58 protein-coding genes, 1 tRNA gene and 1 pseudogene (1 of these 60 running past the window's edge) are annotated in these 54,659 nt (G+C 67.1%); 21 read left to right on the forward strand and 39 right to left on the reverse strand.

Going from position 1 to position 54,659, the window contains the following annotated elements:
* Positions 1-21 precede the first annotated feature (21 nt).
* Positions 22-927: a cobalamin biosynthesis protein CbiG gene (locus PKE72_RS04540; protein ID WP_271164199.1), complete on the forward strand. Its 906-nt coding sequence runs from the start codon at positions 22-24 to the stop codon at positions 925-927.
* Between the two features lie 51 nt (positions 928-978).
* Here the strand turns inward: PKE72_RS04540 and PKE72_RS04545 are convergent, their stop codons facing one another.
* On the reverse strand, positions 979-2,157 hold the full coding sequence (locus tag PKE72_RS04545; protein ID WP_271164200.1) for a carboxynorspermidine decarboxylase: 1,179 nt from the start codon (positions 2,155-2,157) through the stop codon (positions 979-981).
* Positions 2,158-2,167: 10 nt separating this feature from the next.
* On the reverse strand, positions 2,168-3,373 hold the full coding sequence (locus PKE72_RS04550) for a saccharopine dehydrogenase family protein (RefSeq protein WP_271164201.1): 1,206 nt from the start codon (positions 3,371-3,373) through the stop codon (positions 2,168-2,170).
* Positions 3,374-3,898: 525 nt separating this feature from the next.
* Between PKE72_RS04550 and PKE72_RS04555 the strand changes: the two genes are divergently transcribed.
* Positions 3,899-4,744: a CPBP family intramembrane glutamic endopeptidase gene (locus PKE72_RS04555; RefSeq protein ID WP_271164202.1), complete on the forward strand. Its 846-nt coding sequence runs from the start codon at positions 3,899-3,901 to the stop codon at positions 4,742-4,744.
* A gap of 103 nt (positions 4,745-4,847) precedes the next feature.
* Here the strand turns inward: PKE72_RS04555 and PKE72_RS04560 are convergent, their stop codons facing one another.
* The gene (locus PKE72_RS04560) at positions 4,848-6,266 is read right to left on the reverse strand and encodes a LytR/AlgR family response regulator transcription factor (protein WP_271164203.1); all 1,419 of its coding nucleotides are present in this window, start codon (positions 6,264-6,266) and stop codon (positions 4,848-4,850) included.
* Positions 6,267-6,377: 111 nt separating this feature from the next.
* Here PKE72_RS04560 and PKE72_RS04565 point away from each other — a divergent pair, with 111 nt between their 5' ends.
* The 5 genes from PKE72_RS04565 to PKE72_RS04585 all read left to right on the forward strand — a co-directional run bounded on the left by PKE72_RS04565 (position 6,378) and on the right by PKE72_RS04585 (position 10,182).
* Positions 6,378-7,826 carry an alpha/beta fold hydrolase gene (locus PKE72_RS04565; protein ID WP_271164204.1) on the forward strand — a complete coding sequence of 483 codons (1,449 nt, stop codon included), beginning with the start codon at positions 6,378-6,380 and terminating at the stop codon, positions 7,824-7,826.
* A 91-nt stretch (positions 7,827-7,917) separates the two neighbouring features.
* Positions 7,918-8,283 carry a BlaI/MecI/CopY family transcriptional regulator gene (locus PKE72_RS04570; RefSeq protein WP_271164205.1) on the forward strand — a complete coding sequence of 122 codons (366 nt, stop codon included), beginning with the start codon at positions 7,918-7,920 and terminating at the stop codon, positions 8,281-8,283.
* Positions 8,276-9,151, forward strand: a complete 876-nt coding sequence (locus tag PKE72_RS04575) for a M56 family metallopeptidase (RefSeq protein WP_271164206.1) — start codon at positions 8,276-8,278, stop codon at positions 9,149-9,151. The genes PKE72_RS04570 and PKE72_RS04575 overlap by 8 nt, the downstream gene beginning before the upstream one ends.
* Positions 9,152-9,211: 60 nt before the next feature.
* Positions 9,212-9,685 (forward strand): hypothetical protein, encoded by a 474-nt coding sequence (locus PKE72_RS04580; RefSeq protein WP_271164207.1) that lies wholly within the window; start codon positions 9,212-9,214, stop codon positions 9,683-9,685.
* Positions 9,682-10,182: a hypothetical protein gene (locus PKE72_RS04585; protein WP_271164208.1), complete on the forward strand. Its 501-nt coding sequence runs from the start codon at positions 9,682-9,684 to the stop codon at positions 10,180-10,182. The genes PKE72_RS04580 and PKE72_RS04585 overlap by 4 nt, the downstream gene beginning before the upstream one ends.
* Before the next feature lie 52 nt (positions 10,183-10,234).
* Here the strand turns inward: PKE72_RS04585 and recN are convergent, their stop codons facing one another.
* The 4 genes from recN to PKE72_RS04605 are packed head-to-tail and all read right to left on the reverse strand — an operon-like array spanning position 10,235 to position 13,409.
* Positions 10,235-11,932: a DNA repair protein RecN gene (recN, locus tag PKE72_RS04590; RefSeq protein WP_271164209.1), complete on the reverse strand. Its 1,698-nt coding sequence runs from the start codon at positions 11,930-11,932 to the stop codon at positions 10,235-10,237.
* A gap of 55 nt (positions 11,933-11,987) precedes the next feature.
* Positions 11,988-12,269: a BrnA antitoxin family protein gene (locus PKE72_RS04595; RefSeq protein ID WP_271164210.1), complete on the reverse strand. Its 282-nt coding sequence runs from the start codon at positions 12,267-12,269 to the stop codon at positions 11,988-11,990.
* Positions 12,251-12,517 (reverse strand): BrnT family toxin, encoded by a 267-nt coding sequence (locus PKE72_RS04600; RefSeq protein ID WP_271164211.1) that lies wholly within the window; start codon positions 12,515-12,517, stop codon positions 12,251-12,253. Before PKE72_RS04600 ends, PKE72_RS04595 begins: the two co-directional genes overlap by 19 nt.
* Before the next feature lie 37 nt (positions 12,518-12,554).
* Positions 12,555-13,409 (reverse strand): outer membrane protein assembly factor BamD, encoded by an 855-nt coding sequence (locus PKE72_RS04605; protein ID WP_271164212.1) that lies wholly within the window; start codon positions 13,407-13,409, stop codon positions 12,555-12,557.
* Between the two features lie 192 nt (positions 13,410-13,601).
* Between PKE72_RS04605 and PKE72_RS04610 the strand changes: the two genes are divergently transcribed.
* Complete coding sequence (locus PKE72_RS04610; protein ID WP_271164213.1) at positions 13,602-14,537, forward strand: ribose-phosphate pyrophosphokinase; 936 nt, start codon at positions 13,602-13,604, stop codon at positions 14,535-14,537.
* A gap of 84 nt (positions 14,538-14,621) precedes the next feature.
* On the forward strand, positions 14,622-15,722 hold the full coding sequence (locus PKE72_RS04615; RefSeq protein WP_271164214.1) for a hypothetical protein: 1,101 nt from the start codon (positions 14,622-14,624) through the stop codon (positions 15,720-15,722).
* Between the two features lie 69 nt (positions 15,723-15,791).
* Here PKE72_RS04615 and PKE72_RS04620 read toward each other — a convergent pair whose 3' ends face one another.
* Positions 15,792-16,001 carry a hypothetical protein gene (locus PKE72_RS04620; RefSeq protein WP_271164215.1) on the reverse strand — a complete coding sequence of 70 codons (210 nt, stop codon included), beginning with the start codon at positions 15,999-16,001 and terminating at the stop codon, positions 15,792-15,794.
* A 29-nt stretch (positions 16,002-16,030) separates the two neighbouring features.
* On the reverse strand, positions 16,031-17,311 hold the full coding sequence (gene aceA / locus PKE72_RS04625; RefSeq protein ID WP_271164216.1) for an isocitrate lyase: 1,281 nt from the start codon (positions 17,309-17,311) through the stop codon (positions 16,031-16,033).
* Between the two features lie 156 nt (positions 17,312-17,467).
* On the opposite strand from aceA, the gene PKE72_RS04630 reads away from it, so the two are divergent.
* The 3 genes from PKE72_RS04630 to PKE72_RS04640 are packed head-to-tail and all read left to right on the forward strand — an operon-like array spanning position 17,468 to position 19,554.
* The gene (locus tag PKE72_RS04630; RefSeq protein ID WP_271164217.1) at positions 17,468-18,898 is read left to right on the forward strand and encodes a helix-turn-helix domain-containing protein; all 1,431 of its coding nucleotides are present in this window, start codon (positions 17,468-17,470) and stop codon (positions 18,896-18,898) included.
* Between the two features lie 36 nt (positions 18,899-18,934).
* Positions 18,935-19,285, forward strand: a complete 351-nt coding sequence (locus PKE72_RS04635; RefSeq protein WP_271164218.1) for a hypothetical protein — start codon at positions 18,935-18,937, stop codon at positions 19,283-19,285.
* Entirely contained in the window at positions 19,282-19,554 is a 273-nt protein-coding gene (locus PKE72_RS04640; protein ID WP_271164219.1) for a type II toxin-antitoxin system RelE/ParE family toxin, read from the forward strand. Before PKE72_RS04635 ends, PKE72_RS04640 begins: the two co-directional genes overlap by 4 nt.
* Positions 19,555-19,558: 4 nt before the next feature.
* Here the strand turns inward: PKE72_RS04640 and PKE72_RS04645 are convergent, their stop codons facing one another.
* The 3 genes from PKE72_RS04645 to PKE72_RS04655 form a co-directional block, all read right to left on the reverse strand.
* Positions 19,559-20,389, reverse strand: a complete 831-nt coding sequence (locus PKE72_RS04645; protein ID WP_271164220.1) for a universal stress protein — start codon at positions 20,387-20,389, stop codon at positions 19,559-19,561.
* A 72-nt stretch (positions 20,390-20,461) separates the two neighbouring features.
* The gene (locus PKE72_RS04650) at positions 20,462-21,910 is read right to left on the reverse strand and encodes a hypothetical protein (protein ID WP_271164221.1); all 1,449 of its coding nucleotides are present in this window, start codon (positions 21,908-21,910) and stop codon (positions 20,462-20,464) included.
* A gap of 65 nt (positions 21,911-21,975) precedes the next feature.
* Entirely contained in the window at positions 21,976-22,965 is a 990-nt protein-coding gene (locus PKE72_RS04655) for a helix-turn-helix transcriptional regulator (protein ID WP_271164222.1), read from the reverse strand.
* A gap of 92 nt (positions 22,966-23,057) precedes the next feature.
* On the opposite strand from PKE72_RS04655, the gene PKE72_RS04660 reads away from it, so the two are divergent.
* Complete coding sequence (locus PKE72_RS04660; RefSeq protein ID WP_035307121.1) at positions 23,058-23,282, forward strand: hypothetical protein; 225 nt, start codon at positions 23,058-23,060, stop codon at positions 23,280-23,282.
* Between the two features lie 2 nt (positions 23,283-23,284).
* Here PKE72_RS04660 and PKE72_RS04665 read toward each other — a convergent pair whose 3' ends face one another.
* The 11 genes from PKE72_RS04665 to PKE72_RS04715 all read right to left on the reverse strand — a co-directional run bounded on the left by PKE72_RS04665 (position 23,285) and on the right by PKE72_RS04715 (position 31,470).
* Positions 23,285-24,394, reverse strand: a complete 1,110-nt coding sequence (locus PKE72_RS04665; protein WP_271164223.1) for an acyltransferase family protein — start codon at positions 24,392-24,394, stop codon at positions 23,285-23,287.
* A 78-nt stretch (positions 24,395-24,472) separates the two neighbouring features.
* The gene (locus tag PKE72_RS04670) at positions 24,473-24,877 is read right to left on the reverse strand and encodes a DUF1801 domain-containing protein (RefSeq protein ID WP_271164224.1); all 405 of its coding nucleotides are present in this window, start codon (positions 24,875-24,877) and stop codon (positions 24,473-24,475) included.
* 2 nt (positions 24,878-24,879) lie between these two features.
* Positions 24,880-25,299, reverse strand: coding sequence for a cupin domain-containing protein (locus tag PKE72_RS04675; protein WP_271164225.1), 420 nt, complete (start codon positions 25,297-25,299; stop codon positions 24,880-24,882).
* Between the two features lies 1 nt (position 25,300).
* On the reverse strand, positions 25,301-25,696 hold the full coding sequence (locus tag PKE72_RS04680) for a hypothetical protein (RefSeq protein ID WP_271164226.1): 396 nt from the start codon (positions 25,694-25,696) through the stop codon (positions 25,301-25,303).
* Positions 25,693-27,114, reverse strand: coding sequence for an NAD(P)(+) transhydrogenase (Re/Si-specific) subunit beta (locus tag PKE72_RS04685; RefSeq protein ID WP_271164227.1), 1,422 nt, complete (start codon positions 27,112-27,114; stop codon positions 25,693-25,695). The genes PKE72_RS04680 and PKE72_RS04685 overlap by 4 nt, the downstream gene beginning before the upstream one ends.
* 13 nt (positions 27,115-27,127) lie before the next feature.
* Complete coding sequence (locus PKE72_RS04690; RefSeq protein WP_271164228.1) at positions 27,128-27,394, reverse strand: hypothetical protein; 267 nt, start codon at positions 27,392-27,394, stop codon at positions 27,128-27,130.
* The gene (locus tag PKE72_RS04695) at positions 27,391-27,726 is read right to left on the reverse strand and encodes an NAD(P) transhydrogenase subunit alpha part 2 (protein WP_271164674.1); all 336 of its coding nucleotides are present in this window, start codon (positions 27,724-27,726) and stop codon (positions 27,391-27,393) included. The genes PKE72_RS04690 and PKE72_RS04695 overlap by 4 nt, the downstream gene beginning before the upstream one ends.
* A complete protein-coding gene (locus PKE72_RS04700; RefSeq protein ID WP_271164229.1) occupies positions 27,726-27,938 on the reverse strand; it encodes a hypothetical protein in 213 nt (70 codons plus the stop codon). The genes PKE72_RS04695 and PKE72_RS04700 overlap by 1 nt, the downstream gene beginning before the upstream one ends.
* Positions 27,939-27,961: 23 nt before the next feature.
* Positions 27,962-29,095 (reverse strand): Re/Si-specific NAD(P)(+) transhydrogenase subunit alpha, encoded by a 1,134-nt coding sequence (locus tag PKE72_RS04705; protein WP_271164230.1) that lies wholly within the window; start codon positions 29,093-29,095, stop codon positions 27,962-27,964.
* 244 nt (positions 29,096-29,339) lie between these two features.
* Complete coding sequence (locus PKE72_RS04710; RefSeq protein ID WP_271164231.1) at positions 29,340-29,612, reverse strand: aa3-type cytochrome c oxidase subunit IV; 273 nt, start codon at positions 29,610-29,612, stop codon at positions 29,340-29,342.
* A 61-nt stretch (positions 29,613-29,673) separates the two neighbouring features.
* Positions 29,674-31,470 (reverse strand): M3 family oligoendopeptidase, encoded by a 1,797-nt coding sequence (locus tag PKE72_RS04715; RefSeq protein ID WP_271164232.1) that lies wholly within the window; start codon positions 31,468-31,470, stop codon positions 29,674-29,676.
* A 104-nt stretch (positions 31,471-31,574) separates the two neighbouring features.
* Here PKE72_RS04715 and PKE72_RS04720 point away from each other — a divergent pair, with 104 nt between their 5' ends.
* The 3 genes from PKE72_RS04720 (at position 31,575) to PKE72_RS04730 (ending at position 35,460) form a co-directional block, all read left to right on the forward strand.
* Positions 31,575-32,060 (forward strand): DUF1203 domain-containing protein, encoded by a 486-nt coding sequence (locus PKE72_RS04720; protein ID WP_271164233.1) that lies wholly within the window; start codon positions 31,575-31,577, stop codon positions 32,058-32,060.
* Positions 32,061-32,112: 52 nt separating this feature from the next.
* Positions 32,113-33,894 carry a DUF4153 domain-containing protein gene (locus tag PKE72_RS04725; RefSeq protein ID WP_271164234.1) on the forward strand — a complete coding sequence of 594 codons (1,782 nt, stop codon included), beginning with the start codon at positions 32,113-32,115 and terminating at the stop codon, positions 33,892-33,894.
* Positions 33,895-34,008: 114 nt separating this feature from the next.
* A complete protein-coding gene (locus PKE72_RS04730; RefSeq protein WP_271164235.1) occupies positions 34,009-35,460 on the forward strand; it encodes a sigma-54-dependent transcriptional regulator in 1,452 nt (483 codons plus the stop codon).
* A gap of 2 nt (positions 35,461-35,462) precedes the next feature.
* Here the strand turns inward: PKE72_RS04730 and PKE72_RS04735 are convergent, their stop codons facing one another.
* The 5 genes from PKE72_RS04735 to PKE72_RS04755 all read right to left on the reverse strand — a co-directional run bounded on the left by PKE72_RS04735 (position 35,463) and on the right by PKE72_RS04755 (position 37,245).
* Positions 35,463-35,960, reverse strand: coding sequence for a DUF805 domain-containing protein (locus PKE72_RS04735; protein WP_271164236.1), 498 nt, complete (start codon positions 35,958-35,960; stop codon positions 35,463-35,465).
* A gap of 52 nt (positions 35,961-36,012) precedes the next feature.
* The gene (locus PKE72_RS04740) at positions 36,013-36,396 is read right to left on the reverse strand and encodes a hypothetical protein (RefSeq protein ID WP_373878067.1); all 384 of its coding nucleotides are present in this window, start codon (positions 36,394-36,396) and stop codon (positions 36,013-36,015) included.
* Between the two features lie 12 nt (positions 36,397-36,408).
* Positions 36,409-36,684, reverse strand: coding sequence for a nucleoid-associated protein GapR (gene gapR, locus PKE72_RS04745; RefSeq protein WP_271164237.1), 276 nt, complete (start codon positions 36,682-36,684; stop codon positions 36,409-36,411).
* Positions 36,685-36,843: 159 nt separating this feature from the next.
* The gene (gene ykgO, locus PKE72_RS04750; RefSeq protein ID WP_008263184.1) at positions 36,844-36,969 is read right to left on the reverse strand and encodes a type B 50S ribosomal protein L36; all 126 of its coding nucleotides are present in this window, start codon (positions 36,967-36,969) and stop codon (positions 36,844-36,846) included.
* A gap of 199 nt (positions 36,970-37,168) precedes the next feature.
* A tRNA-Ala gene (locus tag PKE72_RS04755) sits at positions 37,169-37,245 on the reverse strand.
* A gap of 182 nt (positions 37,246-37,427) precedes the next feature.
* Between PKE72_RS04755 and PKE72_RS04760 the strand changes: the two genes are divergently transcribed.
* Positions 37,428-38,705: a lytic murein transglycosylase gene (locus tag PKE72_RS04760; protein WP_271164238.1), complete on the forward strand. Its 1,278-nt coding sequence runs from the start codon at positions 37,428-37,430 to the stop codon at positions 38,703-38,705.
* A gap of 276 nt (positions 38,706-38,981) precedes the next feature.
* On the opposite strand, the gene tdh is transcribed toward PKE72_RS04760, so the two are convergent.
* From tdh to PKE72_RS04795, 7 genes are all read right to left on the reverse strand, one after another.
* Positions 38,982-40,034, reverse strand: a complete 1,053-nt coding sequence (tdh, locus tag PKE72_RS04765; protein ID WP_271164239.1) for an L-threonine 3-dehydrogenase — start codon at positions 40,032-40,034, stop codon at positions 38,982-38,984.
* Between the two features lie 167 nt (positions 40,035-40,201).
* The gene (locus PKE72_RS04770) at positions 40,202-41,392 is read right to left on the reverse strand and encodes a glycine C-acetyltransferase (protein WP_271164240.1); all 1,191 of its coding nucleotides are present in this window, start codon (positions 41,390-41,392) and stop codon (positions 40,202-40,204) included.
* Between the two features lie 42 nt (positions 41,393-41,434).
* Positions 41,435-42,349, reverse strand: coding sequence for a DUF4232 domain-containing protein (locus tag PKE72_RS04775; RefSeq protein ID WP_271164241.1), 915 nt, complete (start codon positions 42,347-42,349; stop codon positions 41,435-41,437).
* Between the two features lie 58 nt (positions 42,350-42,407).
* Positions 42,408-42,830 carry a methylmalonyl-CoA epimerase gene (gene mce, locus PKE72_RS04780; protein ID WP_271164242.1) on the reverse strand — a complete coding sequence of 141 codons (423 nt, stop codon included), beginning with the start codon at positions 42,828-42,830 and terminating at the stop codon, positions 42,408-42,410.
* The gene (scpA, locus tag PKE72_RS04785; protein ID WP_271164243.1) at positions 42,827-44,998 is read right to left on the reverse strand and encodes a methylmalonyl-CoA mutase; all 2,172 of its coding nucleotides are present in this window, start codon (positions 44,996-44,998) and stop codon (positions 42,827-42,829) included. The genes mce and scpA overlap by 4 nt, the downstream gene beginning before the upstream one ends.
* The gene (locus PKE72_RS04790) at positions 44,995-46,374 is read right to left on the reverse strand and encodes a methylmalonyl-CoA mutase family protein (RefSeq protein ID WP_271164244.1); all 1,380 of its coding nucleotides are present in this window, start codon (positions 46,372-46,374) and stop codon (positions 44,995-44,997) included. Before PKE72_RS04790 ends, scpA begins: the two co-directional genes overlap by 4 nt.
* Positions 46,375-46,567: 193 nt before the next feature.
* Positions 46,568-48,547: an acetyl-CoA carboxylase biotin carboxylase subunit gene (locus PKE72_RS04795; RefSeq protein ID WP_271164245.1), complete on the reverse strand. Its 1,980-nt coding sequence runs from the start codon at positions 48,545-48,547 to the stop codon at positions 46,568-46,570.
* Between the two features lie 141 nt (positions 48,548-48,688).
* Here PKE72_RS04795 and PKE72_RS04800 point away from each other — a divergent pair, with 141 nt between their 5' ends.
* Positions 48,689-49,048 (forward strand): GIY-YIG nuclease family protein, encoded by a 360-nt coding sequence (locus PKE72_RS04800; RefSeq protein ID WP_271164246.1) that lies wholly within the window; start codon positions 48,689-48,691, stop codon positions 49,046-49,048.
* 224 nt (positions 49,049-49,272) lie between these two features.
* Here PKE72_RS04800 and PKE72_RS04805 read toward each other — a convergent pair whose 3' ends face one another.
* From PKE72_RS04805 to PKE72_RS04820, 4 genes and pseudogenes are all read right to left on the reverse strand, one after another.
* Positions 49,273-49,593, reverse strand: a complete 321-nt coding sequence (locus PKE72_RS04805) for a low molecular weight protein tyrosine phosphatase family protein (RefSeq protein ID WP_271164247.1) — start codon at positions 49,591-49,593, stop codon at positions 49,273-49,275.
* Between the two features lie 334 nt (positions 49,594-49,927).
* Positions 49,928-50,035 (reverse strand): annotated as a pseudogene (locus tag PKE72_RS04810) (biotin carboxylase N-terminal domain-containing protein); the annotation flags it as partial.
* Positions 50,025-50,867, reverse strand: coding sequence for a hypothetical protein (locus tag PKE72_RS04815; RefSeq protein WP_271164249.1), 843 nt, complete (start codon positions 50,865-50,867; stop codon positions 50,025-50,027). The pseudogene PKE72_RS04810 and the gene PKE72_RS04815, both read right to left, overlap by 11 nt.
* 9 nt (positions 50,868-50,876) lie before the next feature.
* Complete coding sequence (locus PKE72_RS04820; RefSeq protein ID WP_008259414.1) at positions 50,877-52,412, reverse strand: acyl-CoA carboxylase subunit beta; 1,536 nt, start codon at positions 52,410-52,412, stop codon at positions 50,877-50,879.
* On the opposite strand from PKE72_RS04820, the gene PKE72_RS04825 reads away from it, so the two are divergent.
* The 3 genes in view from PKE72_RS04825 to PKE72_RS04835 are tightly spaced (at most 7 nt apart) and all read left to right on the forward strand, a layout consistent with a single transcriptional unit that may run on beyond the window.
* Positions 52,411-52,551, forward strand: coding sequence for a hypothetical protein (locus PKE72_RS04825; protein WP_271164250.1), 141 nt, complete (start codon positions 52,411-52,413; stop codon positions 52,549-52,551). The genes PKE72_RS04820 and PKE72_RS04825 overlap by 2 nt on opposite strands.
* Complete coding sequence (locus tag PKE72_RS04830) at positions 52,544-53,980, forward strand: helix-turn-helix domain-containing protein (protein ID WP_271164251.1); 1,437 nt, start codon at positions 52,544-52,546, stop codon at positions 53,978-53,980. Before PKE72_RS04825 ends, PKE72_RS04830 begins: the two co-directional genes overlap by 8 nt.
* A 7-nt stretch (positions 53,981-53,987) precedes the next feature.
* Positions 53,988-54,659, forward strand: the 5' portion of a protein-coding gene (locus PKE72_RS04835) for an oxidoreductase (protein ID WP_271164252.1). It continues 366 nt past the right edge of the window; only the first 672 of its 1,038 coding nucleotides appear in the window; it begins with the start codon at positions 53,988-53,990; its stop codon lies beyond the right edge, outside the window.

Raw genomic sequence — 54,659 nt, forward strand, 5'->3', positions numbered from 1 at the left:
GCCTTTTTACGGGAGGCCGCCTTGGCCCGCCTATTCGACGCCTATGTCGTCGCCGACTGGACCGCCGCCGAAACCAAGAAACTCGGCGACACCTCGCTGTGGATCGGGGTGGCGAAGCGCGACGTGCGGTTCCGCCTCTATACCGAGACGCACAATGTCGCGACCCGGGCTGAGGGCGAGGCCCTGCTGGCCTCGATCCTGCAGGATCACAGGAAGCGCGGCGACCGGGTTCTGGTCGGGCTGGACTTCAACTTCGGCTATCCGGTCGGCACGGCCGCGCGGCTGAAGCTGGATGGAACGCCTTGGAATTCCATGTGGAAATTCATCGCGTCCAATGTCGTGGACAAGGCCGACAATACGAACAACCGCTACCAGGTGGCGGCCAAGATGAACCGGCTGATGACGGACGAGGCCTGGCCGCTGTGGGGCGCGCCGGCGAAACAGGCGCAGCGCTGGCTGACGACGACCAAGCCGCCGGTGGGCGCCGGGGCCGACATCCCCGAGTTCCGGGCGACCGAAAACGCGGCGCGCAAAGGCCGGCTGCAGCCCAAGAGCGTGTGGCAGATGCACGGGGCGGGCGCCGTCGGCGGCCAGACCCTGGTGGGCATCCCGGCCGTGCGCAGGTTGTTGGAAAGCCTGGGGTCTTCGGGCGCCGTCTGGCCGTTCGGCACCGGCTGGCGCGCGCTTAGCCCTGAGGATGTCGAGCCCCTGTCGGCCCTGGTGGTCGAGGTCTGGCCCTCGATGTTCGACGCCAAACCCAACGAGGGCGAGTTCAAGGACCAGGCCCAGGTCCGGTCCACCGCCGAGGCCCTGGCCCACATGGACGAGGCCGGCGATCTGGCCAAGGCCTTCGGTCCGCCCAAGGACGCCACGCCCGAGCTGATCGCCCAGGTGGAGCAGGAAGAAGGCTGGATTCTGGGGGTCTGAACCTGGAGAAAACCTCGACAAATTCTGGAGAATTTGTCGAGGTTCTATCGGTCAGGACAGGCGGTCGCGAAACTCGGAATAGTCGAATTCGCGGACCAGTTTCAGCGAGTCGGTGTCGCTGTTCCACAGGGCGATGGCCGGCAGCGGCACCCCGTTGAAGGTGTTGGTCTTCACCATCGAATAATGGGCCTGGTCCAGGAAGGCGATGCGGGTTCCCGGCGTCGGCGCAGTGGCGAAGCCATAGTCGCCGATGATGTCCCCGGCCAGGCAGGACGGCCCGCCCAGGCGATAGGTCACGCCGTTCTCGGCCTCGTTCAGCATGGCGGGGCGATAGGGCGCCTCGATCACATCGGGCATGTGGCAGGTCGCCGAGATGTCGGTGATGGCGATGGCCAGGCCATTGTGGAAGGTGTCCAGCACCTCGCCCACCAGTATGCCGGCGTCCAGCGCAATGGCCTCGCCCGGCTCGATATAGACCTGAAGCCCGTAGCGCTCGCCCAAATCCTTCAGGAAGCCGACCAGGGCGTCGATCCGATAATCGGCGCGGGTCACGTGGTGGCCGCCGCCCAGGTTGATCCACTTCAGGTCCGGCAGCAGGGGCGCCAGCTTGGGCTCCACCGCCGCCCAGATCCGCTCCAGCGGCTCAAACCCCTGTTCGCACAGGGCGTGGATGTGCAGGCCGTCGACGCCGTTCAGATGCTCGGGCGTCAGCTGCGACACCGGGAAGCCGAGGCGCGAGCCCAGCTGGCAGGGGTCGTATTTGGCGACCTCGCCTTCCGAATGCTCCGGGTTCAGACGCAGGCCGATGTCGAACGTCTCGCCCTCGGCGCGGGCGGCGGCGATCAGGTCGCCGAACCGGGCGATCTGGTCCGGGGCGTTGAAGATGACCGTGTCCGACAGGCGCAGGATCTCGGGCAGGTCGGCGGGTTTGTAGGCGGGGGAATAGGTGGTCAGGTGCCCCTGATAGAACTCGCGCGCCAACCGCGCCTCCCACAGTCCCGAGGCGCAGACGCCGTCAAGGTATTCCCCGACGACGTCGGCCAGCGACCACATGGAGAAGGCCTTCAGGGCCAGCAGGACCCGGGCGTCGCCCCGCGCGCCGACGTCCTGAAGGACCGACAGGTTGCGACGCACCGCGACCTCGTCCACCACGAAGGCGGGCGACGGGACGCGGTTCAGATCGAACCGGGCGAAGGCGCCCGGTCCGCCGGCCTGGGTCTGCATGACCATGAGCGTGTCCTCAGAAGTCCAGCGGAGCGGACAGTTCCTCGACCGTCCAGGGCAGACCGTGCTTGTTCAGCATGTCCATGAAGGGATCGGGATCCAGCTGCTCCATGTTGAACACCCCCTCGCCCTTCCACTGGCCGGTCAGCATCAGGGCCGCGCCGATCATGGCGGGGACGCCGGTGGTGTAGCTGACGGCCTGGTTGCCGGTCTCGGCATAGGCGTCCTGGTGGTCGCAGATGTTTTTGACGTAGACCGTCTTGGCCGCGCCGTCCTTTTTACCGGTGGCGATCGTGCCGATATTGGTCTTGCCCTTGGTGATCGGGCCGAGCGACGAGGGTTCGGGCAGCAGGGCTTTCAGGAACTCGATCGGGATGATCTCGCGGCCCTGGAACATCATCGGCTCGATCGAGGTCATGCCGATGTTCTCGAGCACTTCCAGATGCTTCAGATAGGAGTCGCCGAAGGTCATCCAGAAGCGGATGCGCTTGATTTCCGGATAGAATTTGGCCAGCGACTCTAGTTCCTCATGATACATGAGGTACATGTTCTTCTGACCCACGCCCTCGAAGTCGAAGGCCTGCTTGTGCGACAGAGCCGGACCCTCGACCCACTGGCCGTTCTCCCAGTGACGCGAATTGGCGGTGACTTCGCGCAGATTGATCTCGGGGTTGAAGTTGGTGGCGAACGGCAGGCCCGTGTCGCCGCCGTTGCAGTCCAGGATGTCGAGGGTCTCGATCGAGTCCAGCAGGTGCTTCTTGGTGTAGGTGGTGAAGACCGAGGTCACGCCGGGGTCGAAGCCTGAGCCCAGCAGGGCCATCAGCCCGGCGTCCTTGAAGCGGTCCTGATAGGCCCACTGCCACTTGTATTCGAACTTGGCCTCGTCGCGCGGCTCGTAGTTGGCGGTGTCGAGGTAGTTGACCCCGGCGGCCAAGCAGGCGTCCATGATGGCCAGGTCCTGGTACGGCAGGGCCAGGTTGACGACCAGGGCGGGCTTGACCGCCTGGATCAGGGCCGTGGTCGCCGCCACGTCGTCGGCGTCGATCGCCGCCGTGTCGATGGTCACGCCGAAGCGCGACTTGACGGATTCGGCGATGGCGTCGCACTTGGACTTGGTGCGGCTCGCCAGAGTGATGTGCGAGAAGATGTCCGCATTCATCGCCATCTTGTGGACCGCGACGGAACTGACGCCGCCGGCGCCAATGACCAGCACCCTGCTCATGTGTGCTTCTCCTGAAGACTGAAATGCTCTGGCGACATCGCCGCCCTTATAAAGGGCGGGGCTCTTAGCACGATGATGACAGGACCGCTAATGCGGGGGGCGTTAGGGATGAATTCGGCGAACATCCGACTGGTCGTGGGCCTTCGCCTTCCCTTTTCCAGCGTCGCACCAGGGCTTGTCCCCAAAGCCCGTACACCAAGCGCATCCGCAGTGCGCCCACTCCACCCTGCAAATTTAACGGCCATACCCAGAGAGAAAACTCTTTAGATTACATATAATTAATCTGACTTCCTGCATCTGGATCGTCGCTTGAACGCCTCTCCCTCGCATTCAAAGACGATCTGCGCGCATCGACCGGAAAGCGCGGGGTCGTGAGACCGCCGGAGGGGGCTTATGAGTAGAAATGAAATTTTCGCGCCGCGCGCCGTCAAGGGTCGGCGCACATGGACCGCTGCGGCGGTCGTCCTGATCGTCGTGTTCTTTCTGATAGGGCAGCTGGCGACCATCTTCGGCGTCCTGAAGCCCATGGGCTATCACAAGGCGGATCTCGATACGCAGTGGGAGCCGTTCGCCATCTTCCTGGCGGGCGGAGGGATCACCCTCCTTCTCATTCTGGCCTGGACGTCCCTGTTCGAGCGCCGATCACCGGCGGGCCTAGGCTTCAAGGCCAGGATCGCCGGTCCCTATATGCAGGGCCTGCTTGTCGGCGGATTGGCGCTCGGCGCCGTCGTCGGCGTTATCTTCGCCGCCGGCGGCTACGCAGCCGCCGGAAGCGGATCCTGGGTCTCGCCCACGCCGGCCCTGCTGGCGCCGCTGCTCGTCCTGTTCGGCGGCTATATGATCCAGGGCGCGACCGAAGAAGTCATGCTGCGCGGCTGGCTGATGTCCTTGATCGCCTCCCGGCATGGACTGGTCGCCGCCGTCCTGATCAACTCCGGCTTCTTCGCCCTGCTCCATGCCAGCAATATCGATCCGTCGGGTGAACTCGCGCTCGGGCTGTTCAATCTGTTTCTGTTCGCGGTCGCGCTCAGCCTCTACGCGATCAGGGAAGGATCCTTGTGGGGCGTGTGCGCGGCCCACACTGGGTGGAACGTCTTGCTTGGCATGGGTTTCGGACTGGAGGTCAGCGGTCAGACGGTGGCCGTGACGCCGCTCGTCGCGAACCTGGCTCCGGCCCCTGACGCGCCGTGGTGGTTGACCGGCGGGGCGTTCGGCCCGGAGGCGAGCGTCGTCGCGACGATCGTACTCGCGGCAGGCTGCGCCTATCTGATCGCCAAGGGCGCGTTGACGACGACGTCGAGGCCGCAGGCCACCAGGTCGCAACCCTCGACTGACCCAACCCAAAAAAGCGTCAGCCATGCCTTAGAATAGGCGTCCGCCATCTCCCCGGACTGAACGCTTGCCCCTGGGGTCCATACGCCACAAGGGCGACGGCCGGGAAATATGGGGCGAGGGTCAGCAGGCAAGGCTCACGTCATGTGCTGACGGTCGGCGCTTCCAGCGCGTCGCGAACGGTCGAAAGACGGTTACGACTGATGGGCAAGGGCTCGCCTTCGTCCATCAGCAGCCGGCCGCGCGAACCGTCACGCTCGAAGCCGAGGACATGGGTGAGATTGGCGATCACCGACCGGTGGACCCGAAGAAAGCCCGCTGGCAGCTCGGCTTCCAATCGGTCCAGGCGGGCCGCGTGCAGCAGTTTGCGCCCATCGGTCAGTCGCAGTTCCACATAGTCGTCGGCGCCCACGATGGAGACGATGTCCTTGAGCGGGATCCGCTGGACGCCGCGTGACGAGGCCACCGTCAGACAATTGGGGCGCGCGGCGGCGCGTGTGAGCGCGATCTCCCGCTGCTGATCGTCGCGGCCCAGTCGCACGACTTCGGCCATCAAAAGCGGAAGAACGAGGCCGGCGGCGAACAGGAAATAGGAGAGATCGACCAGCCAGGCGGGAAAAAGAAGTCCCGTCGCCATGAAGAGGCAAAGATAGGCCAGGGTCAGGCGGGCGCCCACGCGACGGCGGTACACACCGACGCCGGCCGCCGTGGCGGCGAGCGACAAGCCGACCATCAAGGCCAGCAGGCTCTTCAGATCGAACCCCGGAGCAAAGACGGTCGCGCCGACGGCGACCATGGCGAAGGCGATCAGCGGGCGGCGCGCCTGGGGCCAGAATCGCTCCACGACATAGGACACCAGCAGCACGGCGAAGGCGGCTGTCAGAAGCCAGATGCCGACAAGGCGCCAGCCGTGGACGGGATAGGCGTAGGGCGCGAGCGCTCGCAGGCTTTCCAGGATCGCTTGCAGCCCCGCGATGCCCGCCAGGGTCGCCAAGGCCAGGCTCGAGCCGGTACGGCGCAGGCCGTGGATGACCGCGAAACCGAAGGCGGCGGCGAAGAGCGCGCCCGCAAGCGTGAAGACCACCGCCAGGGGGACCGCGCGCGACGGCCACGGATAGGGGGCGGCCACGATGCCCGCGATGGGGCCGTCCAACCGCACAGCGCCATGAAACGACGACATATGGATCACGACCGGATTGTCGCCGGGCCGCCAGAGATGTTCGGGAACCGGGAAGGCCGCTTCGTAACGGCCGGGCGTTTCGGTCGCGGCCGAGGCGCCGGGTCGCCCGTTGGCGCCCAGCCGCTGACCATTGAGCCAGACTTCGGAAGAGGCCGTGCCGACGACGTACAGGGCGGCCGGACCAGCGCCGTCCGGACGGCGCACGATAGAGCGAAGCCACAGCGCCCGCCCCTGGGGGTCGAGGACGCCATCGACCGCCTGACAGTCCCGAAGAACCGGCGCCGCAACGCCCTGTTCGCCGCGACAGGATTGCCAATCCTGCGCCCGCAAGCCCGTTGGGAGGGCGGTCAGGAGAATCGCGATGAGAAGCAGCCGCCACATGACGAGAGCCTAGCCTGTCATTCGCCGGAAAGCGCTGCCGTTCACCGACGCAGACGCGCCGTTGGCCGAAGCCCGCTTTTGTCGGTCGGAAAGCCTGCTTCGATCCTTCCCATGACCCATGCCCTCATGAACCGCCGCTCCATCCTCGCCGCCGCCGGCCTCGCCCTGCCCGGTCTCGCTCTGCCCTCGAGGGCCCAGGAACAGGAACAGCCCGGCCCGTTCCGCTTCGTCGCCGGCGACGGCCAGGAAACCGACGCCGAACGCGGCTTCTTCGAGGTTCCCGAGGATCGGCACATCCCCGGATCGCGCCGTATTCGCCTCGGCTATGTGCGGTTCGCCTCGACCAGCGCGAACCCAGGGCCGCCGATCATCTATCTGGCGGGCGGGCCCGGCGGGTCGGGCGTCCGCACGGCGATGGGGAATCGGTTTCCGATCTTCATGGCGTTGAGAGCGGTGGCGGACGTCATCGCCTTCGACCAACGCGGCACGGGATTGTCCGCCCATATTCCAGAGCGTCCGGCCTCCCCCGCCCCCTGGCCCGCCTTGACCCACAGGGAAATGACGGACTGGTACCGCGACGCGATGCAGAAGGCCTGGGTGGACTGGACCCGCGCCGGCGTGGCCATGACCGGCTATAATACCGAACAGAACGCCTACGACATCGATGACCTGCGCCGGCATCTGGGCGTGGAGAAGGTCGATCTGTGGGGCATCAGCTACGGCACGCATCTGGCCTTGTCCGTGCTGAAGCGGCATCCCGACGTGATCGGCCGTGTCGCCCTGGCCAGTCTTGAAGGTCAGGACCAGACCGTGAAACGGCCGGCGCATATCGACGCCTTTCTGGACCGGGTGGACCGCCTGCTGGGTGAAGACCCCGTCGCCCGCGCGGCCGTTCCGAACCTGCCCGCCCTGATGCGGCGCGTCCACGCCCGGTATGAAGCCGAGCCGGCGATCGTGACCATCTCCGGCGCGACCGGCCCGGCCGATCTGAAGATCGGCGGCTTCGGCGTGCAGCTTATGGCGTCCGCCATGGTCGCCAATCCGCCGACCTTGTCCATGTTGCCCGGCGTCTACCTGGCGCTCGACGCCGGCAAGACCGACGTCCTGTCGCCGCTCTTCCCGCCGCCGGATCGCTATTTCAGTATTGCCGGCATGCCCGAGGCGACCGATCTGGCGTCCGGCATTTCGCCGGGGCGGTTGGCCCTGATCGAGAAGGAGGCGAAGACGGCCGTGCTGGGCGACGCCTTCAACATGCCCATGCCGCATCTGCTGGGCGCCATCCCCGGCGTGGACCTGGGCGAGGATTTCCGGTCGGCGATCCGGATCGAGACCCCTGCCCTTCTCGTCGCCGGGTCCCTCGACGGCCGAACTCCTCTGGAAGAACAGGCCGAGGTGATCGACCAGTTTCAGCGAAAGACCCAGGTGGTGGTCGAAAACGCCGGCCATAACGTCTTCGAGTCGCACCCGGAGGTTCAGACCCTGCTGGTCAAGTTCTTCGGCGGAGAGCCGGTCAGCGACACCCGATTGAGTTTGGCCCCGCCGAAGTTCGCGCTCGTCTGAGGGCGGTTGACCAGGGAGGGCGGCCCTTCTGGAGAGCGAAGGGTTGCGCCAAACTGGAATTACATGCGTAATCCGCAATGAGGAGACCCGCATGAACATCACCGATGCAGAGTTCAAGGTCATGGACGCCGTTTGGCGGGCCGGCCCCCTGTCGGCAGATGAACTGATAGCCGAGGTCCAAAGCCAAACCCCGTGGGGCGAGGCGACAGTGAAGACCTTGATCAATCGCCTACTCAAAAAGGGCGCGATCCGCTCCGAGCGGATCGACGGGCGGCACCGATATCAAGCGGCTCTTGAGAAGGAAGCCTTCGCAATGGCGGAAAGCGAAAGTCTGCTCGAACGTCTTTTTGGCGGTCAAGTCTCACCCCTGGTTGCGCAACTCGCATCTAACCGCACACTGTCCCAGCAGGATCGCGAGAAGCTCAAAGCAATCATCGCGACGTTTGACGATGAGTGAACTCCTCTCACTGATCGTCGAATTGAACTTTGCGCTTGCGGGCGCGGTGTCGGCGGTTCTGCTCATACGTCGCCCATGTCGAAAAGCCTTCGGGCCCCGGGCGTCTTATGGGCTGTGGTCCGCGGCGCCCGTGACGATGCTCGCCGTCTGCCTACCGCGTATCACGCCAGAGGTTGACCTCCCTGCGGCCGCTGCACCAGCGGAGTTCGCCATGATTGTGCTGGCGATCTGGATTTCGGGAGCGATCGTGTCAGCCGGCTTGATGCTGTCCGCTCAAGCCCGCTTCTTCGATCAGGCCCGACGTGGCGTGGCGGGACCTGCGGTGGTCGGCGTCATAATTGGCCGACTGGTCATGCCCGCAGACAGCGCCGACCGCTGGAGCATTGAAGAACGAGCGGCTATCCGCGATCACGAGCGCGCCCACCTCGAGCGCGGCGATCTGCGCGTCAACGCCTTGGCTGCGTTGTTGCAGTGCTTATTCTGGTGGAACCCTTTTGCTCACTTGGGAATCACCTGGTTCCGTTTCGATCAGGAATTGGCCTGCGACGCGGCTGTGATGGCCCAGCGTCCCGGTCGCCGTCGCCTCTATGCCGAAGCCCTGCTCAAGGCTGTCCCGACCGCGCCTCTCGCCTTCGGCTGCGGCTGGACCACGGCTGGTGTCGGGGCTCTGGCGACCCGTTTGGATAGTCTGCGCCTGCCTCGCCATACGCCTGACATGAAAGATCGGCTGACCATCCTCGCCTTTGCCTTGACGACGGCGACTGTGGCTTGGGCCGTTCAACCCGCTTCCGCTGAAAGACAGCGCCTCAAGCCTACGCCGGTTCTCAACCTCCGCCTCTTGCCCCCCGCGCCGCCCGACGCCTCGTGACCGGTTGACAATATTACAATTGTAAATCACGCTACCTTCATCACTCAGATGGAGGATGAGATGCGCCTGAATATTGCTTTGCCTGCCCTTGGTCTGACCGCGTTCTGGACATGCGCCGCCGCAGCGCAAAGCGTCGAGCCGGGCGGACGGGGGTTGAAAATAGCGGCGGTCTTCAACGACGCCGGCCCAGAGACCAAGCTGATCGTACTGGGTTTGGTTGCCTGCGGATTGGCCGCCGCTCTGCTCGCGCCGCGCCTGGCTCGGCAGACGCGTGACAATCCTTCGCCCCGAGGGATCGGATTCATCTCCGGCCTCAGGCTAGGCGGCCCCCTGATCGCGCTTGTCGCCGTCCTCCACAATTTGCTCAATTGGGCGGTGGCGTCAGCCTGGTTTAATCGAAGCCCCTCCCATCTGCAGTTGGCTCAGGGGTATGCCGAACTGGCTCTGATCGCCCTGGCCGGGACTGTGGCGGCGACCTTCGCGATCTTCAGCCTTGAGCATGTGCGCGCCGCTGAACAGCGGGCGCGAGGATGAGGATTCGCCATGCGCTGACGGCGGTCGCCCTGGTCGCTACATCGGCGTGCGAGGCCAACACCGACCGCTGGATCGAACGGCAAACTGCCGTCGATCCACCCGAACTGTGGCAAGTCGAGGCCTTGGGCGCAGACGTTCAGCCGGTTCGGATATGCGTCGATGGTTTCCTGCGAAAAGGGTTCAGCGCTCCCCTGCCGGAAGTTAATGGCCGACCATGCATCCCGATGGGAAAATCGATCACGACGCCCGACGCCACCCTCCAACGCTGCACGTTAGGCCATGAAGACGTTTTGGTTCGGGTCACCCGAACAGGGGACGACGACGTGTTTACTGTGGCGCTTCGGGTCACCCTGATCAGCGGACACAAAGATGCGTCGGCGGTCCAGACACGACGTTATACTCGTCTTGGCGCCTGCCCGAAGGGTTGGAAGGTCGGAGACGTGACCGACCAAAAGGGCCGGCGCACGAACGAAGTCTGGCCTCCAGTGTGGCGATAAGCCAGGGGGATAAGGTGAGCGATGGAACTGGGTTTCAAGCTCACCCCGTCCCCTACCCGATCAACGCCCGCGCCGCCGCCCTTGCCTCATCGGTGATCTCCGCCCCCGACAGCATCCGCGCGATCTCCTCCTGACGGCGCGCGTCGTCCAGGGCCACCACCGTGGTGGTGGTCGCGCCGTCGTGGTCGGCCTTCATCACCTTCCAGTGGGCGTGGCCACGGGCGGCGACCTGGGGGCTGTGGGTGACGACCAGGACCTGGGCGCCGGTGGACAGGCGTTTCAGGCGCGAGCCGACGGCCTCGGCCACGGCGCCGCCGACGCCCTGGTCGACCTCGTCGAAGATCATGACCGGCTGGCGCATGTCCTCGCGGCTGGCCAGGGCCGCCTTCATGGCCAGGGCGAACCGGGCCAGTTCGCCGCCTGAGGCAATGGCGTCCAGCGGGCCGAAATCGGTTCCGGCGTTGGTGGCGATCTGGAAGCGCACGGTCTCGACCCCGTCGGGGCCGCGCCGGCCCTCGATCGGCTCCAGGGCGACGCGGAACCGGGCGCGCTCCAGCTTCAGCGGGCCCAGTTCGCCCATGACGGCGGCGGTCAGGCGGTCGGCCGCCGCCTCGCGCGCCGAGGTCAGGAAGGTGGCGGCCAGATCATAGGATTCGGCGGCCTCGGCGGCTTCGCGGCCGGCGTTGGCCAGGGCCTCCTCCCCGTCCTCGATCAGGCGCAGCTGCTCGCGAAGACGGATGCGCAGCGACGGCAAGGCGTCGACCGTGGTGTTCAGCTTGCGGGCGGCGGCGCGCAGGGCGAACAGCCGTTCCTCGGCCTTGTCCAGGCGGCCGGGTTCATAGTCGAAGGCGTCGGCGGCGGCGTCCACGGCGGCGACGGCCTCGGCCGCCTCGACCATGGTGCGGTCGATGGCCTCGACGGCGGCGGACAGTTTGACGATGACCGGATGGTCGCCCTCGGCCCCCGCCTGGCCGGCGCGCTGGCGGGCGTGTTCGACGGCGCGAAGCGCCGCGCCCAGTTTCTGGCTCAGCTTGTCGCCGCCCAGCTGGGCGCGGGCGTCGGCCAGGTCGGCGATGGCTTTTTCGGCGGCGCCCAGCAGGGCGCGTTCGCCGGCCAGTTCCGTCTCCTCGTCGGCGCGGGGGTCCAGGGCGTCCAGTTCGGACAGGTTGAGCGTGATCTCCTCGACGCGGGCGGCGGCGTCGGCGGCCTGGGCCTTCAGCTCGGCCAGCTTGGCCTCAGCGGCCTTGAGCTTGGTCGAGGCGGCGGCGACGGCCTGGAGCTGGGGCTGGAGGCCGCCATAGGCGTCCAGCAGCCCCCGGTGGGTGCGCCAGTCCAGCAGGCCGACGGTTTCGTGCTGGCCGTGGACTTCGACCAGGGCGGCGCCGATCTCGCGCAGGGCCGTGACCCCGGCGGGCTGGTCGTTGACATAGGCCCGGCTGCGGCCGTCGGCGTTCAGCACCCGGCGCAGGATCAGGTCCTCGCCCGGCTGGACCTCGAATCCCTTGTCGGCGATCAGGGCCAGCAGGTCGGGATCGTCCGGGGCGCTGAAGATGGCGGTGGCCACGGCCTGTTTGGCCCCGTGGCGCACCAGGCCGGCGTCGCCGCGCCCGCCCAGGGCCAGGCCCAGGGCGTCCAGAATGATCGACTTGCCCGCCCCCGTCTCGCCGGTCAGCACGGTCAGGCCGGTCTCGACGTCGAGATCCAGCACGTCGACCAGGACGACGTCGCGGATGGAAAGGGCGGTCAGCATGGGCGCACGCGATTCGGCATGGGGCGCAGTCTAGCGCGCGGCGGCGTGAAAGGAATCAGAGACCGGAGGCCCGGCGAAGCGCGGCGTTGATGCCCGACTGCCACCCCGGCCCCTGGGCCCGCCAATGCTCCAGCAGATCGGCGTCCAGCCGCAGGGTGACCTGCTGTTTGGGCGCGTCGACCTTGGGGCGGCCGGGGGCGCGTTTGAACTGGTTTAGGATGTAGTCGGGCAGGACTTCACGCGCCGGGCGGAGTTTGGCAGCCATCTCCTCGGTCAACTCAGGCGCGTCGTCCTCGTCCAGAGGAACGGTTTCCCAGTCTAGCTCTCGCTTCGCCATTTCATCAGCTCCTTTGTCCGCGCCCGCCGAAGACTGATGGCCCGAACATCCTCGCCTCGCACCGTGAAGGTCAAAGCATAGAGCCGACCGTCCACATAGCCGTAAGCGTTGAAACGGGTCTCTTGATAGTCCTTGCGGGTGTCTTGCCTGACGAAGGCCGCCGCCAAATCCATCTCTTCCGCCAGGCGCAAGGATACGCCGTGCTTCGCGATATTGGCCGCGTCCTTCGCCGGGTCGAAGACGATCATTTATGTAACTACATAAATCTGACCGTCAAGGGGACGATCAGCCGGGAATGATCCGCTGCAGCCAGGATTCGCGCTTGGCTTCCGGGGCCTTCTCCGGCGACTGGCCGTTTTCGGTCAGCAGGGCGTAGGCCTCGGCGTACCAGGGGCTGCCGGGGAAGTTGTAGCCCAGGACGGCGCCGTTGCGGGTCGCCTCTTCCTTCAGGCCCAGCTGCAGATTGACCTCGACAAGACGGTACAGGGCCTCAGGCGTGTGGGAGGTGCGCTGGAACTCGGGGTTGGCGATGACGGCCTTGTAGCGGTTCAGGGCCGCCAGCGGCTGGTTGGCGCGCTGGTAATAGCGGCCGATGTTCATTTCCTTGCCGGCCAGCTGGTCGTTGACCATGTCGATCTTAACGGCGGCGTCGCTGGCGTAGGGCGTGCCCGGATAGCGGCGGGCCACGTCCTTCAGACCGGCCAGGGCGGCGTTGGCGTAGCCCTGGTCGCGGCCCACGTCGGTGATCTGTTCGAAGTTGCAAACCGCCTTCATGTAGAAGGCGTAGGCCGCCGACGGATTGCCCGGGAACAGCGAGATGAACCGGTCCGAGGCCGCGATAGCTTCAGCGTAATTATTGTTCTGGTAGTAGGCGTAGACCTGCATCAGGATCGAGCGACGGGCCCAGTCCGAATAGGGATGCTGGCGTTCCACCTCCTGGAAATAGTCGACGGCGTCGGCCCAGCGCTTCTGTTCCAGACGCTGATAACCGGTGTTGTACAGCGCCTCGACCGGCCGCTCTTCATAAGCGAGCTTTGGGCGCTTATTGCCGGCGCAACCCGAAATTGTCAGAGCGGCGGCCGCCGCGGCCATCAGCACCAGGCCGGAACGGAACTTAGAAACGGACAAGGACGACCCCATGACGAGCGGAGACCGGCCTTAGGACAGGCCTCCGGAAACGAACGCGGCGATCTCTAGCACCCACGACCGGGACACGCCATGCCGACGAAAACTCTCCGCACACGACTTGCCCTGCCCGGCTCCGCTGGTAAAGAGCGCGCCAACCGACCGCCGTTCATGGGGGTCGGATGACGGCGAAAGGATGACCAGCTGATGAAGCTGCTCTCAGGCAACTCCAACCGGGCCCTTTCCCAGGCCATCGCGGACCATCTGGACGGACCGCTGACCAAGGCCCAGGTCAAGCGTTTCGCCGACAACGAGGTCTTCGCCGTCATCGAGGAGAACGTCCGGGGAGAGGACGTCTTCATCCTTCAGTCGACCAGCTATCCAGCCAACGACAATCTGATGGAGTTGCTGATCATCACGGACGCCCTGGTGCGCGCGTCCGCCCGGCGGATCACGGCCGTCATGCCCTATTTCGGCTATGCCCGTCAGGACCGGAAAACAGGCGGCCGCACGCCGATCTCGGCGAAGCTGGTGGCCAATCTGATCACCCGCGCCGGCGCCGACCGAGTGCTGACCATGGATCTGCACGCCGGCCAGATTCAGGGCTTCTTCGACATCCCGACCGACAATCTGGTGGCCACCCCGGTCCTGGCCCAGGACATCCGCGAACATTATTCGCGTGGCGACGACCTGATGATCGTCTCGCCCGACGTCGGCGGCGTGGTGCGCGCCCGCTCTCTGGCCAGCCGTCTGAACGCCGACCTGGCCATCGTCGACAAGCGCCGCCCGAAGGCGGGCGAGAGCGAGGTCATGAACATCATCGGCGACGTCGAAGGCCGCCGTTGCATCCTGTTCGACGACATCGTCGATTCCGGCGGCACCCTGGTGAACGCGGCGAAGGCCCTGATGGATCAGGGCGCGACCGAGGTCTCGGCCTATATCAGCCATGGCGTCCTGTCGGGCCCGGCGGTGCAGCGGATCACCGACGGACCGCTGAAGGAACTGGTGATCACGGACTCGATTGAACAGCCGCACGAAGTCTCGAACTGCAAGAAAATCCGCACGGTTTCCGTGGCTCCGCTTATCGGTGAAGCTATCCGACGGATCGCCAACGAGGAATCCGTGTCGAAGTTGTTCGATTAATCTTCGGCAAACCAGTTTCGGCACGTTATAAGCGCCTTCCAGTAAGCGCCCCTGTCGGGGCACATAGTTCTGTGGACGCGCCCTATGCCCAAGGCCTTCATGACCCGCGGCCTGTCGATCGCCGCCCTTGCCGCCGCCGCAATTCTGGCGAGTTGCAGCACCAAGGAGCCGGAGGTCGCGCCTCCGCCTCCTCCGCCTCCACCTCCGCCCGTCACCCTGAACGAAGGCGTCGCCCAGGCGGCCTCGATCTATGTGGCCTTCGTGCGCGAGGCCGCCACGATCCAGCCGGGCGGCTTCCCCGACGCGGAATCCATCCAGGCGGCCATTCGCAAGGGCTCGGCCTATGAGCCGGCACAGCTGTCGCGCGGCCTGATCGCCTATGGCTCGATCATCGCGCTTCAATCGCCCGAGTTCGTCGCCGGGGTGCGCCAGTTCGCCGCTGATCCGACCCAACGCCAGCAGATGATCGCCCAGATCGTCGCCGATCCCGCCTACGCCGCCACCCTGCCGGGCGCGGACGCCGCCGCCGGCCTGATTACGGCGACCATCGGCAAGGACGCTGTCGCCATCCGCGCCATCGCCGAAGCGGTCGAGGCCGACGCCTATACCGTCCAGGAACGCCGAGACCCGCGCCGCCGTTGGGCCACCACCCATATCCCGAACCGCGAAGTGCGGCTGGAAGGCGCCAAGACCCTGTCGGCGGCGGCGATGCTGCCGTCTCCCGAAGAATCGAGCCGACTGTTTACGGCCGCCAACACGGGCCAGGGCCTGTCGGTCGAGGCGTCACGCAAGGCGCCGCCCTATACCCCGGCGGTGACCCGCTCGCTGGCGATCGCCGCCCTCGCCGCCCTTGGCGCGGCAGGCGACGAGGCGCGCGCCAACACCGACGCCCTGGTGGTCGACACAAACAGCGAATTCTGCCTGAACATGTCCAAGCTGATGCTGTTCCAGTGCCTGGCCGCCTCGCGCCCCAGCTATGAGGACATGTTCTGCCTGGGCCGCCACATCGCCCGCGACCTCGCCACCTGCACCACCCAGGCGGTGCTGACGACCTCGATCACGGTCGGCGATCCCGAAGAGACGGGCACGCCGCCCGTGTCTGCACAAACCCCTGTCGCGGTTACCCTGGCGCCTACGCCGTCGCCGACCGCATCCCTGAACACTACGCCCTCCGCGTCCCGCTGAGCTTCACAGCAAGACAAGGCCCGCCCCGAGCGATCGGGGCGGGCCTTTTTCTTTGCGAGGACGCGAGGCCTATTCGTAGCCGTGGGCGGCTTCGTTGATCACCTGGGACGGCATGGATGAGAAGTCCACCGCGATCGGATTGGCGACCTTGGCCTGATAGGTCCGCAGAACGTGCGTCATGCGGCGACGCACCTCGCGTTCGGCCTCAGTGCCAGCATCGAGCGACAGGGGGGCCAGGCAGAAGTCGATGATGGCTTCGGTTCGGGTCAGCGGTTCCATGGAGGTTCCTTTCCTTAGCTGAGGGGGCCTTAAGCCGCGTGGGTGAACTGGGCGGTCTCGGTCGAGTCCTTCAGCGCCGTCGTCGAGGACGTGCCGTTGGAGATGACCGTGGCGACCTGGTCGAAATAGCCGGTGCCGACTTCGCGCTGGTGGCGCGTGGCGGTGTAGCCGATGGCCTCATTGGCGAACTCGCGCTGCTGCAGCTCCGAATAGGCCGCCATCCCACGATCCCGATAGCCGTCGGCCAGCTCGAACATCGAGTTGTTCAACGCGTGGAAGCCGGCCAGGGTCACGAACTGGAACTTGTAGCCCATGGCCCCCAGCTCGCGCTGGAACTTGGCGATCGTGGCGTCGTCCAGCTTGGCCTTCCAGTTGAATGACGGCGAGCAGTTATAGGCCATCAGCTTGCCCGGATGCTTCTTCTGGATCGCCTCGGCGAACTTCTTCGCGTCGTCCAGATCCGGGTGCGACGTCTCCCACCACAGCAGGTCGGCGATATTGGCGTAGGACAGGCCCCGCGCGATGCAGTGGTCCAGCCCCGTGCCCTCTTTCAGGCGGAAGAAGCCCTCGGGCGTGCGGTTGTCGCGGTCGATGAAAGGCTGGTCCCGCTCGTCGATGTCCGAGGTTATCAGCTGGGCGCTTTCGGCGTCGGTGCGGGCGACCGTGATGGTCGGCGTGCCCATGACGTCTGCGGCTAAACGCGCGGCGACCAGATTGCGCTCATGCGCCTGGGTTGGGATCAGGACCTTGCCGCCCAGGTGGCCGCACTTCTTCTCGGACGCCAGCTGGTCCTCGAAGTGGACGCCGGCGGCGCCCGCCTCGATGAAGGCCTTCATGATCTCGAAGCTGTTCAGCGGCCCGCCGAAGCCGGCCTCGGCGTCCGCGACAATGGGGACGAACCAATCGCGTTTCGCGCCGCCCTCGGCATGCTCGATCTGGTCGGCGCGTTGCAGGGTGCGGTTGATGCGGCGGCACAGTTCCGGCGCGGCGTTGGCCGGGTACAGCGACTGGTCCGGATACATGGCGCCGGCCGTATTGGCGTCGGCCGCCACCTGCCAGCCCGACAGATAGATGGCCTTCAGCCCCGCCCGGACCATCTGCATGGCCTGGTTGCCGGTGACCGCGCCCAGGGCGTTGATGAAGGGCTCGTCGTGCAGCAGCTGCCACAGGCGGTTGGCGCCGCGCTCGGCGAGCGTATGGGTGACCGGCACCGAGCCGCGCAGGCGCAGGACGTCGTCCGGCGTATAGGGGCGCTCGATGCCGTCGAAACGGCCGGCGGGCGAAGGAACCAGATCGGCGAAGGTGGTCATGGTCGAACTCGGTCTCTGAATGGCGCGGCCGCAGCCGCCGTCTCGGAGACAAGAACACGCAACAGTCACGAATGACACAGCATCATCCGGCTATTTGATGTCACTTTGTCACATCATGACTTTGCATAATCGGTCATGTTGTGACATTCTGCGACCATGGACACCTCCGCCGATCGCAAGCTCTTCCTCGGCGCCCGGCTGAAGCGGCTGCGGCGCGACCTGAGCCTGACCCAGACGGCCATGGCGGCCGACCTGGGGGTTTCCCCCAGCTATCTCAATCACATAGAACGCAACCAGCGGCCCGTTTCGGCCCAGCTTCTGCTGCGTCTGGCCGAAACCTATGACGTCGATCTGCGCAGCCTGAACCAGGGCGGCGCGGCCGATCAGGCGCGGCTGACCGAGATCCTGGCCGACCCGCTGTTCAAGGGTCTGTCCGCCCCGCGCCACGAACTGGTGCAACTGCTGGAGGAGGCGCCGGGCGTCGCCGACGCCATGCTGCGCCTGTATCAGGCCTTCGACGACGGCCGCACCCGGGCCCGCGCCGCAGCCGAGAACGGCGAAGGCCTGGTCGAGACCAGCCCGGCCGAATGGGTGCGCGAATACATCCAGTCGCGCGGCAACCACTTCCCCGAACTGGACCAGATGGGCGAGGTCCTGGCCGACGCCCTGGCGGCCGAGGCGCCGGCCCACGCCGACGGTTTCGAACCCGCCGCCCGCCAGCGGCTGGCGGCCAAACACGACCTGGGCGTCCGCACTTTGCCGGCCGAGGTCATGGTGGAATGGACCCGGCGCTACGACCTGCACCGCCGCCGCCTGCTGCTGTCCGAGACCCTGGGCCCGTCCTCGCGCGCCTTCGCCATCGCCTATCAGCTGGCCCTGGTCGAACACGGCCCGGCCCTAAACGACATGGTCCAGACCGCGAACGCCGCGGACGGACCGACGCGATCCCTGCTGAAGGTGGCCCTGACCAACGCCCTGGCGGCCGCGACCCTGATGCCCTACGCCGCCTTCCAGCGCACGGCGGAAGAGACGGGCTATGACCTGGCGCGGCTCCAGGCCCGGTTCGGGGTCAGCTACGAACAAGCGGCGCATCGGCTGACCACCCTGTCGCGGCCGACGGCGCGGGGCGTGCCCTTCTTCCTGATGCGGGTGGATCAGGCGGGCAATATCTCCAAACGCTATGCGGCCGGCGCCTTTCCCTTCTCGCGCTTCGGCGGCGCCTGCCCGCGCTGGCGGCTACACTCCGCCTTCCGCACACCGGGTCGGATCATCACCCAGATCATCGAGACCCCAGATGGCGGCCGCTGGTTCACCTTCGCTCGTACGGTCGAACGCCAGGGTCAGGACGGGTACGGCGAGACCCACGACTTGGCCGTCGGTCTGGGCTGCGAGCTGCGCCACGCCCATAGGCTGGCCTATGCCCACGGCCTGGATCTGGAACGGCCCGAGGTCACCCCCATCGGCCCCGCCTGCCGCCTGTGCCACCGCCACCCCTGCGCCGAACGCGCGGCCGCGCCGATCGACCGGCCGCTCGCCGTGGACGACTGGTCAAAGTCGGTCAGCCCCTATCCTTTCGCGGCGATGTGAGTTCACAACCACTCATAGTTGTGACAGGATGCAGGGATGGCCGACCACGTCCTGACCCTGCCCCTGACCGACGAGGCGCTTGAGCGTCTCAAGGCCGCCGCGCGTACAGCGGGCATGGAGCCGGAAGCCTATGCCGTCGCGGTCCTGGAGAGGGCGCTTGCGACCGGGCCTGACGATGCCTCGAGCGAATCCGGAGTTCGAGAGAAGGACGCCGCCTTCATTATGGACGACGCCCTCACGCCCTGGCCCCCAATCACGCCTTACGACACTTCCGAAGCCAAACGCCGCCTGGCGAAGTACGACCGCACCGGCAAGTTCATCGAATTCGAAGACTGGGCGGCGGGTTTCGAGGCTGAGATCGAGGCGATGCTGAAGGCCAAGGCTTGAGGATACGGCTGTCCCCAGACGCGATCCAGGATCGCCGACGGGTCATCGCCTTTCTCCAGAACGTCAACCCAAACGCAGCCCGGCGGGCGAGCCAGACCATCATCGGGGCGATCGCTCAGTTGGCGCAGACGCCCCTTATGGGGATCGACTTGGACGGGTTGCGCCACCTTTATATCCGCTTCGGCGACAGCGGTTACGTCGTTCAATACCGCGTCGATGCCGACACCGTCTTCGTCGCCCGCATTTTCCACGCCCGCGAAGAGCGCTGAGGCTTCAGTGGCTCAGCAGCAGCCAGGATTGACTGCGGTTCAGCAGGGCCTGGGTGACGCCGCCCAGAACCCATTCCCGCATCCGCGAATGACCCCAGGCGCCGGAGACGATCAGATTGGCGCCGGTCTGTTCGACCAGGGCCAGGATGCGATCGCCGGCCGGACGTTCGTCGCGCACCTTGGCCTCGCTTTCGGCCACGATGCCGTGGCGTCGCAGCCAGGCGGCGACATCGGCGACGCGCGCAGCGGCGGCGGCCACATCGGCCGAGGCGCAGATTTCGACGACCTTGACCTCGCGCGCCTGCTTCAACAGCGGAAGAGCCGCCTGGACGGCCCGCTGGGCCTCGCGCCCTTCCTTCCACGCCACCAGGACGACCCCGTCGACCGGCGCAGCCGAGGCGCGGGGCGGCGCGACCAGAACCGGTCGGCCGACATTCATGATCAGGTCGCCGGCGTCCGGCGCGCGATAGGGCAGACGTCCCGCGTCGCGCCCCACCAGGATAAGATCCGTCGCGCGGGCGTGGTGGGAGACGCAAGAAGCGGGATAGCCGGTCTCGGCCCGCCACTCGTGATCAATGCCGGTATCCTTCATCGCCTCGAGGAAACGGGTCTTGGCGGCGGACAGCTCGCCGTCCGCCTGGTCCCGCCGCAGGGTCAGGATCTCGCCGGCCATGCCGCCGGCGACATAGGCGTCCACCAGGGGCGGCTCAGGCTCGCTGACGGATATGCCGATCAGGGTCGCGTCGTGAATGGCGGCGAGGTCCCGCGCGAAACCGATCCGCGCGACATTGTCCGGCTCGTCGTCCACATAGACCATCAGGCTCGCATAGGTCATGGCGGTGCTCCTCTTTGCCGGAGCCTGGATGCGCCCTTCGGCCCATGCCCGCCTTGATCCGAATCAAAGACGTCAGGTCAGGATCACTCGCCCGTCCTCCAGACGGAAGGCGACGCCGGTGCGCTGGAACAGGCGGGCGATGACGGCGGAAGGAGTGGCGGCGCCCTGGTCCAGCATGGTCGAGATATCGTTGGCCAGGGTGGGGTCGCGCGACAGGCGGGTCAGGGCGCCCAACCACTCATCGCGGCTCAAGACGCCGTCGTCATTGTCGCGGCGTTGGAAATCGGCGACCACATCGAAAAAGTCGCCCCCGCCCGCGCGTCGCTCCGCCGCCTCGATGACCAGGCCCCAGACGGCGCCGCAGGCGTAATAGGCGCGGTTGTCGCCCCGGTCGCCGGCCGAGGCCACGGGCTTGCCGGCCGCCAGGGTGACGCAGTCGTCCACCTCGCGCTGCAGTTCCGCGCGGTCGTCATAGGCGGGATCCATGGCCTTCAGGGCCCGCACCGCCATCAGGTCGGCCCCGCCCTCGGTGATCCAGGCCTCGCGGGCGTACTGGTATTTCAGCCCCTGCGAGCCCAGCCAGAAATGCGCCGCCTCATGGCCGATGAACCAGTGGGCGCGAGCCAGGGCCTGGGCGTCGGGGTCCAGCACCCCCTCCCCTTCGAAATTCATCGAAATCAGACCGGGCAGGACGCTGCCCCCCATGCTGGACAAGGCCTTGGTCGGGCCGGTCCAGCTGACCATCAAGGTCGGCGCCTCGCCCTGGGCCCGGCCCAGACGCTGGGCGTAATAGGCCATGACGCGCGGGGTGAAACCGGCCAGTTCATCGCCCAGCCAGCGCGGCAGGCCGGGGTCGATGACGGTGGTGATCCCGTCCCCCTGGCGCGTCGTGGCGTCACCGAACAGGACATAGGTCTGGGCGTCCACCGCCGTGACCTGAGACTGGCGCTCGCCCTTGAACAGCACGGGGCCGGCGCGGTCGCGCCAGGTCACGCTGGCCGGACCGCCGGGCACATCGACGCCATTCAGATCGCGCGGCAGGGCGCGGGCGGCGGCGGCGGACTCCAGAGGAATGACGTCGAACTGACCGGAAAACAGCGCCACCGTGCCGTCCGAGAACACCAGGGCCGGATCGTATTCTGCCTCCAGATCCCCGGCGCGCGGCGTCATGACGATACGGACGTCGCGCGGCACAGGCCCGCCGTCGGTCGAACGCAGCACGTCATAGTCGCCGATCCGCTCCAGCACGACGCCCGGCGTCTCCACCCGCCACCAATCCGGCCGCCAGGGCTGGCGGCTTTCGCGCAGCAGGGCCGAGCGGAAGAAGGCCCAGGCCGGGGCATCGCGATCCATCTGATAGTCGGCGGTCCACCGGTCGCCGTCGCGTTCGACGACGACAGCGACACGACCGTCCTCGGCCACGGCCGGGCCTTGAGGCCCGACGACGGCGGGCGAGGCGCAGGCCGTGACGGCCGAAAGGCCGATGAAGCCCGCGCAGATGAGGGCCGTCTTCAGACGCATGGAGCTCTCCGATAGGTCATGGCGGGCATAGCGACGAGCGGCGACAGCGTCACCTTAAGCCTTCGTCATCCGTGGGCCGCGTCCAGAGCGCGCCCGGCCGCCGCCAGTTCCCCGGCCATGACCGCCTTCAGCCGTTCGGGCGCCAGGATCACCGCCTGTTCGCCCCAGGTGAACAGGTGCCAGGCCAGTTCGCGCATGCCGGACGCCCGGAACCGCACGATCACGCCGCCGTCCGCCTGGTCCTCGAACGTCTGGGTCGGGTGCCAGCGCCAGCTCCGGGCCTCGGCCGCGCCTGCGGGGGCGATGCGCAGCACCACCTCCTCGATCTCGTCCTGATAGATGCCGAAGGACTGGCTGGCGAAGACGCCCAGATCGAAATCGGCGGGTGGGATCGCCACCCCGTCCTGCGGAGCGACGCTGCTCATCCGGTCCAGGCGGAAGGTCTGGATACGGCCGGTCTCGCGGTCGGCGGCGACCAGATAGTTGGCGCGGCCGAACATGACCCCGCACGGGGCGACGCTGCGGCGACGCGGTTCGGCGCCCGGTCGGGAATAGGTGAAGCCCAGCGGCTGTTGCGCCAGCACCGCCCCGCGAATGGCGGTCAACAGGCCTTCGTCCGCCGAGGGGCGCGGCCCGGCCTGGACGGCGATGGTCTCGGCCCGGACCAGGGCCTCCAGGTCCGGGGCCATCCGGTTCAGGGTGGTGGAGCGCATCGCCGCCTTCAGCTTGCGTTCCAGTCCCTCCAGCGCTGCCGCCCGCGCCGGTTCGCCCGCCGCGCGCAGGGCCGTGGCCGCCTTGGACAGTTCCAGCATCTCGGTGGCGGTGGGCGCCTGTTCGAAGGCCGACAGTCCGCCGCGGATGCGCCAGCGTTTGGACGGCGGGTCCGACACCTCCTCCACCGTCGGAAACAGCATGAAGACGGCGTCGCGCATCCGCTCGGCGGTGCGCCGGCTGACGCGCATGTCGCGCGCCATCTCATCCAGGGTCAGGCCCTCGGCGCTGGCGGCCAGCCGCCGCGCCAGGTCGATCACCATGGCCGCCTTGTCGTGTCTCACCGTCGCTCCTGAATGATACGTCCGTTTCTGACGCATCAGTGCGCCATAACACCATCATCGACAAGAGGCCGACCGCTTCAGGAGATCATCACATGGCTCGCTTCCAACCGAACACCGCCGTCAACGCCAACCGCTATCTGATCGTCCCGTGCGAGGCCGACGGATCGTCGGACCTGGCCGTCATCTGGGATCGGCTGGAGGAACAGGTGGTGGACGTCATCTCCGCCGCCGCCATCGCCCGCTATTCGGACGAGGACGCCCTGTGGGACGAAGCCCGGTCGGACCCGGCGGAAACGCCCTGGCTGATGGCGGCCTGAATTCAGGCGGCCTTGGGCTTGGTCCAGCGGTCGATCAGGCGCTGGGCCGGGCGTTCGACCCGATTGTGCGCGCAGACCGCGATCACGACGATGAAGCCGAACAGGCCCAGCGCGAACAGGTCGTTCAGCCAGACCGAGCCGAAATCGACGCGCCGCCCGCCCGGCAGCCAATCCAGCTTGCGCGCGATGATCAGCATCACGGTCAGGATGAACATGTGGACCATGTAGATGGAGAAGGACCAGCGTCCCAGGGTCACCAGGGCCGGATGGTCCAGCAGGCGCGACACGGCCCCGTCCTCGCCCGCGAACACCCAGACCAGGACGACGAAGACCAGGGTGACAGCCACAGTCACTGGCCCCTGGGCCCAGGCCACGAAAACGCAGACGGCGACGACCGCGGCGATCTCCAGCCCCGTGGCCGCAAGCCCCTTCAGGCGCGGGATATTCATCCACAGCCCCTGCAACAGACAGCCCAGGAAGAAGCCATAGACCGCGCGCGGCACGGCGAAATCATAGGTGGTGTTCATCCAGCGCCGGGCATAGCTGACCACCAGAACGCCCCCGACGATGGCCAGAACCAGGCCGATCCAGCGGAACCGCTTGGGCGCGACCAGCACCAGTCCGGCGAAGATCAGATAACAGGCCCATTCGGCGCTCAGCGTCCAGGACGGCCCGTTCCAGGTCAGATAGGGGTGGACGTGCCAGGCCTGAACCAGGGCCAGATTGGTGAAGATCGCCTCCACCGACCGGTCGCGCGTGAACGGCTCGGCCCCGTCGAAATGGAAGACGACTCGCGCCAGCTCCAGCCCGACATAGGCGGCCAGCATCAGCACGTGCATCGGCCAGATCCGCCCGAACCGCCGCACCATGAACCGCCCGGCGTCCGCCCCCGTCTTCAGCCGCTCGGCATAGGCGTGGGCGATGACGAAGCCCGACAGGACGAAGAAATAATCGACGAACAGATAGGCGTGCTGGATGAAGTCCCAGCTCCGCCAATGGCTGGCGACCGGCATGTGGAACATCACCACCAGAATGGCGCACACCCCGCGCAGGGAATCGAGCGCTTCGAAACGGCGATGGGCGACGAGGGCGGGTTTGGACAGAGCGTTCACGGATGCGTGATAGCGCTGGTCACGTTCGGGCGATAGGGGTTTCAGCGGTTGGCGAGACGATGGGCCGGACGGCTCTCTTCACCCCGGATGGCGGGCCCGGATCGCCCGCACGGATTGGTCGCACAGGTCGCGCAGCACCGCGCCGTCCAGCTGGTCCAATCGGTTGACGTAAATACAGCCCACGCCGGTCTTCACCCTGCCCAGCTTCGCCACCAAATCCTCCCGCCCTGGGAAGCCGGCGACATAGAGGACCAGGTTCGCCTTGCGCGGCGAGAAGCCGATCAGCGGCCAGTCGCCCGTCGGGCCGTCAGTATGGCCGAAGCCGACGATGGACGACCCCCACATCACCGCCGGCTCGCCGGTCGCCTCAGCCATCAGGGCGCACACGGCCCCGGCGTCGGCCCGTCGGCGCGGGTCCTCGACGGCGGCGATGAAGTCATCGACCGAGGCGTCGGTGGGTCGGGTCTTGGGTTCCTTTGCCATGATCACCCCTCCAGAGACGGCCCATCATCCGGCGCCAGCTCGAAACCGGCAAATTCGAACCCCGGCGCGACCGTGCATCCGACCAGGGTCCAGTCGCCCAGGCTGCGCGCCGCCTGCCACGCCCCGGTCGGAACCACCGCCTGCGGCCTCTGCCCCGCCGCCAGATCGACGCCCAGGGTCACGACGCCCTGCCCCTTGATCTCCAACGCCAGAGGCGCGCCCGCGTGGAAATGCCAGATCTCGGCCGCGTCCACCCTGTGCCAGTGCGACCGCTCGCCCGCCGCCAGCAGAAAATAGATCGCCGTCCCCACCGACCGCCCCTCGACCGTGCGTGGGTCGCGGAAGGTCTCGCGATAATGCCCGCCCTCGGGGTGGGGCTGGAGATCGAGCAGGCGGATGATGTCGGCGGCTGAAGTCCGCATATCAGTCAGCACGCATCCAGTGGTCATCACGATACACAAAGGCTCCGCCTGCGATCCAGGGCACGGACGCAAACCCCTTGGTCCAGCCATGCGCATACGCGTCATAGACGGCGCCGGTCCGCAAGGTCGCAGCAGGCGTCAACACGACGAAACCGGCAGGGGGCTCGCCATAGATGATCTGACCGAGACGGATGCAGTTCTTCCCTTCCGTCTCGATACTCCAGACTGCCTGACCGCGCGCGCCGTCTGCAAAGACATCCAGCCGATCGACACAAGCCCGCCGCTTTCCATCGAAGGCCACCACGGGCCGTTCCAACTCACCGGACACCCGCATGTCGAGCATGGCCGAACAACCGGCCAAAGCGAGCGCCGTCAGAAGGATCGAGCGCCGAATCACAGCCCCTTCACGATCCCCTCGACCATCTTCTTGGCGTCGGCGAACAGCATCATGGTGTTGTCGCGGAAGAACAGCTCGTTCTCGACGCCGGCATAGCCCGAGCCCATGCCGCGCTTGATGAACAGCACCGTCCCCGCCTTTTCCACGTCCAGGATCGGCATGCCGTAGATGGCGCTGGTCGGATCGGTCTTGGCGGCGGGGTTGGTGACGTCGTTGGCGCCGATGACGAAGGCGACGTCGGCGGTGGCGAACTCGGCGTTGATGTCCTCCAGCTCGAACACCTCGTCATAGGGGACGTTGGCCTCGGCCAGCAGGACGTTCATGTGGCCCGGCATCCGGCCGGCGACGGGGTGGATGGCGTATTTCACCTCGACCCCCTCCTCCTTCAGCTTGTCGGCCATTTCGCGCAGCGCATGCTGCGCCTGGGCCACGGCCATGCCGTAGCCAGGCACGATGATGACCTTCGACGCGTTCTTCATGATGAAGGCGGCGTCCTCGGCCGAGCCCTGTTTGACGGGCCGCGTCTCCTTGGCGCCGGCGGGACCGGCCGCGGCGTCCGCGCCGCCGAAGCCGCCCAGGATGACGCTGATGAAGCTGCGGTTCATGCCCTTGCACATGATGTAGCTGAGGATGGCGCCGGAACTGCCGACCAGGGCGCCGGTGATGATCAGGGCGATATTCTCCAGCGTGAAGCCCAGGGCCGCCGCCGCCCAGCCGGAATAGGAGTTCAGCATCGACACCACCACCGGCATGTCGGCGCCGCCGATGGGGACGATCAGGGTCGCGCCCAGCACCAGGGCGATCAGGAAGACGCCCCAGAAGGCCCAGGTCGCCGACCCGCCGGTGCCGATCAGAATGCCGATCAGGAAGACCAGGCCCAGGGCCAGGCCGACATTGATCAGGTGGCGCGCGGGCAGGATGATCGGCGACCCGCTCATGTTGCCGTTCAGCTTGGCGAAGGCGATGACCGAGCCGGTGAAGGTGATGGCGCCGATGGCGACGCCGAGCGACAGTTCGATGATCGACAGGGTTTTGATGCCCGTCCCGTCCTCGGACAGGATTCCGAAGGCCTCGGGCGCATAGACGGCGCCGATGGCGACCAGACAGGCGGCCATGCCGACCAGGCTGTGGAAGGCGGCGACCAGTTGCGGCATGTCGGTCATGGCCACGCGCCGCGCGATCAGAGCGCCGGCCCCGCCGCCGACCACCACCCCGCCCGCGATCAGGGCCAGGGTGACGGTGTCCAGCGCCCCGGTGGTCCCCAGGGTCAGCAGGGTCACGCCGATGGCCAGGGCCATGCCGATCATGCCGTAGGTATTGCCCCGACGGCTGGTCTCGGGGCTGGACAGGCCGCGCAGCGACAGGATGAACAGGACGCCCGAAACCAGATAGGCCAGTGCGGCCAAGGATGCGTTCATCACGCCCCTCCCCTCAAGACGTGCGCGCCAGCCGCCACAGGGCGGCGGCGATGAACAGCGGGCCGATGAAGAACAGGGCCCATTCGAAGACGCCCAACGGCCGGTCCTGGGTCACGACCCGGACCAGAATGGCCGAAAAGACAAAGGCGATGCCGCAGTCGTGCAGCCGCTGGCGCTTGATCGGAACCTTGGTCCCGAACCAGCCGTACAGCCACAGGCCGAACCCCAGGCCGGTGGCGATCCAGGAGCCGGTTATGGCGATCTGGGCGGGGTCGATCATGCGGCGCTCTTGGGAGCCGGCCGCTCCTTCTTCTTGTACATGGCCAGCATCCGCCGGGTGACCATGAAGCCGCCGAAGATGTTGACGCTGGCCAGAGTCACGGCCAGCACACCCGCGCCCTTGGCGATCCAGGCGCTGGGGCCGGTCGCATCGCCCGACACGGCCGCCGCCGCGATCAGGCCCCCGACGATGATGACGCTGGACACCGCATTGGTCACCGCCATCAGCGGCGTGTGCAGGGCCGGCGTCACGCTCCAGACGACATAATAGCCGACGAAGATGGCCAGGACGAAGATGGCCAGGCGGAAGACGGTAGGATCGACGTGTTCCATCATGCCCCTCTGAATTCGATACGTTCGTCGATGCTCAGCGCGACGATCAGAATGCCTGCAATCGCCATATTGACCAGCACCGCAGGGATTTCGTTCATAACGCTCAGGACCATGGTCCCCTGCGAATAGCGACGAGAAATGCCTAGGATAAGGACCAGCCCGATGTGGAACGCGGGTCCGACCAACAGCACGAGTAAGGCGAACTTCCTCAAGATATTTCTGGCTCTTGGCGAAATCATCCCCGCACCCCTTCATGCACCACGGCCCCGCCGTGCGTCACCACGGCCGCCTTCAGGATCTCATCCTCCAGATCGACCGCCAGCACCCCGTCCTTGATCATCAGCCCGACGAAGGCCGACAGGTTGCGGGCGTACAGGGCGCTGGCGTCGGCGGCGATGCGGCCCGGCAGGTTGGACCAGCCGACGATGGTGACGCCGTTCGCCGTTGTCACGACCTCGTTCAGCTTCGAGCCCTCGACATTGCCGCCCGCCTCGACCGCCAGATCGACGATGACCGAGCCCGGCTTCATCGAGGCCACATGGGCCGCCGTCAGCAGCACCGGCGCGGCGCGGCCGGGGATCAGGGCGGTGGTGATGACGATGTCCTGTTTGACCACATGGCTGGCGGTCAGTTCGGCCTGTTTGGCCTGGTACTCGGGCGACATCGGCTTGGCGTAGCCGCCGGCGGTCTGGGCGTTCTTGAACTCCTCGTCCTCGACGGCCAGGAATTTGGCGCCCAGGCTCTCGACCTGTTCCTTGGTGGCGGGACGAACGTCGGTGGCGGTGACGACGGCGCCCAGACGCCGCGCCGTGGCGATGGCCTGAAGCCCGGCGACGCCGACGCCCATGACGAAACATTTGGCGGCGGCGACCGTGCCGGCCGCCGTCATCATCATCGGGAACCCCTTGCCATAGGCATAGGCCGCCTCGATCACCGCCCGGTATCCGGCCAGATTGGCCTGGGACGACAGCACGTCCATGACCTGGGCGCGGGTGATGCGGGGCACGAACTCCATGGCGAAGGCGGTGGCGTTGGCGCCGGTCAGGGCCTCGACCGTGGCCTTGTCGCGCCAGGCGTCCAGCATGGCGACGACCACCGCGCCGGGCTTCAGGGCGCTGGTCTCCTGGGCCGTGGGGCCGCGCACCTTCAGCACGATGTCGGCGCCGTCCAGCACCGCGCGGGTGTCGGGCTTCACCGCCGCGCCGGCGGCGACATAGTCGGCGTCAGGAATGGAGGAGCCCAGGCCGGTCCCGGCCTCGACCGAGACGGTCGCGCCCAGGGCGATCAGCTTCTTGACCGTCTCGGGCGTGACGGCGCAGCGCGTCTCGCCTTCGCGACGTTCACGGGTGACGGCGATTGCGACAGCCAAGCGAATCCCCTTGTTCTTATATGGGACGCGAGACTAGGCGCCTTCCGAGCGCGGCGTCAAAGCAATCACTTTCGTCATTCCGGGCGAAGCGCAGCGGAGACCCGGAACCCAGCGGCGCCGAAGGCGAAATCCATCCGACGCAGGATGCTTGAACACCGAGTCCGCGACAGGTTCGCGCTCTCGCGCGCCGCTGGGTTACGGGTCTGCGGGCCAAGCGGCCCTCTGCCCGGAATGACGAAAGAAATCAGTGCCCGGCGTCGGCCTTGGGCTTCAAGGCGACGAAGCCCACGCCGCCCAGCACCACCGCGCCGATCAAGGCGGCCATGAAGCTGCCGCCCGGATGGAACCACAGGGTCAGGAAGACCAGCAGACAGGCCACGGCCAGCGAGCCCCACTTGGCCAGGTCCATGAACAGCTTGAAGGTCGCCGCCTGTTCATTGATCTGCATCCCGCCCCGGACATAGGCGGACGCGTCGGCGTCTGCTTCGGCGGTGGCGGGGTTTTGGGCCTTGGCCATGAGAGCTCCCTCAGTCTTATCGTTGGCGCGACTATAGCGCGGCTTCAGCCGGACGCTAGCCTCACCCCAACGCCTCGAACTGATCCACCAGCCGTTCCAGCCGCTTGCAGCCCACGCTCCAGAAGGCCGGATCGCGCGGGTTCAGGCCGAAGGGCTTCAGCGCCTCGACATAGGTCTTGGCCCCGCCCCCGGCCAGCAGGTCGCGGTACAGGGGGGTGAAGCCCGTCGGATCGGCCCGCCGCGCCTCCATCAGCGCCGCCACCAGCAGGTCGCCGAAGGCATAGGCGTAGACGTAGAAGGGCGAGTGGACGAAATGGCTGACATAGGCCCACCAGTGCTCGTATCCGGGGTTCAGCGTCACCGCCGGCCCCAGCGAGGCGCCCATTTCGGTCAGCCACAGCTCGTTGATCCGCTGTTGCGACACCTCGCCCTTCTGCCGCTCGTCATGGAATCGGGTCTCGAACCGGTGGAAGGCGATCTGGCGCACCACGGTGTTCAGCCCGTCCTCGATCCGTCCGGCCAGCAGGCCGCGCTGCTCGCGCTTGGGCGCCGTCGCCAGCAGACGGTCGAACGTCAGACCCTCGGCGAAGATGGAGGCGGTCTCGGCCAGGGTCAGGGGCGTATCGGCCAACAGGGTGCCCTGGTCCGCCGCCAAGGTCTGGTGCACCCCGTGGCCCAGTTCGTGGGCCAGGGTCAGGACATCGCGCCGCTCGCCCATCCAGTTCAGGAAGACATAGGGATGGCGGTCGGCGGTGACCGGATGGGCGTAGGCGCCCGACTGTTTGCCCGGCCGGGCGCGGCCGTCGATCCAGGGCTTGTCGAAGAAGCCGGCGGCGCGTTCGGCGAAGTCGCCGCCCAGGTCCGAGAAACTGTCCAACACGATCTCGCGCCCCTGGGTCCAGGTGAAGGCGCGCGGGGCGGTGGTCTCGATCGGGGCGTTGCGGTCCCAGTGGTCCAGCCGCGCCTTGCCCATGGCCTTGGCCTTCAGCGCATAATAGCGGTGCGACAGCTGCGGATAGGCGGCGGCGACGGCTTCGGCCATGGCGTCCACCGCCTCGCCGTCGACCTCATTGCCCAGGTGGCGGCCGTCGGCGGGCCGTTTGAAACCGCGCCAGCGATCCTCCATCGCCTTGTCGGCGGCGACCGTGTTCAGCACCAGGGCCAGGGTCGGGGCGCGGGCGGCCAAGGCCTCCGACAGGCCCTCGGCGGCCGCCCTGCGCCGCGCGGGCTTGGCGTCCGACAGCCGGTTCAGGGCCTCGGCCAGGGTCAGGCTTTCGTTGCCCGCCTTCGCGCGCAGGGCCGCCAGCTGTTCGTCGAACAGGCGCGGCCATTGGGCCGTGATCGGGCCGCGTTCGGCGATGAAGGTCTCCAGCTCGCTCGACAGTTCGTGCGGCTTCATCGCCCGCACCCGCCGCAGCCACGGCCGCCAGCGCGATGCGCCGGCGTGGGCGGTCAGCGCGGCCTCCAGGGCGGCGTCGTCGATCTGGTTGATCTCCAGCGTCAGCCAGACGGTCGGGGTGGCGATGGCGGTGATCTTCTCGCGCACATCGGCCTCGAACCCCTGCGCCCCCGCATCGTCGCGCGCCGTCGAGGCCGACAGGAAGGCGTAGGCGCCGAGCGCCCCCAGCACGTCCGACGCCTGTTCATACAGGCTGATCGCCCGATCCAGCGCGGCGCCCAGGGCTGCGGGGTCGCCGCCCTGCCCGGCCAGCCGGCCTTGCAGGCCGTTCATCTCGTCCACCAGGGCGCGGGCCCGGGCCAGGTCGGCGGCGATCCGGACGTCGTCGCGCGAACCATAGAGGTCGGTCAGGTCCCACAGCGGGGCTTCGATGTCGGGCGTCTTGAAGGGGGCGTTCATGCCTGCCTTTGTGGGGGCGCGGCGAGGCCGATGCAACGGCCGGAAGCCGCCAGACGACACGCGCGGATCGTCGCAAGCAGAGGACCTCACCCAGGAGATCCCGCATGACCTACCGTATCGAAGCCCTGCCGCTCGAGCCCTTCAAGTCCTATTTCGCCATGTCCGATAAAGACTTAGCCGCCGTCGGCGCACGCCGCTGGGTCGCCGACGCCCCCGGCCGCGCCCCCTGCCGGGTCAGTCTGCGCGACGCCGACGCGGGAGAGGCGCTGGTGCTGGTCAATCACGCCCATCTGACCGACTCGACCTCGCCCTACCGCGCCTCGGGACCGATCTTCGTGCGCGAGTCGGCGGTGGAACAGGCGCCGATCACCGGGCCGGCGCCGGAGATGCTGACCAAACGTCCGCTGTCGCTGCGCCTCTATGACCGGCGCAACATGATGCTGGAGGGGCTGGTGATCGACGGCGCAGACCTGGACGCGCGGCTGACCGAGGCGTTCGAGCATCCGGCGCTGGACCAGGTCCACATCCATTTCGCCCCGCGCGGCTGTTATCTGGCGCGCGCCTGCCGGATCGAGGCGACGCTTCCCTGAACACCCCCGCTTCGGTTAGATGGCGCGCCCAGGTCGGGCAAAAGGGCGCGCCATGACCACCGAAGCGGCGAATATTCTCGGCACGGGCTGGGGCGGGACCACGCCGGACGGCGACCGTCGCGGGATCGCCATCGTGCGGCTGACGGTCGGCCTGGTGCAGGGGATCGTCCTGTATCTGCTGCTGCGCGCCACCGAGGGCGACAGCGCCAGCTGGTCGCAACGCCATCCTGACCTGTTCGCCCCGGCCCTGCTGACCGCCCTGTTCCTGCCCGCCGTCCTGCTGTCCGGCGTCGGCAAGCTACGGCTCTGGGTCTATGTCGTCTGGAGCCTGATCGCGGGGGCGGCGCTGGCCTTCCTGGCCTGGCACGACATCGCCCGTCAGGCCGACGGCGCACGCGAGGCGACCTTCCCCCTGTTCGTCTTCGCCGCGGCGGCCCTGTTCATCGCCCACCACCTGATCGTGCCGGCCGACCGCGAGCGCCGGCTGGCGGCCTCCTATCCGGCCTATTTCGACGCCGCCTGGATGGCGGGGGTGCAGGGGGTGCTGTCCATCGGCTTCGCCGGCGCCTTCTGGCTGCTGCTTCTGCTTGGGGCGGCCCTGTTCAAGATCATCGGGCTGAGCTTCCTCAGCGACCTGCTGCAAGAGAGCTGGTTCTCCCTGCCGCTGACCGGCCTGGCCTTCGCCACGGCCGTGCATCTGACCGATGTGCGCGACGGCCTGATCCGGGGCGTGCGGACCGTAGCCCTGATGCTGTTGTCGTGGCTGCTGCTGGTGATCACCGTTCTGGTCGGCGGCTTCCTTGTGGCCCTGCCCTTCACCGGCCTCGACGGCCTGTGGGAGACGGGCAGCGCCACGGCCCTGGTCCTGTCGGCGGCCGCGGCCCTGATCGTGCTGATCAACACCGCTTATCAGGACGGCCGCCCCGACCACCGGCCCCCGGTCGTGCTGCGCTACGGGGTCCGGGTCGCCTCGGCCCTGATCGCGCCGCTAGTGGCCCTTGCCTTCTGGGGCTTGGCGCTGCGCATCGGCCAGCACGGGCTGACGCCGGATCGGATCATCGCCACGGCCTGCGCGGTCGTCGGCGCGGTCTATGGCCTGGGCTATCTGTTCGCCGCCGTGCGTCCCGGCCCCTGGATGAAGCCGCTGGAGCCGACCAACATCCTCGCCGCCGTCCTGTCGGTCGCGGTCATCCTGGCCCTGTTCAGCCCCCTGGCCGACCCGGCGCGGCTGTCGGCGGCGGATCAGGTCGCCCGGCTGGAACGCGGCGCCGTAGCGGCCAAGGATTTCGACTACGAGTTCCTTCGCTTCGACAGCGGCAAGGCGGGGCTCGCGGCCCTGGACCGGCTGACACGGTCGTCGGACCCACAGATCGCCGAACTGGCGCGCGCCGCCAAGGCCCGTGAGGAACGGTCGGGCTATTCGGTGGAGGACCGAGCCGCGCGGGTGGCGGGTATCCGGATCCAGCCCATCGCGGGCCAGACGGCGCCGCCCAGCTTCACGGCCCAGCTGGGTCGCCAGGACGCCCTGATGTACGCTTGCACCGTCGGCAATCCCTGCCAGCTGCGCAATCTCGATCTGGACGGCGACGGCCGGGTCGAGGTTCTGCTGGCGAACTCCAGCGCGATTTTGGCCTTCGCCCAGGACGCCCAGGGGCAATGGTCGCAAAGCGGAACCTATGTCGCCGCCTGCGCGCCTCCATCGCCCGATGAACTGGCGAAGGCTTTCGCAGAGACCTTCGCCGTCGTCCCCGCCCGCCTGCCGGACCTGGTCGTGGGCGATCAGAGACTGCAGGCTCAACCGCAGATCAGCTGCCCGCCGCCGACGTCCCGTTAACCCCCCGCTCACCACGCCCTCTCACCCGATTTTCACCTCGTCCCCCTAGAAATCGTCCCGAAACGGGCCAGTCCGATCCACGGGCGGCCCCTCGGTGATGACAAGGGACGCCCCATGGCCAAGACCGTTCTGGTGGTCGACGACGATCCGACCCAGCGCCGCCTGTTGCAGGCCGTGCTCGAACGCGACGGTCACGCCGTGGTCCATGCGGCCGGCGGCGGCGAGGCGATCGACCGGATGACGCGCGGCGGCGGCGCCGATGTCATCCTGCTGGACATGGTCATGCCCGAGATGTCGGGTCTGGAGTGCCTGGCCGAGCTGCGCAGCGCGGGCTTGACCACCCCGGTCATCGTGCTCACGGCCAACGGCGGCATCGACACCGTGGTCAAGGCCATGCAGGCCGGCGCCCAGGACTTCTTCGTCAAGCCGGTCGGGCCGGAACGCCTGCTGGTCGGGGTGCGCAACGCCCTGAAGCTGGAGCAACTGACCACCGAGGTCGGCCGCCTGACCAAACGGGCCCAGGGCCGCGCCTGCTTCGACGACATCATCGGCGACAGCGCCCCCATGCGGATGGTCAAGGCCTTCGGCGCCCGCGCGGCCAAGTCCTCCATCCCCGTCCTGATCACCGGCGAGAGCGGCGTCGGCAAGGAGGTCATCGCCCGCGCCCTGCACGGCGCCAGCGACCGGGCCGGCAAGCCCTTCGTCGCCGTCAACTGCGGCGCCCTGCCCGCCAATCTGGCGGAATCCATCCTGTTCGGTCACGAGAAGGGCGCCTTCACCGGCGCGGTCGACAAGACCCTGGGCAAGTTCCGCGAGGCGGACGGCGGCACCCTGTTCCTGGACGAGATCGGCGAACTGCCGCTGGACCTGCAGGTCAAGCTGCTGCGCGCCCTGCAGGAGAGCGAGATCGACCCCGTCGGCGGCAAACGCCCGGTCAAGATCGACGTCCGCATCGTCTCGGCCACCAATCGCGACCCCGCGCAACAGGTCAAGGACGGCGCCTTCCGCGAGGATCTCTTCTACCGGCTGAACGTCTTCCCGATCGAGGCCCCGTCCCTACGCGACCGTCGCGAGGACATTCCGGCCCTGGTCGATCATTTCATCGCCCGGTTCAACGCCGAGGAAGGCAAGCGGATCATGGGCTGCGCGCCCGAGACCCTGGCCATGCTCCAGGCCTTCGACTGGCCCGGCAATGTGCGCCAGCTCGAAAACGCCGTGTTCCGCGCCATCGTCCTGGCCGACTCGCCCTTCCTGCAGCCCTATGATTTCCCGTCCATCTCGGGCGTGACGGCGCCCATGCCGGACACGACCGCCGCCGCCCCGGCCCAAGCCGCCCCGGCCTACACGGACCTGCCGCCCCTGCCGGAACAGCCGATCCGCATCCTGGACGACCGCGGCCACCTGCGGACGCTGGAAGACATCGAACGCGACCTGATCCAGCACGCCATCGAGGTCTACGCCGGCCACATGAGCGAAATCGCCCGCCGCCTCGGCATCGGCCGCTCCACCCTGTACCGCAAGGTCCGCGAACAGGGGCTGGAGGGGCAACTGAAAGAGGCGGGGTGAGCCTAGTTTGACGGCGAACCGTACCGGTTCGCCGTCTTTGCACCGTCGAGCAGCAACAGCACGACCAACCCGATAAGGCTGGCGATATAGAGCAGGTTGTTCAGGAACAGTCCGAAGAACAGCGCCATCGGCGGGTTCGCATCATTGAGGACGCGGTTCATCAGAACCGGGAACAGCGTCAGCCCGATCAGCAAGAAGACGACGGGCGGAAGCCCCCAGTAGCCTGGCCTGCCCGTGTCATGCAGCCGCCGCGTCACCGCCGCTGCGAGCAGCGCGGCGGCCGCCAGGACCACCCCGCCTACCCCGCCTATCATCAGGGGAATGTTCGGCATATCGGCCGTCCCCGTGAGCAGGCCCATCATCGCCAGGTTCATCGCCACGGCGATCCCGATGAAGGCCAGAAGGAAAACTAGAATGGCGTAAGGCCAGAACAGCCGTCGCCCGTCGCGCCCGGCGAAGTCGCCCAGTTTCGACAAGCTTCTCGGTATGGCGTTCAGCATGAGATCGTCCCCCTCGGCGAAACCTAACGTCGTCCGTCGTTGAAGACCACGGTCATTCTGACGGCTTTGGCTTCCTCCCCCACCGTCGTTTCGACTCCTCCCCCTTCGCCTTGGCGGTGATCTCCTTCAGCTTGCGGCCCTGCATGGCCGACAGGGCCTGACCGGGCGCGCCCTTTTCGGGGTCGGCGAAGGCGCGGCCGTGGGTCTTGACCCGCTCGCCGACCGAATCGAGGAACTCCCCCTCCCATTCGGACAGAGAAACGCCCGCCTTCTCTGCCGAGCGGCGGGCGCGTTTCAAGGCGTTGAGCGCGGCGCGTTTCGCCGCTTCGCGCTGGATTTCAAACGGGCTGGGCGGAGCCTTCTTGGGCCCGCTACCGCCCTTCGGGCTGCTTGAGCGGGAAAGGCCGCCGCCTGGCTTGAAGGGGGTGCGCTTCAAGCCGGGTCAGCCTCAGATCTCGCCCAGGGCCGACATATAGAGGTCCAGGATGGCGTCCTCTTCCTGGCGCTTGGCCTTGTCCTGCTTGCGGATGCGGATGACCTTGCGCAGGATCTTGACGTCATAGCCCTCGCCCTTGGCCTCGGCGAAGACCTCCTTCATGTCGGTCATGACGGCCTGCTTGTCTTCCTCGAGGCGCTCCAGGCGCTCGATGATGGTGCGCAGCCGGCCCTGGGCCGTCGCGGTGAGAACGTCGGGACCACCGTCGAACGAGGCGTCGTCAGCCATGGGGGAATACTCCAGAAATCAGGCGCGGACGCTAACCATGCCGCAAGGCGCGACTCAACCGCGAACACGAAAAAGGCCGCGGACAAAGCCCGCAGCCTGTGGATCGTCAGCAAAACACGACGTGCGCACGCCGCCGAAGCGGCGCGCAACGAACGCAGCTTAGCCCTGCTTCGCCTTGAAGCGCGGGTCGGTCTTGTTGATGACGAAGACGACGCCCTTGCGACGCACGACCTTGCAGTCGCGGTGACGGGTCTTCAGGGACTTGAGCGAGCTGCGGACCTTCATGGTCGGACGTCCTGAGAGAAGCCAATAAGAAAGCCGCTGATCCGGGCGGATCGCGGCGGAGGCGGTCGTATAGAGAGCGGTCTTCCGAAGGTCAACCCGCTACAGGCCAAAACCCTACAAAAGCCAATCCCTGCCTGCCCGGCGGTCACTTCCCCACCCCGTGCTCAAGTAGCGCGAAGCGCGATAGCACCAAAAATAATGGAGGCCTGACCTCCGAGTCGAACGGAGGGTTTCCGGGGTTGCACGCCCGTTGCGTCGCCACTCCGCCATCAGGCCGTCAGAGCACCCTGCGCCAATACGCCGCAGTGCGTTAGCGCGTCGATGAAATTGAGGGTTAACGACGTCAATGGGGGAGTTTGCGGCAACGCTTTCGCCCCACAGGCGCTTTGGTGGCGCGTGAAGCCCATTCGCGCGTATGTCATTTCACCTATGGGCTCCGGGGCTGTAGTCTGAATCTCATGCGCTTTTCCTATCGCCTGCTCCTGATCGTCTCGGTCGCCGCCTGTGCGCCGATGTTGCCGGAACCGCCCGTCAGCCTGCCGACGCCGCAGCCCGCCCCCGCCCCGCCGGTGGTCGTCCCGACCCCGACGCCCCAGACGCCGCCGCTGAGCGCCTATGACCAGCAAGGGTTCGAGGGCTGGAAACAGACCTTCCTGGCGCGCAAGGGCGGCGCCCGACGCGCCGACTACGAACGCGAACTGGCTGGACTGACCCCCGACGCCTCGGTCGTGCGGCTGGACCGCAACCAGCCCGAATTCTCCAAGCCCGCCGGCGCCTATATCCAGAACGCCGTCACCGCCTCGCGAATCGCCCAGGCCAAACAGCGGATAGACCGCGTGCCGTGGCCGGTGGTTCAGCGGTTCGGCGTGCCGTCCGAGATTCTGGTCGGGGTCTGGGCCCAGGAAAGCGCCTTCGGTCAGGTGCAGGGCGACTATGACGTGATCCGCTCGCTGGCGACCCTGGCCTATGACGGCCGCCGCCGCGACTGGGCCGAGGCCCAGCTGAAGGACGCGCTGGATATTGTCGTCGACGGCCGCCGTGAACGCGCTGGCCTGAAGGGAAGCTGGGCCGGGGCCATGGGCCAGACCCAGTTCATGCCCGACAACTATCTGCGTCTGGGCGTCGATCAGGACGGCGACGGCAAGGTCGACATCTGGAACGACGACGCCGACGCCCTGGCCTCCGCCGCCAATCTGCTGGCCCAGGCCGGCTGGAAGCGCGGCCAGGGCTGGGGGTACGAAGTCGTCCTGCCCGCCGGCTTCAACTATGCCGAAGCCGAAGGCCCCAAGCACAACTGGGCCTATTGGGCGGCCAAGGGCGTTCGCCTGGCCCAGGGCGGCACGCCGACCGGCGCCGAGGCGGTCGAGGACGCGACCATCCTGCTGCCCCAGGGCGCCAACGGCCCGGCCTTCCTGGCCCTGCCGAACCATTATGTGATCCGCCGCTACAACAACTCGGTCAGCTACGCCCTGGCCATCGGCCTGACGGCGGACGGGATCATGGGCAAGCCGGGCCTGACCAAGGCCTGGCCCAACGACGCCTCCATGTCGCGCGAACAGCGGATCGGCGCCCAGGCGGCCCTGACGCAACTGGGCTATGACACCCAAGGCGTGGACGGGGTTATCGGCTCCAACACCCGAGCGGCGCTGCGCCGCTGGCAGCAGGCCAACGGCCGCATCGCCGACGGCTATCTGACCGCCGCCCTCGCCGACGAACTGATCCGCAAGACGAACTGAGGGGCCGCCGGTCTTCCTTTCGTCATTCCGGGCGAAGCGCAGCGGAGACCCGGAACCCAGCGGCGCCGAAGGCGAAATCTATCCGCCCCACACTGTTGGACACCTGGTCCGCGACAGGTTCGCGCTCTCGCGCGCCGCTGGGTTCCGGGTCTGCGGGCCAAGCGGCCCTTCGCCCGGAATGACGAAAGATGGGGCACAGCGGATCCGTCAAGCGCAGTCAGCCATGGACGTCCGTCCTAAACGGACAGGGTCAGCGAGTGGGGAAACGACTTCCCCTCAGGCCGCCTTGTCCCAGTTCAGCACCACCTTGCCCGACTGGCCCGACTTCATCGCCTCGAAGCCTTCGCGATAGTCGGCATAGTCCAGCCGGTGGGTGATCAGCGGCTGCAGGTCCAGACCGGCCTTCAGCAGACCCAGCATCTTGCGCCAGGTGGTGAACATCTCGCGACCATAGACGCCCTTGATGGTCAGGGCCTTCAGGATGATCGCGCCCCAGTCGGTCTCCATCGGCTTGCTGGGAATGCCCAGCATGGCCATGCCGCCGCCCATGATCAGGGTGTCGACGCACTGTTTGAAGGCGATGGGCGAACCTGACATCTCCAGCGCCACATCGAACCCGACCTTCAGGCCCAGCTCCTTCATGACGTCGTGGATGTCTTCCTTGGTCGTGTTCACGGTGCGCACACCCGGCGCCACCTTCTGCGCCAGCTCCAGCCGGAAGTCGTTGATGTCGGTCAGAACCACGGTGCGCGCCCCGGCGTGGCGGGCCACGGCGGCGGCCATCATGCCGATGGGGCCGGCGCCGGTGACCAGGACGTCCTCGCCCAGCAGGTCGAACTGCTGCGCCGTGTGCACCGCATTGCCGAAAGGATCCAAGATCGAGCCGATCTCATAGGGCACGTCGTCCGGCAGTTCGATCACGTTGAAGGCCGGGGCCACCACGAACTCGGCGAAGGCGCCCTGGCGGTTTACGCCGATGCCGCGCGTCTTGGGGTCCAGGTGGAAATGACCGGCGCGGGCCGCTTCGGAGTTCAGGTCGATGACATGCCCCTCGGCCGAGACGCGCTGGCCGATCTTCAGCGGGCGATCCACATCCTTGCCGATGGCGACAATCTCGCCGGCGAACTCGTGGCCGGTGATCATCGGCGTCGGGACGTTCTTCTGGGACCACTCGTCCCAGTTCCAGATGTGGATGTCGGTGCCGCAGACGGCGGTGCGGTGCACCCGGATCAGCACATCCTCCGGCCCCGCCTCGGGGATCGGCGCGTCGATCAGTTCCAGGCCGACGCCCGGTGCGGTCTTGGCCAGGGCTTTCATCGATTCAGCCATAACGGCGTCTCCTAAAAACTCTAAGATCGTCATCCTCGGGCTTGTCCCGAGGATCCATACTCCCGGTTTTAGCCGGTGCGCACCGTCCTCGACGGAGTCTATGGATCCTCGGGACAAGCCCGAGGATGACGGGAATAATGTGGCTCCGAGCGTGACGGAGCAAAGGGTCAGATAACCCCCAGTTCCCGGCCCGCCTGCGTAAACGCCGCCACCGTCCGGTCGATCTGTTCGAACGAATGCGCCGCCGACATCTGGGTGCGGATACGGGCCTGGCCACGCGGCACGACGGGGAACGAAAACCCGATCACATAGACGCCCAGCTCCAGCGCCCGCGCCGCGAAATCCTGCGCCAGTTTGGCGTCGCCCAGCATGACCGGAATGATCGGATGCTCGCCGTCCAGCAGGGTGAAGCCCGCGTCCGCCATGGCGTTGCGATAGCGATGGGCGTTGGCCGACAGCCGGGTGCGAAGCGCGTCGCCCTCAGACCCTTGCGCGATATGGATCGCCTCCAACGACGACCCACACACCGCCGGCGCCAGGGCGTTCGAGAACAGATAGGGCCGCGCCCGTTGTTTCAGCAGTTCGACCACCGACTTCTTCGCACAGATGAAGCCGCCCATGGCGCCGCCCAGGGCCTTGCCGAAGGTGCCGGTGACGAAGTCCACCTCGACACCGTGGTGTGCGAAGGAGCCCTTACCCTGCGGGCCCAGGAAGCCGGTGGCGTGACAGTCATCGACCATGATCAAGGCGTCGTACTTGTCCGCCAGCGTTCGGATCTCATCCAGCTTGGCGATATAGCCGTCCATCGAGAAGGCGCCGTCGGTGGCGATGATGATGTCGCGGGCCCCGGCCTCGCGGGCTTCTTTCAGCCGGGTCTCCAGCTCGTCCATGTCGGAGTTGGCGAACCGGTAGCGTTTGGCCTTGCACAGCCGCACCCCGTCGATGATCGAGGCGTGGTTCAGGCTGTCGGAAACGATGGCGTCGTTCTCGCCCAGCAGGGGTTCGAACAGGCCGCCGTTGGCGTCGAAGGCGGCGGCGAACAGGATGGCGTCCTCGAAACCGAGATAGCCGGCGATGGCGGCCTCAAGCTCCTTGTGGATCTCCAGGGTGCCGCAGATGAAGCGAACCGAGGCCGTGCCTGCGCCCCACGTCTGCTGCGCGGCGATCCCGGCCTGGACGACGCGCTCGTCGCCCGCCAGGCCCAGATAGTTGTTGGCGCAGAAGTTCAGCACGTCGCGGCCGGCGACCTGGATCACCGGTCCTTGGCGCGAGGCGATGATGCGTTCGGGCTTGGTCAGGCCCTGGGCGTCGATCTCGGTCAGTTCGCCGGCGACGCGGTCGTAGAAGCTCTGGGTCATGAGCCGCGACCTACGCCGATTTCGACCGGGTTTCCACCCGTCTTAGGTCGCCATCTCGGGATCGGCCTCGGACCGGATCGGGCTGACGCGGACCTTGCCGCCGCAGGGCTGGAAGGCGAAGGCCAGGCTGACCGCCGCCGTATCGTTCGGCGCCGTGGCTCTTAGGGTCGCCGCGCTCGGACACGCCTTCTGCATCGTCTCGTCGGGCACGACGCTCCACGCCATCTCGAAATAGGCCTTGGACCGGGGCGCCAGCTCCACCGGCGTCGGCGCCTGGCCCTGACGGAAATAGCTGCCGGGGCTCTGGTCGGCGCGGATCGAGGTCAGCGGCCGCCCCTGCCCGTCCAGCAAGGTCACGCCCGGATAGCCGGTCAGGCTGCAGGCCTGGGCGCCGAGATTCTGGAGGCTGAAGTTGCGCACCCGATTGCCCGCCCCGGCGTCGCCGCCCTCGGCCGCCAATTTCAGCTGCGGCCCCTTGCACGGCGTCGATGCGGGCAGGACGCCGCCCGGCGCCGGCGTAGTCGTCTGGCCCGGCAGGACTTGCGGAACCGGCGAGACGGGCGCCGCAGTCGCCACCGGCCGCGCGCATTGTTCCAGCACCGCCACCCCGACCTCCTCGTTGGGGCCAAGCCGGCTCAGGGTCGCGCGCTCCTGACCGTCGCGCGGCGCGGTCCACCATTCGACGCCCGAGCCGACATAACGAGCGCCGCTGGCCGCCTCGACCGAGCGCAGATCATAGGTCTGCCCCTTGTAGGCCAGCTGCGCCGTCGCCGTGTCGGGATACCGCGCCTCGACCATCGCCCCGCTCTCGCAGGCGTAGCCGACGGCCGGAGCGGTCGACGCGGGCGCCGGCTGGGGCTCGACCGGAGCGGTCGGCTGCTCCGGCTCCGCTTGCTGACAGGCGGAGACCCCCGTCAGGGCGGCGATGGCGACGAAGGCGGTCAGGCGGCGCATCATGGTCAGGTCTCTCCCGTTCGCAAAACTCAACGGCGAAGCTGGCGAAAAGCTCCAGCAATCAGTGCGCGCCTTTCGGCGTCTCCATCAGCTCGATCAACACCCCGCCCATGTCGCGCGGATGCAGAAAGACGACCGGCGTTCCATGCGCCCCGATGCGCGGCTCGCCCGTGCCCAGCAGGGTGACGCCCTTGGCCCGCATGTCCGCGATGGCGGCATGGATGTCGGCGACCTCGAAACAGACGTGATGCTGGCCGCCCTTGGGATTCTTGGCCAGGAAACCGACGATGGGGCTGGTCTCGTCATAGGGTTCGATCAACTCGATCTGGGCCGTCGGCGTGTCGATGAAACAGACCTTCACCCCCTGCGCCGGCAGGTCGAACGGCTCGCCGATCTTGGTCGCCCCCAGCACGTCCCGATACAGTTTAATCGAGTCCGCAATGGACGGGGTGGCGACCCCGACATGGTTCAGGGCGCCGATCATGACTTGTCCTTTGCAGGCGCAGGCTGGGCGTAGCCCAGCCGCTGGTTCAGTTTCTCGATCAGGTCCACCGCCGTATCGGCGATGGCCGAACCGGGCAGGTAGACGGCGGCCGCGCCCATATCGAGCAGGGGCTGGACGTCCGACGGTGGGATCACCCCCCCGACCACGATCATGATGTCGGGCCGGCCCAGCTTCTCCAGCTCGGCCTTCAGTTCCGGCACCAGGGTCAGATGCCCGGCGGCCAGCGAACTGGCGCCCACCGCGTGAACCCCCTTGTCCACTGCGTCCTTCGCCGCCTCGGCCGGGGTCTGGAACAGGGCGCCGGCGGTGACGTCGAAGCCTAGGTCGCCATAGCCGGTGGCCACCACCTTCTGGCCCCGGTCATGCCCGTCCTGCCCAAGCTTGGCGATCAGGATGCGCGGCGGCCCGCCGTCATTCTCGACGAAGGTCGCCACCATCTCGCGGGCGCGGGCGAAGCGGGGATCGGCCCCCGCCTCCTTGGCGTAGACGCCCGACACGGTCTGCACCGTCGCCACATGGCGCCCAAAGGCGGCCTCCAACGCGTCGGAGATTTCACCCACCGTGGCCTTTGCCCGCGCCGCCTGCACCGCCAGTTCCAACAGGTTCGCATTCCCCCGCGCACCGTTGGTCAGGGCCTCCAGCGCCGCATCGGTCGCCGCCTGATCCCGCTCGGCCCGCAACCGTTTCAGCTTGTCGATCTGGGCCGCCAGCACCGCCGCGTTGTCGACCTTCAGCATCGGAATATCGTCGACGACGGGGTTCAGATATTTGTTCACCCCCACCACTGTCTGCTGGCCGGTGTCGATCCGGGCCTGGGTCTTGGCGGCGGATTCCTCGATCCTCAGCTTGGGGATGCCCGCCTCGATGGCCTTGGCCATGCCGCCCAGGGCCTCGACCTCGGCCATATGGGCCCGCGCCCGCTCCGCCAGTTCGTGCGTCAGCCGCTCAACATAGAAGCTGCCGCCCCAGGGATCGATGACCTTGGTCAGCCCCGTCTCCGACTGCAGCAGGATCTGGGTGTTGCGCGCGATCCGGGCCGAGAAATCGGTCGGCAGGGCCAGGGCCTCGTCCAGGGCATTGGTGTGCAGGCTCTGCGTCTGCCCGCCCGCCGCCGCCATGGCCTCGACCATGGTGCGCGGCACATTGTTGAACACGTCCTGGGCCGCCAGGCTCCAACCCGACGTCTGGCAGTGGGCGCGCAGGCTCAACGACTTCGGATCGACCCCGCCCTCTTTCCGCACCGCCTCGGCCCACAGCAGGCGGCCCGCCCGCATCTTGGCCACCTCCATGAAATAGTTCATGCCGATGGCCCAGAAGAAGCTCAAGCGCGGCGCGAACCGGTCGATCGGCATGCCCGCCGCGACGCCCGCCCGCAGATATTCGATCCCGTCCGCCAGCGTATAGGCCAGCTCGATATCGGCCGAGGCCCCCGCCTCCTGCATGTGATAGCCGCTGATCGAGATCGAGTTGAACTTCGGCGTCTCCTGCGCCGTCCAGGCAAAGATGTCGGCGATGATCCGCATCGAGGGCTCGGGCGGATAGATGTAGGTGTTCCGAACCATGAACTCCTTCAGAATATCGTTCTGAATGGTCCCGGTCAGGGCCGCGTGCGGCACGCCCTGTTCTTCCGCCGCCACGACATAGAGGGCCAGGATCGGCAGCACCGCCCCGTTCATCGTCATCGACACCGACATCTGATCCAGCGGGATCCCGTCGAACAGGGTCCGCATGTCATAGATGCTGTCGATGGCCACGCCGGCCATGCCGACATCGCCCTTCACCCGCGGGTGGTCGCTGTCATAGCCCCGGTGCGTCGCCAGATCGAAGGCGATGCTCAGCCCCTTCTGCCCCGCCGCCAGATTGCGGCGATAGAAGGCGTTCGACTCCTCGGCGGTCGAGAAGCCGGCGTACTGGCGGATGGTCCAGGGATTGCCCGCATACATGGTCGGATAGGGCCCGCGCACGAAGGGCGCGAACCCCGGCAGGCCGTCCTGGTGATCCAGCCCCTCCAGCGCCTCGGCGCCGTATGCGGTCTCGACCGTCAGCCCCTCGGGCGTCAGCCACGGCTCGCGCCTCGGCCCCTGCCCGGTCGCGTCGAGGTTCAGGGCGATCTTGCTGAAGTCGGGGAAGCTCCCAGAAGCGCTCATTGGCCCGCCTCCTCAAAGGCCGCCGCAAATCGGATCGGCGTCAGGGGTTCGCACACCCGCTCCACCACAACCGCCGCCTCATCGCCCGCCTCGACCGGAGCCGGCCGCACGTCCGCGTCCACATATTTCGTCACCCCGATGATCTGGGCCGCGCCGGTCTTCAGCGCCGCCTCCCGCAGGGCGCGGGCGCGGGCGATGCGGGGCTGGATCACCGACCCCTTCAGGGCCTCGACCAGACCGCCCTCGGACTCGATCATCTGGAACTCGGCCCAGCCGGCCTCGGCCAGATCCCGCGTCCGGGCGTCCAGATACCAGCTCCCCGCCGCCGGATCGTCGACCCGGCCCAGATTGGCCTCTTCCATCAGCACCAGCTGTGTGTTCCTCGCCTGCCGCCGAGCAAAGGCGTCGGACCGCCCGGTCGCGCGGGTGAAGCCGTCCAGCACCACCACATCCGCCCCGCCGACCGCGCCCGCAAACCCCGCCGCCGTCAGCCGCAGCAGATTGGGCCAGGGATCGCGCGCCGCCAGCATACGCCGCGACGACCGCGCCTCGATCACCGCCGGCGCCTCGATCCCAAAGGCTCGCGTCAACCCAGCCCAGATCAGCCGCATGGCCCGGACCTTGGCCAGGCTGTCGAAATATTCCGCATCGACCGACAGGCCGACCACCGTCCCCCGCAAGGCCGCCTCGACCGACATTCCCGCGTCCACGGCCGCCTTCACATGGGCCACCACGCTGGCGGCCGCAAAGGCCAGCTCCTGCGCCGCCGATCCGCCCGCCTCGTGCGCCACGCGCCCGCTGGCCATGAAGAAGGTCGCGTCGGGATAGGCGCCCGCATGGCGCGCCGCCGTATTGGCCGCCAGGCTCAGATGCTCTTCCACCGAACGCGGCGCCCCGCCCGCCTCGGCGAAGGCCGAGACCGGGTCCATGTGGAACCTCAGCTGGGCGCGCGGCGACCCCTTGGCCACGACGGCCAGGGCGTTGGCCGCATCCGGCCCGTCGATCCCCGCGTCCAGCGCGACCGGCGCCAGCTCCAGCGCCACCCCTTCCAGCGCCCGGCCCAGAGGCCCAGAGTCCGCCAGCACTCGCCCCTTCAGCACCACCGAGGCGGCGCCGTTCTCCAGATCGGTCAGCACCGCTTCATTGACCGCCTCGGGATCATCCCCCTCGACCAGGGTCCGCAAATCCCAGGCCCGGCCTTCGGAGTCGGACGGACGCGGCGCGAAGATCGGCTGCACGCCCGTCGCCCCGGCGTACAGCGGCCGCGTCACCAGCTGGTCGGCGTCGAGCGACATCAGCGCCTCGATCGGGCGATCCTTCAACGCCTTCTGGGCCGCCTCGCGCCATTCCAGGGGCGTGGGGGTGGGGAAGCTCATGCGGCCGCCCCCTCTTCCACTTTCGTCATTCCGGGCGAAGCGCAGCGAAGACCCGGAACCCAGCGGCGCCGAAGGCGAAATCCATCCGCCGCACGATGTTTGAAGACCGAATCCGCGACAGGTTCGCGCTCACGCGCGCCGCTGGGTTCCGGGTTGCGCTGCGCGCCCCCGGAATGACGAAAGGGGGGAAACATCACCCGAATTCCACCAGCACGTCATCCGCCGCCACCGGATCCCCGTCCCTGGCCCCCACGGCCTTCACCACCCCGTCGCGCTCCGCCTTCAGGATGTTCTGCATCTTCATGGCCTCGATGATCGCCACCGTCTCGCCGGTCTTGACCTCCTGGCCCACCACCACCGGGATCGACACCACCAGCCCCGGCATCGGCGACAGCACCATCTTCGATGTATCCGCCGCCGCCTTCTCCGGCAGGCGCGCATACAGTTCGGCGACATGCGGCCTCAACACCCGCACCCGCGCCCGCGCCGCGCGGTGACGGATGTCGAAGCCGTCGGCGACGCGTTTGACCTCGGCGGTGAAGGCCTCGCCGTCCAGCTCGGCCTTGAACTGGGCCAGGCCCGGCCGCCAGTCGATGTCCGACAGACGGATGTCGCCCCCGCCCGTCAGGGTCAGGATCATCTCCTCGTCCTCGTCATAGGACAGGCCCACCCCGTGCGGAGTCTTGTCGATCATCACGATCCAGTCGGTGCGGTCCGACGGGTCGCCGTCCTGTTCGGCGATCACCTCGTGCATGGCCAGGGCCGAAGCGATCAGGATCCGCTCCTGCTCCACCGTCGGGCGCAGGCCATGGAAGCCGTCCGGGAATTCGTCCTTGATATAGCTGGTCGACAGATGGCCCGACTTGAACCGGTCCTGGTCCATCACCGCCGCCAGGAAGGGCACATTATGCCCCAGGCCCGACAGGTGGGTGTCTTCCAGCGCCCGAGCCATGCCCGTCACCGCGTCCTCGCGCGTCTCGCCCCAGGCGCACAGTTTGGCGATCATCGGGTCATAGAACATGCTGATCTCGTCGCCTTCGCGGACGCCGGAATCGTTGCGGACGGTGTAGTCGCCCTGGTCGCCTTCTTCGGGCTGCTCATAGCGAACCAGCCGCCCGATGGACGGCAGGAAGCCGCGATAGGGATCCTCGGCGTAGATGCGGCTCTCGATGGCCCAGCCGTTAATCGACAGGTCCTTCTGCTCAAAGGCCAGAGCCTCGCCCCAGGCCGAACGGATCATCTGTTCGACCAGATCGACCCCGCTGATCAGCTCCGTCACCGGATGTTCGACCTGCAGCCGGGTGTTCATCTCCAGGAAGAAGAAGCTCTTGTCCTGACCGGCCACGAACTCGACCGTGCCGGCTGAGTCATAGTTGACCGCCTGGGCCAGGGCGACGGCCTGGGCCCCCATGGCGGCGCGGGTGGCCTCGTCCAGCAGGGGCGAGGGCGCCTCCTCGATGACCTTCTGGTTGCGGCGCTGAATCGAACATTCGCGCTCGAACAGGTGGACCACATGGCCGTGCTTGTCGCCCAGCACCTGGATCTCGATGTGGCGCGGATCGATGATGAACTTCTCAAGAAAGACCCGGTCGTCGCCGAAGGCGTTCAGCGCCTCGGCCTTCACCGCCGCGAACCCCTCGGCCATGTCGGCGTCCGAATGGGCCACGCGGATGCCCTTGCCGCCGCCCCCGGCGCTCGCCTTGATCATGATCGGATAGCCGATCTCGTTGGCGATCTTGACCGCCTCCTCCGGCGTCTCGATCAGGCCCATATGCCCCGGCACGGTCGAAACCCCCGCCTCGGCCGCCAGCTTCTTGGAGCTAATCTTGTCGCCCATGGCCTCGATGGCCTCGGGATTCGGCCCGATAAAGGCGATCCCCTCGTCCCTCAGCCGCCGCGCGAACCCGGCGTTCTCGCTCAAGAACCCAAAGCCCGGATGCACCGCCTGCGCCCCCGTCTGGCGCACCGCCTCGACGATCTTGTCCGCCAGTAAATAGGACTGCGCCGCCGGCGCCGGCCCGATCAGCACCGCCTCGTCGGCCATCTCGACCGCCAACGACCCGGCGTCGGCCTCCGAATAGACCTGCACGGTCTTGATGCCCATGCGGCGGCAGGTCTTGATGATCCGAACCGCGATCTCGCCCCGGTTGGCGATGAGGATTTTGGAGAACATGGTTCAGTCCTTCATAATCGTCATCCTAGGCCTTGTGCCTAGGATCCATAGACTCCGTCGAGGCCGGGGCTCACCGGCCCAAACCGGGCGTATGGATCCTCGGGACAAGCCCGAGGATGACGGGGTGTGGGGGAGAAACAAATGGTCGGACGCGACAGCCTGATCGGCTGCTACATGATGACCAACAGAAAACACGGCGTGATCTACACCGGCGTCAGCAGCCGACTTGTCACGCGCGTCGGCGAGCACAGAGCAGGCCTCATCGACGGCTTCACCAAGCAGTTCGGCCTCAAACGCCTGGTCTGGTACGAATTCCATGACACCATCGTCGGCGCGATCCAGCGCGAAAAGTCGCTGAAACGCTGGCCCCGCGACTGGAAGGCGAACCTGATCGAACGCACCAACCCGCACTGGGACGACCTGTTCCCCGACTTGGTGCGCGCGTCGGGGGCGGAGCCCGACCCCGAAGCCTACCGCAACTGGACGCCTCCGCAGGAGTAATCCCCCCCTCCAAAAGCCGTCATCCTCGGGCTTGTCCCGAGGATCCAGACTCCCGATCTTCAACAGTGCGCCCCAGCCGACGACGCAGCGCCGGTGAGGCCGACGGCCCACGTTCGACACCGGGAGTCTGGATCCTCGGGACAAGCCCGAGGATGACGACAGGGGGGTGAAGAGCAAACGAGCGGGCTCCGACTGCACCCATCGGGCGTTATGATGAAATCCACTCATAGGAACGGCGTCACCTTCATCTTCAACACCGCCACCAGTTCGGGCTGCATGAAGGCGTAATCATCCGGGATATCGAGGCAGACGACGCGGGCCTTGCGGAGTTGCGGCTTGAACCGCCGCGCCAGCTTCGCCCGATGCTGCTTCTCCATCACAAAAATGATGTCCGCCTCCTCGACCATCTCGCCGGTCAGCAACTCCTCGGCATCCGGAGCCAGACCCGCCGAAGCCACTTCGATGTTCGGCCAGTTGGCGAACACCTGTTCAGCTGTGGGGCTGCGCAGCCGATTGCGCGAGCAGATGAAGAGGACGTGTTTCATCAGCGACAGCGGGCCATGATTTGGTGAGGAGGACGGCCGCCGACGCCGCCCCGGCCGCCTATCGAAACCGGCCCCCGCCCGAGGCGTGACCCTCCCCTCTCAAAGCCGTCATCCTCGGGCTTGTCCCGAGGATCCAGACTCCCGGTCTTCAACGGTGCGCCCCAGCCGATGACGCCGCGCCGGTGAGGCCGGCGGCCCACGTTCGACACCGGGAGTCTGGATCCTCGGGACAAGCCCGAGGATGACGGAAAGGGGGTGGCGGACGAACGAACGACCATCACAGCGGACCATGGCCGTGCGTCACCCAGGCGTTCCCCTGGAACCGATCCTTGCACTCGACCTCAGCACAGACCTGCACCGCCTGGCCGCGCATGCGGCGGCAGGTCTTGATGATCCGAACCGCGATCTCGCCCCGGTTGGCGATGAGGATTTTAGAGAACATGGCTGCTTCCCGGAGCTAGAACGCCGCTGCTTCGAGCAGCTTCAGCCTCACGCCGAATTTTTCGTTCGTGTTTGTAGTCAAAGCACCTCGACAAACGGGAAACGAACTTCCCTTTGTGAAAGCGCCACTTAGGTTGGTCGTCCAGCATCTGAACAAAGATGTCTCCAGACATGCTCGTGCCGATCGAATAGAAAACGCGCACTAGCACCAAGTCGTAGACCTGAAAGGCAAGTTTGTTGAAACGATTCAGCGTCGCGACACTTTCCATACCAGCATCCTCGCCTCGCCGATTTCGGATCAAAGACGCAGTGAATTGCGGTTCTGTGGCATGCACGAACTTGGAAAGTTCGCTGTAAAGTGACAGGATTGAAGAGTTGGCGTCCGCTGGCTTCTCAAACTCCGGATCGTATTGAAGCTCGGCGACATACTCGTCGAAACGCTTATCTCGGTCATTCAAACCGGCCAACCGATCCTCCAAGGTCGGAGCATCGGGATGAAAGTCCCGGGTCGATAATTTGACAGCAGCCTCAAGAAGAAATCGCAGCTCTCGCCGAGCCGCGTTCTGTAGTCCTTGCCGAGCGCACATTGTCGTCGCCAGCACCGACTCAGCCAAATGCGGAGCAAATCTCAACAGCAAATAGTTAGAGCTGTCCGGATCGCGAGATGCCATCAGACGAACGGCGGTTTGAGCCTGCAAAAAATCCTGTCCGATCCCGTCCAGGTAGCGGAGTGCGTCCTTAAATGGCTGCGTATCTAGTACCGTTTTTCGATAATTCTCGTGCCGTTCCGCCAGCGATTCCGCAATTTCGGCAATGGGGTCAGGGTCAGTCACGGGCTATGCTCACAGCGGAATATTATCGTGCTTCTTCCAGGGGTTCTCCTGGACCTTGTTCTTCAGCGTCCGCAACGCCTTCACCAGCCGCCGCCGCGTCCCGTGCGGCATGATGACGTCGTCGATGTATCCCAGCCCCGCCGCCACGAACGGGTTGGCGAACCGGTCCTTGTACTCCGCCTCCCGCGCCGCCAGGGCCGCCGGGTCGCCGGCCTCCTTGCGGAAGATGATCTCGACCGCCCCCTTGGCGCCCATGACCGCGATCTCGGCGGTGGGCCAGGCGTAGTTGACGTCGCCGCGCAGGTGTTTCGAACTCATCACATCATAGGCGCCGCCATAGGCCTTGCGCGTGATCAGGGTCAGTTTCGGCACCGTCGCCTCGGCATAGGCGAACAGCAGCTTGGCCCCGTGTTTGATCAGGGCGCCGTACTCCTGCTTGGTCCCCGGCATGAAGCCCGGCACGTCCACCAAGGTCACCAGCGCAATATCGAAGGCGTCGCAGAAGCGCACGAACCGCGCGGCCTTGCGGCTTGAATCGATGTCCAGCACCCCCGCCAGCACCTGGGGCTGGTTGGCGACGATCCCGACCGTCTGGCCGTCCAGCCGGCCGAAGCCGCAGATGATGTTCTTGGCGAAGTCGGCGCCGATCTCGAAGAAGTCGGCCTCGTCGACCACCTTCAGGATCAGCTCCTTCATGTCATAGGGCTGGTTCGGATTGGCCGGGATCAGGGTGTCCAGCGACGGCTCGTCCCGTTCCGGCTCGTCATAGCTCTCACGCACCGGCGGCTTTTCGCGGTTCGACAGGGGCAGGAAGCCGATCAGGCGCCGCACCTCCGACAGGGCCTCCAGATCGTTCTCGAACGCCCCGTCCGCCACGCCCGACTTGCCCGCATGGACCCGCGCCCCGCCCAGATCCTCGTGGCTGACCACTTCGTTGGTGACGGTCTTCACCACATCGGGGCCGGTCACGTACATATAGCTCGTGTCCTTCACCATGAAGATGAAGTCGGTGATGGCCGGCGAATAGACGTCGCCCCCCGCGCACGGCCCCATGATCACGCTGATCTGGGGAATGACGCCGCTGGCCAGGGTGTTCTGCAGGAAGATGTCGGCGTATCCGGCCAGGCTCTCGACCCCCTCCTGGATCCGCGCCCCGCCGGCGTCGAACAGGCCGATGATCGGCGCGCCGGTCGTCAGGGCCATCTTCTGCAACTTGACGATCTTGGCCGCATGGGCGCCCGACAGGCTGCCGCCGAACACCGTGAAATCCTTGGAGAAGACATAGACCAGCCGCCCACCGATGGTCCCGCGCCCCGTCACCACCCCGTCGCCGGGGATGCGTTGCGTCTCCATCCCGAAGTCGTGGCTGCGGTGTTCCACGAACATGTCGGTCTCCTCGAAGGAGCCCTCGTCCAGCAGAACGTCGATGCGTTCGCGCGCCGTCAGCTTGCCCTTGGCGTGCTGGGCGGCGATACGCTTTTCCCCACCGCCCAGTTTGGCGGCGGCGCGACGACGCTCCAGTTCTTCAAGGATGGCTTGAGTCATGATCGGTTTAGGCCTCGTGTTCGAACGGCAAGGCGTGGCGCCTTCATCGCAAATTGGCAAACGCAACTTTGCAAAAGATGCGGAACTGCGCGGACTTGCAAAGGCGGCGACGATGAACTGCAAACTTGCGAATGGCTGAGAAGCTTTTTCTGGGCGCCAAGCTGCGCAAGCTGCGCGAGGCGCGCGGCTGGACGCTGGAGGCCTGCGCCGAGCGGCTGGGTCTGTCGCCGTCGTATCTGTCGCAGATCGAGACCAATCAGCGCCCGGCCACCGCCCGCGTCCTGATCGCCCTGACCCGCGCCTTCCATATCGACGCCAGCCTGTTCGATCTTGAGGGCGACGCCCGCCTGATCGCCGACCTGCGCGAGGCCACCACCGACATCGCCGGCCCGGTCAGCGGCGGGGCCGAGCCCCCGACGGCGGCCGAGCTGAAACAGGCCGTCGCCAACACCCCGCGCCTGGCCCATCAGTTCCTGGCCCTGCACCAGGCCTTCCGCCAGCTGGACGAGCGGGTGAAGGCGCTGGACGACACCCTGGGCCGCGACGAACTGGGCGCCCGCGTCGCCCTGCTGCCTTACGAGGAGGTCCGCGACTTCTTCCACTACCGCGACAACTACGTCGACAGCCTGGACACGGCGGCCGAGGCCCTGGCGGCGGCGGTCCCCCAGGACGGCCCGATCGAACGGGCGCTGGAGACCCTGCTGGCCGACCGGCACGGGGTCCGCACCGTCTATGTCGCCGGCCAGGAGGCCCTGCGCCGCTACGACCCCGCCAGTCGCATCCTGAGCCTTGACGCCTGGCAGCCCGGCGCGACCCGATCCTTCCAGCTGGCCCACCAGCTGGCCCTGCTGTCCTTCCGCGACCTCATCGAGACCGAGTTGGATCAGGCCGCCTTCCGCACCCAGGCCGCGCGCGACGTGGCCCGCGTCGGCCTGGCCAACTACGCCGCCGGCGCGCTCCTGTTGCCCTATCGCGCCTTCCTCGAGGCGGCGCGGGCGGAAAAGCACGACATCGACCGGCTGCGCACCCGGTTCCAGGTCAGTTTCGAACAGGTCTGCCACCGCCTCTCGACCCTGCAACGGCCCGGCTGGCGCGGCGTGCCCTTCTATTTCGCCCGCGTGGACATGGCCGGCAACATCACCAAACGCCACAGCGCCACCCGCTTCCAGTTCGCCCGCTTCGGCGGCGCCTGCCCCCTATGGAATGTCCACGAAGCCTTCGCCACGCCCGACCGGATCGGGGTCCAGTTGGCCGAAATGCCCGACGGCTCGCGCTACATCTCCATCGCCCGCAGCGTGTCCAAGCCCAGCGGCTCCTACCTGGCCAACGACCGCCGCTACGCCCTGTCCCTGGGCTGCGAGGTCGAACACGCCGGATCCCTGGTCTATGCCGCCGGTCTGGACCTGAACGGCCCCGCCGCCCGGATCGGCGTCAGCTGCCGCATCTGCGAGCGCACCGACTGCACCCAGCGCGCCTTCCCGCCCCTGGACCGCGCCCTTCACGTGCCCGAGAATGAGCGCGGCGTGGTGCCCTATGTGCTGGATGGACCCCGTCCGGACCGCTATTGATCGGGGCATGACCTCACACGCACCCATCGGCGTCGCCGTCGTCGGCTATGGCCTGGCGGGCCAGACCTTCCACGCCCCCCTGATCGCGGCGACCCCCGGCCTGCGCCTGACCGCCGTCGTCTCGTCGCGCCCTGAAGCCGTCCACGCCGACCTGCCGGACGTCGATGTCCTGCCCGATCTGGACGCCGCCCTGGCCCGTGACGACATCGGCCTGATCGTCGTCGCCACCCCCGACGCCCTGCACGCCGACCAGTCGATCGCCGCGCTTCAGGCCGGCAAGTCGGTCGTGGTGGACAAGCCCTTCGCCGCCACGCTTGAGCAGGCCGAAGCCGTCGCCGCCGTCGCGGCCGATGCCCCCGGCGTCTTCAGCGTCTTCCAGAACCGCCGCTGGGACGCCGACTTCCTGACCCTGCGCCGGCTGATCGCCGAGGGCGAGTTGGGCGACATCGCCGTGTTCGAAAGCCACTACGACCGCTTCCGCCCCACCGTCACCGACCGCTGGAAGGACCAGCGCGACGGCGGCGTCTGGGCCGACCTGGGCCCGCACCTGATCGACCAGGCGGTGCAGCTGTTCGGCCCGCCGCTCGCCGTCTACGCCGACCTCCAGGCCCAGCGCGTCGGCGCCACCGCCATCGACTACGCCCACGTCCTGCTGCGCTACGACCGGCTGCGTGTCATC

Source organism: Brevundimonas intermedia, assembly GCF_027922165.1.
Classification (GTDB): Bacteria; Pseudomonadota; Alphaproteobacteria; order Caulobacterales; family Caulobacteraceae; genus Brevundimonas; species Brevundimonas intermedia.

Coding starts and splice junctions, on each gene's coding strand:
- PKE72_RS04580 (WP_271164207.1), top strand. CDS start 9,212: ATGCGCCTGAATATTGCTTTGCCTGCCCTTGGTCTGACCGCGTTCTGG.
- PKE72_RS04630 (WP_271164217.1), top strand. CDS start 17,468: ATGGACACCTCCGCCGATCGCAAGCTCTTCCTCGGCGCCCGGCTGAAG.
- aceA (WP_271164216.1), bottom strand. CDS start 17,311: ATGACCACCTTCGCCGATCTGGTTCCTTCGCCCGCCGGCCGTTTCGAC.
- PKE72_RS04635 (WP_271164218.1), top strand. CDS start 18,935: ATGGCCGACCACGTCCTGACCCTGCCCCTGACCGACGAGGCGCTTGAG.
- mce (WP_271164242.1), bottom strand. CDS start 42,830: ATGATCGGCGCCCTGAACCATGTCGGGGTCGCCACCCCGTCCATTGCG.
- scpA (WP_271164243.1), bottom strand. CDS start 44,998: ATGAGCGCTTCTGGGAGCTTCCCCGACTTCAGCAAGATCGCCCTGAAC.
- PKE72_RS04710 (WP_271164231.1), bottom strand. CDS start 29,612: ATGGCCAAGGCCCAAAACCCCGCCACCGCCGAAGCAGACGCCGACGCG.
- PKE72_RS04550 (WP_271164201.1), bottom strand. CDS start 3,373: ATGAGCAGGGTGCTGGTCATTGGCGCCGGCGGCGTCAGTTCCGTCGCG.
- PKE72_RS04685 (WP_271164227.1), bottom strand. CDS start 27,114: ATGAACGCATCCTTGGCCGCACTGGCCTATCTGGTTTCGGGCGTCCTG.
- PKE72_RS04555 (WP_271164202.1), top strand. CDS start 3,899: ATGGGCTATCACAAGGCGGATCTCGATACGCAGTGGGAGCCGTTCGCC.
- PKE72_RS04795 (WP_271164245.1), bottom strand. CDS start 48,547: ATGTTCTCCAAAATCCTCATCGCCAACCGGGGCGAGATCGCGGTTCGG.
- PKE72_RS04800 (WP_271164246.1), top strand. CDS start 48,689: ATGGTCGGACGCGACAGCCTGATCGGCTGCTACATGATGACCAACAGA.
- PKE72_RS04620 (WP_271164215.1), bottom strand. CDS start 16,001: ATGGAACCGCTGACCCGAACCGAAGCCATCATCGACTTCTGCCTGGCC.
- PKE72_RS04595 (WP_271164210.1), bottom strand. CDS start 12,269: ATGGCGAAGCGAGAGCTAGACTGGGAAACCGTTCCTCTGGACGAGGAC.
- gapR (WP_271164237.1), bottom strand. CDS start 36,684: ATGGCTGACGACGCCTCGTTCGACGGTGGTCCCGACGTTCTCACCGCG.
- PKE72_RS04575 (WP_271164206.1), top strand. CDS start 8,276: ATGAGTGAACTCCTCTCACTGATCGTCGAATTGAACTTTGCGCTTGCG.
- PKE72_RS04825 (WP_271164250.1), top strand. CDS start 52,411: ATGATCGGTTTAGGCCTCGTGTTCGAACGGCAAGGCGTGGCGCCTTCA.
- PKE72_RS04545 (WP_271164200.1), bottom strand. CDS start 2,157: ATGGTCATGCAGACCCAGGCCGGCGGACCGGGCGCCTTCGCCCGGTTC.
- PKE72_RS04610 (WP_271164213.1), top strand. CDS start 13,602: ATGAAGCTGCTCTCAGGCAACTCCAACCGGGCCCTTTCCCAGGCCATC.
- PKE72_RS04725 (WP_271164234.1), top strand. CDS start 32,113: ATGACCACCGAAGCGGCGAATATTCTCGGCACGGGCTGGGGCGGGACC.
- PKE72_RS04770 (WP_271164240.1), bottom strand. CDS start 41,392: ATGACCCAGAGCTTCTACGACCGCGTCGCCGGCGAACTGACCGAGATC.
- PKE72_RS04820 (WP_008259414.1), bottom strand. CDS start 52,412: ATGACTCAAGCCATCCTTGAAGAACTGGAGCGTCGTCGCGCCGCCGCC.
- PKE72_RS04805 (WP_271164247.1), bottom strand. CDS start 49,593: ATGAAACACGTCCTCTTCATCTGCTCGCGCAATCGGCTGCGCAGCCCC.
- PKE72_RS04660 (WP_035307121.1), top strand. CDS start 23,058: ATGGCTCGCTTCCAACCGAACACCGCCGTCAACGCCAACCGCTATCTG.
- PKE72_RS04600 (WP_271164211.1), bottom strand. CDS start 12,517: ATGATCGTCTTCGACCCGGCGAAGGACGCGGCCAATATCGCGAAGCAC.
- PKE72_RS04760 (WP_271164238.1), top strand. CDS start 37,428: ATGCGCTTTTCCTATCGCCTGCTCCTGATCGTCTCGGTCGCCGCCTGT.
- PKE72_RS04715 (WP_271164232.1), bottom strand. CDS start 31,470: ATGAACGCCCCCTTCAAGACGCCCGACATCGAAGCCCCGCTGTGGGAC.
- PKE72_RS04720 (WP_271164233.1), top strand. CDS start 31,575: ATGACCTACCGTATCGAAGCCCTGCCGCTCGAGCCCTTCAAGTCCTAT.
- PKE72_RS04730 (WP_271164235.1), top strand. CDS start 34,009: ATGGCCAAGACCGTTCTGGTGGTCGACGACGATCCGACCCAGCGCCGC.
- ykgO (WP_008263184.1), bottom strand. CDS start 36,969: ATGAAGGTCCGCAGCTCGCTCAAGTCCCTGAAGACCCGTCACCGCGAC.
- PKE72_RS04690 (WP_271164228.1), bottom strand. CDS start 27,394: ATGATCGACCCCGCCCAGATCGCCATAACCGGCTCCTGGATCGCCACC.
- PKE72_RS04735 (WP_271164236.1), bottom strand. CDS start 35,960: ATGCTGAACGCCATACCGAGAAGCTTGTCGAAACTGGGCGACTTCGCC.
- PKE72_RS04585 (WP_271164208.1), top strand. CDS start 9,682: ATGAGGATTCGCCATGCGCTGACGGCGGTCGCCCTGGTCGCTACATCG.
- tdh (WP_271164239.1), bottom strand. CDS start 40,034: ATGGCTGAATCGATGAAAGCCCTGGCCAAGACCGCACCGGGCGTCGGC.
- PKE72_RS04695 (WP_271164674.1), bottom strand. CDS start 27,726: ATGGAACACGTCGATCCTACCGTCTTCCGCCTGGCCATCTTCGTCCTG.
- PKE72_RS04615 (WP_271164214.1), top strand. CDS start 14,622: ATGCCCAAGGCCTTCATGACCCGCGGCCTGTCGATCGCCGCCCTTGCC.
- PKE72_RS04605 (WP_271164212.1), bottom strand. CDS start 13,409: ATGGGGTCGTCCTTGTCCGTTTCTAAGTTCCGTTCCGGCCTGGTGCTG.
- PKE72_RS04570 (WP_271164205.1), top strand. CDS start 7,918: ATGAACATCACCGATGCAGAGTTCAAGGTCATGGACGCCGTTTGGCGG.
- PKE72_RS04790 (WP_271164244.1), bottom strand. CDS start 46,374: ATGAGCTTCCCCACCCCCACGCCCCTGGAATGGCGCGAGGCGGCCCAG.
- PKE72_RS04670 (WP_271164224.1), bottom strand. CDS start 24,877: ATGGCAAAGGAACCCAAGACCCGACCCACCGACGCCTCGGTCGATGAC.
- PKE72_RS04650 (WP_271164221.1), bottom strand. CDS start 21,910: ATGCGTCTGAAGACGGCCCTCATCTGCGCGGGCTTCATCGGCCTTTCG.
- PKE72_RS04565 (WP_271164204.1), top strand. CDS start 6,378: ATGACCCATGCCCTCATGAACCGCCGCTCCATCCTCGCCGCCGCCGGC.
- PKE72_RS04645 (WP_271164220.1), bottom strand. CDS start 20,389: ATGACCTATGCGAGCCTGATGGTCTATGTGGACGACGAGCCGGACAAT.
- PKE72_RS04560 (WP_271164203.1), bottom strand. CDS start 6,266: ATGTGGCGGCTGCTTCTCATCGCGATTCTCCTGACCGCCCTCCCAACG.
- PKE72_RS04775 (WP_271164241.1), bottom strand. CDS start 42,349: ATGATGCGCCGCCTGACCGCCTTCGTCGCCATCGCCGCCCTGACGGGG.
- PKE72_RS04675 (WP_271164225.1), bottom strand. CDS start 25,299: ATGCGGACTTCAGCCGCCGACATCATCCGCCTGCTCGATCTCCAGCCC.
- PKE72_RS04830 (WP_271164251.1), top strand. CDS start 52,544: ATGGCTGAGAAGCTTTTTCTGGGCGCCAAGCTGCGCAAGCTGCGCGAG.
- recN (WP_271164209.1), bottom strand. CDS start 11,932: ATGCTGACCGCCCTTTCCATCCGCGACGTCGTCCTGGTCGACGTGCTG.